This window comes from Paenibacillus sp. BJ-4, assembly GCF_020404765.1.
In the GTDB taxonomy this organism is placed as follows: Bacteria; Bacillota; Bacilli; order Paenibacillales; family Paenibacillaceae; genus Paenibacillus.
Genome location: NZ_JAIVEM010000040.1, coordinates 1 through 52276, shown reverse-complemented (window position 1 = coordinate 52276; position 52276 = coordinate 1). Strand labels below are relative to the sequence as shown.

The window sequence follows — 52276 nt, the reverse complement described above, 5'->3', positions numbered from 1 at the left end:
CTGGAGAAACAGGGGTAACACCCCGTTTCTCCCAGATACCAGACCATTATTATGTAAAGAAAAAGAACCCGCGTCTCAAAAAGACGGGGTTTCTCGACAATCTGGGGGCGGATCAATTCCGCCCTTTTTTTCTAAACTTGATGAAATTTACGCAAACACCAATAAGTAAATATAGCTCTACAATCAGAAAAATTAATTTATCTGACCATGAAAAATCGTTAGATAAAAATACGGATATGATAACTCCTAATGAAATGACAAGCATAAATAGTTCCACAATCACATCAGTTATCCTATTGGTCTTGTCATTTTTCTGATATGTTGCATGAATAGCACGTATAATTAAACGAATTATTAATGATACTAACAACCAGTTATAAAGAGGATTCGGAATATCATATGAAATTCGTAAAGCTAGACTAGCTGTGAGCCATATCAAAAGAACAAAAGTTAAATAATAAGGATTTTTTAGCATCGTTTTCTCCTCTCACTGTATTTACAATTATTATACAATATCGATGAGGGAATTTCATAAAATAAACATACTTCGCAAAACAAGGTAATTCGCCTTGGGAAAGGTCATTTTTATCAAGGGTGTTTCTGGAGGAATCCAGGAGTACTATTAACTACACATCAAAACTAGACAGGGAGTGCTTAGTTTGTACAATACAACTTTTTATCGTGATATGAACACGTCTAACGATCCTAATCAACTCGCCGATGAAAACTTTGTAAAGGCGGAGCATTTCGAACGGATGAAAATGGCTAATGCGAACAATCCAGTGTTGTTTTTTCAGTTTGCCGAACAAGAGTATTATCACCAAGCCCTTGCTCATCGCTATCAAGGAATTGCTCATGCTGCTGAGAGGTAGCAAAAGTATCAGATCATGCTTAGTAAAAGATTCTGGATCAATGACATTGGAGGGCCTTGTTTGAGGGCTTATCTTATGTCATTTTTTTTGGTAACAAGATACTTCTTCTTATCCTAGTTAGTAATACGCTGAATTGTCACCCATTACGATATGATTGTAATTGAGGATTTTGCAAAAATCCAACAAGCGACTTCCAATAAACAATATATAGATCGAAATGGTCTAGTTCGTCTATATATTGCACTTTGGAGCGACTGGAATCAAATTTTGCAAAATCCTGAATTCAGAAAATGATTTTGAGTTTCTCTGTGGTTGATTTTATCAATGGAAATAAACTTTAAATCCATAGTTTGTGTGGCCATAATCCGTATAATTATAACGGAGGTGATAAAATGAAAGAAATCAATACTGCGAAAACACTTATTGTAAAGCGCAGAGAAAAAGGGATTACGCAGGATGAGCTGGCAGCATATATCGGTGTTACAAAAGCGTCTGTTTCAAAATGGGAAACAGGACAGAGCTATCCGGATATTACCTTTCTTCCTCAATTGGCGGCATATTTTAATATTAGCATCGATGAATTAATAGGATATGCGCCTCAAATGACAGAGGAAGATATTAAAAAGTTGTATCACAGACTTGCCTCTGATTTTACTGAAAAGCCCTTTGATGAAGTGATTACAGAGTGCGGTAGGATCATAAAAAAATATTATTCCTGTTTTCCTCTGCTGCTTCAGATGGCGTTATTGCTTACCAATCATCATATGCTGGCGGCAGACCCGGAAAAACGGAAAAAAATGCTTGAAGAATCAGTCAGCCTATGTATTCGGGTGAAAACAGAAAGTGAGGATGTTTCGCTTACCAAAGATGCAGTATCATTGGAAGCTACCTGTTATCTTATGTTAAAAAAACCGCAGGAGGTCTTGGATTTACTTGGTGAAACCATCCGTCCACATTCTCCGGTCGATGAAATGGTAGCACAGGCGTATCAAATGATGGGAAACGTGAAAAAGGCCAATGAAGTCATGCAGATTAGTATGTATCAGCACTTGTTATTACTGGCTTCAGGAGTACCGTCTTATCTACTCCTAAATGCGTCAAAGGTAGAAAAAACAGAGGAAATCTTGCAACGCACTTTTGCTCTTGCAGATGCTTATGACCTAGAGGAGCTACATCCCAATACGATGGTAAAGGTATACTATACGGCTGCACAGGTGTATTGCATGCAGGGTAATCACGAAACCGCCCTGGATATGTTGCAAAAGTATTTGTCTATTTGTACTTTAGATTTTTCTCTATATGACTTGCATGGTGATTCTTATTTTGATGTCATTGACGACTGGCTCAAGGAATTCAAGCTAGAATCAAAGACCGTTCGAAATGAAGAGACTGTCAAAGCAAGCATGGTACAAGGTATTGTAGAAAATCCAGCATTTGCTGCTTTGGCAGAACTGCCGAGATATAAGAGTATCGTTGGAACCTTAAAATTCAAATTGGGGATGAACGAAAATGAGAAACATTTATAAGAGTGCATTGAAATTTTCAATTTGTATGTTACCAATCGGTATTATTGGTGGAGTACTGATAGGAATGCATAACATCGCTACGCTGAATGAAGAAATGATTAACCAGATCCTATCTCAGATGTCCAAAGAAGTATACATTATAGTCTCAGGTATTCAGACGGGCATTTTATATACTGGTATTATGGGATTTTTGGGGTATATTTTAGCTGATAAGGTAAACCTGCTGAAAAAGCTGACTTTTACAAAAAAAAGTACGCTGATTACTTTATTTATTAGCATTATAGCTGGTCTGCTTTTATTATCGGATTATTTCTTTTTCGCCAAAATGATTCCCGAAGTTGCGGCAAGTTATACGAAGGATAGCTATTCGCTAATCTATCTGGCCGTCTCGGTTATTTACGGTGGAGTAATAGAAGAAATTATGATGAGATTATTTTTCATGTCATTGGCTGCTTTTATCTTTTGGAAGCTGTTTGCCCGCAGCAAAGAAAAAGAGAATATCCCAGTATGGGTATTTGTAGTTGCCAACATTGTATCAGCACTTTTGTTTGCAGCAGGGCATATTCCGGCAACGATTGCGACGTTTGGTGGTCTGAACACCTTTATTCTAATCCGCTGCTTCTTACTCAACGGCATTTTTGGTATGGTTTTTGGTTGGCTGTATCGGAAGCTGGGATTGCAATATGCGATGATGGCACACGCTTTGGCGCATGTTATTCATCATGTTATTTTGTTATACCTCCTACTTTAGTAGCAATAAAGGTTTATACAAGCCATCACACCAATTGAGCTTTATAAATCATCTGGCCGAGGGCCTTGAAAGGATATTCATTTTATGACTTTAACTAATATTTCAAGAAAGCAGCAGGATCTTATACAAACATACGTGGATTCTCCTGAAAAGCAAAGAAAGTTATATCACCGTACAATCATTACGGTAATTATTTCGCAAATTTTTGGTGGTGCCGGTCTTGCGGCTGGAGTAACAGTCGGGGCATTATTAGCACGGGATATGCTGGGTACCGATAAGTTCAGTGGCGTTCCTACAGCTTTATTTACACTAGGATCAGCAGTAGCCGCATTACTTGTTGGTCGATTCTCCCAAAGATTAGGTAGAAGAATGGGGTTAGGACTGGGCTTTATTGCAGGAGGAATAGGAGCGATCGGCGTTGTTGGGGCAGCTCTTGCCAATAGCATTATCTTACTTTTAATTTCACTTCTTATCTACGGAGCGGGAGCGGCTACCAATCTACAGGCTCGTTACGCAGGTACAGACCTAGCGAACTTTAAACAGAGAGCCACTGCTGCAAGTCTGGCTATGGTTTTTACCACAATTGGAGCAGTAGCGGGGCCGAATTTAGTAGAGGCAACTGGCAGACTCGCCCTTTCGATCGGAGTTCCCAGTTTGGCAGGACCCTTTCTTTTATCAGCAGTTGCTTATCTTTTTGCAGGAATTGTTCTATTGTTGTTTCTTCATCCTGATCCTCTGCTGGTTGCATATGCTATTGCGCATAAGGTAGATACAGAAGCAAAATCTTCTTTAGCCAATACAGCAACTTATGATGGACGTGGAGGAATTACTCTCGGTGCTTTAGTTATGATATTGACCCAAATTGTCATGGTAGCGATTATGACGATGACTCCCATACATATGGCACATCATGGACATGGATTGAGTGAAGTTGGAGTGGTTATCGGTTTTCATATTGGTTTTATGTATCTGCCATCTCTAATTACAGGTATTCTGGTAGATAAAGTAGGGCGGACTGTAATGGCGGCGGCTTCTGGCTTAACTTTGTTAGTTGCAGGAGTTATAGCTGCTCTTGCGCCCTCTGAATCGATGGTTATGCTAATTGTTGCTCTTTCTCTCTTGGGACTGGGCTGGAATTTTGGACTAATTAGTGGGACTGCTCTGATTGTAGATTCAACCAAAACATCTAATCAGGCCAAAGTGCAAGGAGTTGTGGATGTATTGATTGCATTAGCAGGCGCATCTGGAGGAGCGTTATCTGGCATGGTAGTTGCAAATTCCAGTTATGCTACGCTAGCCTATGCAGGCAGTTTCCTTTCTCTTCTTTTGATTCCAATTATGTTTTGGATACGCCCGCAGAAGATCAAGTAGTAAAATCAGCTTTACACCCAGCCGGATTTTCAGGCTGTCGAGAAAGTCTCGACAGCCTATTTTATGTTGATTTTGTTTAAGACGACACCGCGTTAATGTTGTATAATATAGGTAACTATTGTAGAACGGACGGTGTTGATATGCTGCGACCTCATCGAGACAAACAACAATCTTTTGAATTGGTTTCTCTGGAAGAGCTGGTACCGCAAGATCATCTGCTTCGCAAAGTGGATAAATATATAGACTTCTCCTTTATTCATGAGAAGGTAAGCATGCTGTATTGTGCGGACAACGGGCGTCCTGCCATTGATCCTACCGTGTTGTTTAAAATGATCTTCCTCGGTTATTTCTATGGCATTCGCTCAGAACGGCAGCTTGAGCGGGAGATTCAGACCAACCTGGCCTATCGCTGGTTCTTGGGGCTGGGCTTAACGGATAAAGTTCCAGACCACACCACCATAAGCTGGAATCGTCGCACTCGCTTTAAAGACACCACGATCTTTCAAGATATCTTCGATGAAATTGTGCTGCAGGCGATCTCTCACCGAATGGTGGGCGGACGTGTTCTCATCACCGATTCCACACACGTCAAAGCCAATGCCAACAAACACCAGTACACCAAAGAGCGAGTATTACAGAATACCAAAGACTATATGGATGAGCTGAACGCAGCGGTAAAGGAAGACCGGAGAAACCATGGAAAAAAGCGTTAAAATCCCGAGAGGAAGTGAACGAAGAAAAAGAAGTGAAAGTGAGCAAAACAGACCCGGACAGCGGTTATATGATCCGTGATGGCAAGCCTGAAGGCTTCTTCTATCTGGACCACCGTACGGTGGATATGAAGTACAATCTGATTACCGATGTGCATGTAACGCGGGGGAATGTACATGATTCCGTCCCCTATTTGTCCCGTTTGGATCGCCAAAGAGAACGTTTTGGTTTTCAAGTCGAAGCCGTTGCACTAGATTCAGGCTATTTAACGACGCCAATTTGCCGAGGTTTGCAAAACCGAAAGATTTTTGCCGTGATTGCTCATCGAAGATTCCATCCTAAACAAGGACTGTTTCCGAAATGGAAGTTTGAATACGATGCCAAACGCAATGTGTATAGATGCCCAGCTCAACAGGAACTGTCTTACCGAACGATGGACCGTAAGGGATACAGGCAGTATGCGTCTGACCCAGCCCAGTGTTGGCATTGTCCGCTGCTGGGCCAGTGTACCTAGTCTCAGAACCACCGTAAAGTGGTGACTCGCCATGTCTGGGAAGACAGCAAAGAATGGGTACGGAGCAACCGGCTGAGCCCATCCGGGAAACAGCTGTACCGCAAACGAAAAGAGACGATTGAGCGAAGCTTCGCGGATGCCAAAGATGCCGTTTGCGCGGACTTCCGAACGTCAGGGAACAAGCCCTTATAACCGCAGCCGTGCAGAACATGAAGAAGATAGCGATTCACCTGGATCGCCTGGAGAAACAGGGGTAACCCCCCGTTTTTCCCAGATACCAGACCATTATGATGTAAAGAAAAAGAAACCCGCGTCTCAAAAGACGGGGTTTCTCGACAGCCTGAGAAGACGTTCTGATTTAATCAGTCAATTGAAACAATTTGCCATGCTCCATCTTTACCTTTGGCAAAATAGAAGGTATACCGTATATCAGGGGTATAGCCTTCTTGTTTATTAAGCCGTTCGCCTACAACGGGTATCAAAATCCGATCGTTTTCTTTTACAGCTTCGGCAATACCAGTAAACTTCACCGGATGATCCAAGAGGTAATCATGACCTGTTCCAACGTTTGGACCGAGCGCAGTATGGAATTGATCCAAATCTTTTGACACAAAGGCGGCTATTGCCGCTTTGAGTTTTGTTATCATGGCATCCTCAATCAGAGGGTCTTTAACTTCATTCCATTTGATCTCGTCCAAGCTTTGCAGTGCGGCTGATTGAGCTGTTCCTTCTTTTACTACCGATTCTGAGGTTGTCGGTACTGTTTCATTGGTGGATGCACCTGTTGTTTCCTGCTTTCCACAACCAGCAAGCACATTTACAGAAAGTATAAGTATAGAAATAATTTGAGCAGGTTTATTCATATTAGATTAATACATCCTTTCTCTTTCTATAACGAATACTATGTTAAAGAAAGTTGCAATGCCTATATCATAATTTACTCTATTTTTAAATTTATGTAAAAAAACGAAGGCGTCAATCGAATGAACCTTCGTTTTATTGTATATCCCAGCATGTGCGGCAGCATAGGCTTCAATTTTACTTTTATCTCTCTTGACCCTACTTGGTTACAGAAGAAAAAGCATAAATGGCAAAAGCCGACCAAATGGAGATAAATGCTATAAAAGGTTCAGGGTTTGAAGGCTGAAGGATTGAGATGTCTTGAAAAATGAAGTAAAGGGTTCTACATATTATGCATGCCTAATAAGTGAAACCCTTTATGTTAACTACCGTTTTCTGTTGGTTCAATACAAATTATTGTTTGAACCTTGCAATCCTGCGTAGACCGCTTCGCATAGATCAGTTGTAAATCTTCCGGACATCCCTTCAAGCGCCGTATTTGTGAATGCTACAACGCTCAGTTCTTGACTTGGATCAACAAACCAGGAATGGCCGTAAGTCCCACCCATTCGCCACGTTCCAGGTGATTCCGAAGTATTGGCAGCTTTAGGGTCTTTAAGTAACGTGAATCCTAAGCCGAAACCCCTTCCCGGCCAGTAAGGCATTTCCAGGTCGCCAATTTGATTAGTTGTCATTTCAGTGACGATTGCTTTCGGAAGAATAGGATCTCCTCCCTGCCGTAAAGTTTCCAGTAATTTTAGGAAGTCTCCGGCACTACCAACCATACCAGCCCCACCAGAAGGATAAGCAGACTTATCATTAGCCCGGTCGGGTGCAAGGCGAAAACCAGCTGTACCTTCAATAAAAGGAATAGTGTCAAAGTTATCGTGCAGCCGGCGAGGTTCGTCTGAGCTATCAGCATATGCAGCAGTTAACCTATTTTTATCTACTGCTATAAAACTAGTGTCATTCATATGAAGTGGGTGAGTGACCAGCATTTGTACAGCTTCACTTAACGGCATCCCGGTGATCTTCTCGATGACCGCACCGAGAACATCAGTGGCGATGGAATACCTCCACATTTTTCCTGGTTCATAAAGAAGTGGTGCAGCTGCGAGCCTCTCGAGATTCTCTTCCAAAGTAATTCCGGATATATCCATACCGTCCGATACCTCGGCCATTTCGTAGGCTCCCTTGTCTTCTTGAAAGAAGCGATAAGTTAACCCGGCAGTATGAGTGATTAAGTGTCGAATGGTAATAGAGGCATACTGGCCATTTGGCAGTTTCGGACGAAATGAAGGTAACCATTTTACTACCGGATCATCTAAACGCAACTTATCTTGCGAAAATAATATTAAAGCAGCTGTTGATACAATAGGCTTAGTTACGGAGGCGTATCTAAACAGCGCGTTTTCTTGCATCGGACGCTTCTGTTCCCGATCGGCTAAACCTTTGGCTCGGCTATACACCAGCTCCCCTCTTAATGCTATTTGAACAACTGTGCCTACTATTCTTTTCTCAATAAGTGTGCGTTCAATTACTTCATCCACACAATTTTGTAAAGTATTTATATCCGTAAATCTCATATCCCTCATCCTCTCCTTGTATTGCTTACTTGATTATTTATAGTAAGTATGATAATTATATAAATGATTTTATTTCCTTTACATAAGTGATTTAAGTAATATGAGGCAAACTACTACGAATCTAAAGGTATTTAAATGGAATATCCTTGAGATTAAAAGGAGACATTTTTTATGGACGAAATTGATAATAACATTCTGTTCCATTTAGAGAATAATGCACGATTACCAATGACCGAATTAGGAAAACTGGTTGGGTTATCTCAGCCTGCTGTAACTGAACGAGTAAAGCGAATGGAGGAAAAAGGTGTTATCGAGGAATACCGTACATTGTTCTCACCTCATAAATTGAATAAGCAGAGCACAGCTTATGTTCTATTTCGGACAAGAGATTGTCATGCCTTCCTTGATTTTTGTCGTTCGTCACCTGAAGTGGTCGAATGTTATCGAATAAGTGGAGAACACAATTATTTATTAAAAATATTGACGGAATCAACTCAGGGCCTCGAAGAGTTTGAGAACAAATGCGATTCATTTGGAACCTATACGACTCTAATTGTGATGTCCTCTCCGATCCCATTTAAAAAACTCATTCAAGGAACCAATTTAATGGCCGTCCAGAGTATAACCTCAATTAAAAAAGAAAAAAAATAGGAATCCGATCTCTGCGGATTCCTATTTTTTTGGTATATATAAATGGTTTTATTTAAATTCCTTTAGGAAAACCATGCTTTTTGGCTAACACAACTATCAGCAAGGCAGGAAGCAGTAGTATAAATAACGAGCCGGGAAGGAGTTCGGGTCCAAATAGCTCAAGCAGGATACCGCCAATAATACCTCCGCCACCGATAGCCAAGTTCCATGCTGTAACCAGCATCGATTGAGCTATGTCTGCGCTCTTGCCTCCAGCCTGAGCAATTGCTGTTTGAAGAAGGGTGGCAGCACCGCCAAAGGTAAGTCCCCATATAATGACACTGAAGATGATGATCACAGGCTGATCGATACCGATCGCCATTGCTATTGAAGCCAGGGTGAAGGCAGTGATACTGGATATAATCATTATTCTTATAAAGCGGTCAATCAACATGCCAACAACCCAAATGCCAATAACCGAAGTGATTCCAAAAATAAGCAAAACCAAATCAACTCTTTGTCCAAGAGCGGTCTTGGCAAGGTAAGGAGAAATATACGTGTATAGAATATTATGAGCCAGCACCCAGGCTATAACTACTACCAAAATCGGTCGTACCCCTGGAATCAGAAAGACTCTATGAAGGGAAAGCCTTTCATCGTCAGGCTCTCCATCAAAATCCGGCATCTTCCAAAGGACCCAAACTATTAGGACTGCTGCCAATAAAGTTACAATTCCAAAAATTAGGCGCCAGCCAATGTATGTGCCCAAAAAGGTTCCGACTGGAACTCCTAGCGCCAATGCCAGAGGTGTGCCAACCATAGCCACAGCCATGGCTTTTCCTTTCAGTGAAGCTGGGACCATACGACGCGCATAACCGGCAGTCATTCCCCATAACACCCCGGCAGATACCCCTGCAAAGAAACGAGCCGCAAGCGTCAGAACATAGACAGAAGATAATGCGGTTATGGTATTAAATACCAAAAAACCAGCGATGCATAGTAATAATAGCGGTTTTCTCCTCCAACCACGTGTAGCAGCGGTCAATGGAATTGCGGCTAAAAGAGATCCCACTGCATAGAGAGTAACCAGTTGTCCTACAAGAGCTTCCGAGACATCAAGGTCTTTTGAAATTTGAGGAAGTAAACCTGCAGGTAGGCTTTCAGTCAAAATGCAGATAAAACCTGCCATGGCTAAAGCAAGCAAGCCAACCCACGGAAGACTGTTTGAAAATCCAGTATTTATATTGCCTTCTTTCACACAAGTTGTATTTGAACTCACGATAAAACGTCTCCTTTGTTGAAAATTTAAAAGCAATACGCTTTTCATAAGCTTACACAAAGGATTCGCTATTTTGCATACATGATTAAAGGTAAAAAACTAATTATTAGACGATAAATCATTTATTTTTTCGATTCTTCTTTTAATTTTAAAGAAACAGATGAAAGCTTGTATCTCATGGCTTTTGGGACACCCCCGGATGTTTGATGCTCAAAACGACCTTCTTCTTTAATTTCTCAGCCGCAGCTTGAATCCGCTCTGCCTGCGTTACAGCTGAAATCACCGCCACACCATCCGCACCTGCGCGTATCACTTCCTCAACACGGTCCGCCGTAATGCCCCCGATTCCGACGATCGGCACATCAATTCCAGCTTTGCGCAGCTCATACAATATGACTGGACCCTGCACGGCATGAGCATCATCCTTCGAGAGGGTAGGATAGATTGGCCCGACGCCGAGATAATCCGCACCTTGTAGGATAGCTCGGCGGGCTTCCTCAATCGTATGGGCGGAAACGCCGAGAATCCGGTTTCCGACCCGCTCGCGGACGGAATCAGCTGATTCGTCGTCTTGACCGATGTGAACGCCGTCGGCGTCGAGTTCAAGAGCCAGCTCCACATCGTCATTCACGATGAAGGGAACCCCGGCACGGCGGCACTGCTCTTGTAGCCGACGTGCCAACTCAATCCTGGGGGCGCCTGTTAACGCGCCACGGCCCTTTTCCCGGAACTGGACCATGGTTGTCCCGCCGGCCAGAGCCTCTTGCACGATCCTGCCTGGTTCCGCGAGACAATTCACGCTTCCAAGCACCAGATACACATGCAGATGCTGGCACATCATCTCTGGTAATATTCTGGCGCTCATTGGAACATCTCCTGACGACGGCGGTAGGCCCAATGATTGGTGGGGCCATGTCCCTGCCCAAGCTGCAAAGGTTCCTCAATCGCTGCCTGGATAAAGGCTTTACCCTTCAAGATAGCCTCCGGTACAGACATCCCTTTCCCTAATTCCGCGGTAATCGCTGCCGAGAAGGTACATCCCGTTCCGTGTGTATGGACAGTCCGTACCCGCTTGCCGCTCAGTTCTGTAAAGGCGGTTCCGTCAAAGAGCAGGTCAACGATCTGTCCGCTGTTCTCGCTCTCGTCGGCGTGGCCGCCCTTGATCACGACAAATTTTGGACCCAGACTGCTAATATGTCTTGCAGCCTCGCGGCGATCCTCCATCGTACGAATGCTGATCCCTGCTAGGGCTTCCGCTTCCGGGATATTTGGTGTAACGACCAGGGCCAAGGGGAGCAGGTCGTCCTGCAAAGCCTGCATCGCTTCCGGCTGCAGCAACGCTGCGCCTCCCTTGGCAATCATCACGGGATCGACAACAACCTTCTCCCAGCCGAACTTTCGGATCTGCTCGGCCACAAGGCGGATGATGCCCGCATGAAACAGCATGCCAGTCTTCAGGGCATCCACGCCGAGGTCTGATCCTACGGCCTCGATCTGCTCCGCCGCCGCTTCCTGTGGCAAGGGATATACACCGTGGACACCCAGGGTATTCTGTACGGTAATGGCCGTAATCGCCGACATGCCGTATACACCAAGCTCCTGAAAGGTTTTGAGATCGGCCTGAATGCCAGCCCCGCCGCCGCTGTCCGAACCGGCAATCGTCAGTGCTCTAGGTACACGAACGTCTGTCATTGTGCACCACCTGCCGTAGCTGTTCCGGCTTCATGAATAGATACATGGCCCTTCAGCGAGCCGATATGCAGTTTGGCTAGCTCGTCGAGAAAGGCAATCTGGAAGCTGCCGGGTCCCAGCTCTGCTGTACGTGCAGCGGCCCGGGAAGCCGCTGCACTGTAAAATGCCAAGCCTGCTGTCCCTGCGAGCAGCAGATTAGGTTCAACGGCAGCAAAAGCGCCCAACACTGAAGTCAGCAGGCAGCCTGCTCCGGTTACTTTTGTGAGCAGCGCGTCTCCGCCACAGATCATTCGTACTTCGGCCCCATCGGTGATGACGTCTTCTTTTCCGGTGATGACAACGATGGTATTGAGCGCTCGTGCAGCCCGAGCTGCCAGATCGGCATGACTGCTGCTGGCACTCTCACCAGCATCTACGCCTTTAATTTCATGGGCTTCTCCGATAAGATGGGCGACTTCGGCTGCATTGCCCCGCACCATTGAAATGTTAACTTCACTCAGGATTCGCAGTGCCGACTCGGTTCTAAAGCGAGTCGCTCCCGCACCGACCGGATCTAGCAGGACCGGAACACCATGTGCATTCGCCGATTGTCCGGCAATGATCATGGCATCGACCAGCTCGCGGTTCAATGTACCGATGTTTAATACGACGGCCCCTGCTATTTTTGCCATATCCGCGACTTCCTCGGGGGCATAAGCCATCACTGGCGAAGCGCCCAGCGCATATAGGCCGTTAGCTGTAAAGTTGGTGACCACCACATTGGTCATGTTGTGAACAAGAGGGTTGCTGTTGTGTACCTTTGTCAGAAGCTCCGAACAATCCTTTTCCCATGTATTCATATCGTTGACCCCACCGCGGCCTGCATCTGGACCGGCCAGTTTTCCTGCTTATAAGCCATATCCCAGAACATATATTCCAGCTGGCAGCTTAGCATAAAATGCTCAATCATCCGCTCCCGCTCGGCAGTCGTTGCGCCTTCCGCCCAAGCATCCACACGTTCTCGGAATTTGGTTGTTAGATTTTCAGACTGGTAGAAGTTGATCCATTCATAGAACGGATGGGACTCGTCCGGTCTTACCTCATCCAGCAGCCTGCGGCCAATCTCAAGATATGTCCACGGACACGGCAGCAGCACAGCCATGATCTCGCCAAGACTGCCCTCGTGTGCGACCGTCAGCATGTGATGGATATAATGGTGGGCAGACGGTGCGAGCGGATATCCCTGCATTTCTTCATAGGCCACACCTGCAACAGCGCAGAAATTTTGATGCGGATGAATCTCGCTGTGGAGGATAAAAGAGATCTGTTCGTTAAATGCAGCTATGTCCTCCCGGCTCGTGCATTTGGAGATCGCGATGCCGTAAATCCGCATATAGGCATTTAAATATTCAAAGTCCTGTTTTACATAGTGAATCAGCTGTTCCCTTGCCAAGCTTCCTTCGGCAATACCTCTAACAAAGGGATGCTCAAAAATCGCCTGAAAAATACCATCCGCCTGCCGACGAAGCTCTTGTGTAAAGCTCATTTCCCCACCTCCAACAAAATGAAGAGCAGGAAGTCCCGTAAGAAGACAGTTTCGGAACAACGCCAAAAGGCCGCCCCGAAAACTGGAGCGGCTTCATCATAGGTCTAATGCATAAAAAAACACGAGGGACCTTATATACGAAGGCTCCACTTTCCTACGCTAGTACGAACTAGATCAGGTTCAAAGGGTCCAAGATACGTTCTTGTCTCAGCCATAAGCGGCTCCCCTAGTGGACTTCCTATTCTTTTGACTATTACTGTACATTCGTTCATACGTTATGTCAAACCTTCCTCAATTCATTCCATTGGGAAATCTACTAAATCGTGGGGGGCATGAATATGACAAAAACCGGCAAAATCGGGCGGCACTAATAACAGGAGTGAACAGGTAATATTTTACATCAATAACGAAATTAGCACAGGGAGTGTAACGAGAGAGATGACAGCACTGATGACAAAGGAGGAGGCGGTTTCTGATTCCAGGCTTTCAAAACGGGTAGCGATCATAGCAGCGACTGCTGAACCCGGGAAGGAAACGAGCAGAACCGCCTTAACGGTATCGGCAGACGACAGACCGCATAGGTAAGCAATCAGCAGCATCAATAAAGGCTGTACGATTGTTTTTAACAGCGCGATAGCAAAGGCGCTTACGCTAAAGCTAATGTTGCGTACCCCAATGGTCACACCAACCGCAAATAAAGCGGCCCCGGATGTAATGTCACCAATTTGATTAAACGATTTGTTCAACAAATTCGGTGAATGGAAGCCGAACAAGGTCAAAACCACACCAACCAGCGGGACTAGTGCCAGCGGTTCCTTTAAACCGTGAAGAATGGAGTCCCAGATCAGTCTTCCGAAGTGACCGTTCCGTTCCTTGCCTGAATTCTGGTTGGCTACGGTAGCTATAATCGTAGCTGCCGGGTCAAGGACGGCATTGACTACGATTCCAGTAAGTGCAATAGGGATAGCCACGGCTGAGGAGCCGTAGATGGCTCCAAGCACAGGAATGCCCATAAAAGCAAAGGTCGGCTGTGCCGAGTTCAAAGCAAACATAGCTGCATCCTTCACCGACTGCTTCCCCGCAAAGCGGGACAGCAGAAGGAGAACGGCAAAAAAACCGACAATGCCAATGAACAGAGCCAGCAGGAATGTCCATTGCTCGATGAGCGCTTTCCTGTTCGTTGTCGTAATGCCGATGAATAGATGCGCAGGCAGCGCAAATTTGGTGACGAGCGCATTTAGGGCCTTGGAGGAAGAGGCATCGAAGCTTTTGTAATGCCCTGCTAACCATCCCAAAATAATAACAAAAAAAATCGGCACTAAAATGTAAAGAATATGTCCGACACTCATAGATCGATTCTCCTTGCTTGAACTGACGTATCCTGCCTGTCTGAACATACATCCCCGTCCTAAATGAAGCATTAGTGAGGGTGATGTAAGGCACTTTCCACGGCTTTGATCCTCGTATATTCCGGTTTCCACATCGCATTCCGAATGGCTTGTTCAACATCTGAAATGTGTGCCTGAGCCACTTGATCCTGAATCGCGGCTTTTGCTACCGCAACCGCAACCGCGTACGAGACATCACGTAGTTTGCGGATATGGGGAAGCAGCGCACCGCCAGGCCCATTCGAATCTACGGCATTGGCAACGGCATCTGCTGCGGCTGTAAACATGGCAGGGGTGATTCTTTTTGCTTTGACCACAATCGCGCCCAGACCAAGACCCGGGAATACAAAAGCATTGTTCGCCTGTCCAATCTCAAATTTCGTACCGTTATAGGTGACGGGCTCAAAGGGACTTCCGGTAGCGATCAATGCTTTGCCATCGGTCCACCGTATTAAATCCTCGGGTACCGCCTCGGCAAGGTTTGTAGGATTGGACATGGGCATGATGATCGGGCGTTCTACATGCTTCGCCATTTCCTTGATAATTTCTTCAGTAAAGGCACCTCCCACACCGGAAGTTCCTATTAATATCGTAGGCTTCACCTGACGAATGACCTCAAGCAGCGGTATTTTTCCGTCATCAGACCGCATCCATGAGCTGACTTCCTCTTTTTTACGTACATACGGCTTCTGATACTCCAGCACATCTTCCATATCGTCCGTTAACAGCCCGCGGTAATCAAAGGCCCAAAATGGCTTAAATGAATCCTCCGCCGAAAGGCCGTCCGCGATCATAGCTCCCCGAATTTGGTCAGCGTTACCAATGCCTGCGGCCCCCGGTCCGAAGACAAGCACTTTTTGCTCACGCAGCGGAATTTTGGTAACACCTACCGCCGAAAGAATCGCAGCCAGGGTTACAGCTCCTGTGCCTTGAATGTCATCGTTAAAGGTGAGAATGCTTTGACCGTATTTGCCTATAATATGGCGTGCGTTTACGCTGCCGACATCTTCCCAATGCAAAAGCGCCTTCGGAAACTGTGTTAGCGTTTTATTGATAAAAGTATCAATAAACTGGTTATAGGCTTCTCCGCGGACCCGCTTATGGCGGTTTCCGATGTAGAGCGGATCATTCAGCAGCTTTTCATTATTCGTGCCTACATCCAGTACAATCGGCAGCACCCGCCCGGGATGAATGCCTGCTGCGGCTGTATATACAGCAAGCTTGCCAATCGCAATGTTAATCCCCCCGACACCCCAGTCACCGATGCCCAAAATACTTTCCGAATCCGTCACGACGATCAGATCCACATCCTCACCACTCAAACCGGAATTATAGAACGCCTGTCCAATTCCGTTCGGGTTATCTATCGACAAATATACGCCCCCAGGACGGTTGTACTCGTGACTATATTCTTGAATTGCGGTTCCTACCGTAGGTGTGTAGACCACAGGCAGCATTTCACTCAAATGGTCGGTAAGCAAGCGATAGTATAGTACGACATTTCGATTGTGAAGGTCGTTGAGCGAAGCATTTTTACGCAGCATGGTGGGTTGTGCCAAAAACTGCTGATACGCTCGTACGCTCTGTTTTTCCAGTGAAAGGACTGTTGGAGGAAGGATTCCTTCCAGCCCCAGCTCTTTGCGTTCTTCTTCTGTAAAAGCGACACCTTTATTCAAAAGGGGGTTCGCTAACACATCCTTGCCTCGTAATGGGGTGGATAATGAGCCGTCCCGATTGACATAAAATGCTTCCATACTAACACCCTTCTTTCTCTTCGTATTGATGATTGTTCATTAGGGTTATTCATGACGAAAAATGACATGTTGACCATAGTATGGTCATGGCAATATGTTTTATTCGCTTATGTATCTACGACAAAATAACCATTAATTTTTGCGTTATTGATCATAAAGAACTAATTATGAATATTGATAAATAAGATGATTTCGTTATTTTTGGTCCTAATGAATCAGTGCTAAATACTCTGTTTTTACAAAATATAAAGTTGGTTTTTCTTTCCTTATATCCTTATATATCATGGTATGTCAGCTATTTTGTTAAGAAAATATGAAGGATTTGCATATTAATTTAACCCCTCTAAGCAAACATTTTTAATTCTTTTTCAACAAAATAAAATCATCTGGAGGAAAAGGAGAGGTTTGTGTGCAGGGACCTATAGCCATTTTTAGCGATAATGACAGGGCTATTGATTATCCCAACGTGATTCATTTTTACCAATCTATACAGTGCAGAGACCCTGAGGCAGCTTCAGTTTATGAGAACGCATGTTGTTGCCTGATTGATTATAGGGAGCCGGAGAAGGCGGTGCGGATAGCCAATCAGATCCGTAGCCAATTTCCGCAAATGCCGCTGTTAGTGGTAACGGATGTAACGGTCCCATTCAGTGATCAGCATATGGTGCAAATCACAGGAATAGGCCGTTTACGCCTGCTATTTTGGCAAGCCAATGACAACGAGGAAATGCTGTCAGAAATACAAAGCTTGCTCTACCCCGAGTATTCGGCCAAAGGGCAGCATATTGCCTTCATTCTGTCTGTATATAACGAGGAGCAGCGTTTTGTACACGTCAAGGCATTTGCTGAACGCCTGCAAGCTTTTATTCGCAGCCATCTTGTAGAGGGCTCGATTTATCTCATTGATGATGGCAGCCACGATGGCACGAATGACTTGATCAAAGCGCTGAAGGCAGCAACGGATTTGTCCGTCAACCGGATTAATCAGAATCTTAATCCTTTGATTCAAACCAAGGAATTGGGGCGCAATACCCGTAAGGCAGGAACGTATCTGGAAGGGATGCGAACCATCGGTGCGGATTATTACGTATTTGTGGACGCGGACGATTCCTTTTTTATTGAGGATATTGCCAGAATGATAAACGTGGTTCGACAGGGCTACTACGATGTCGTGATTGGAACCAAGGATATGACAGCCGAAAATCGCTCTTTATTACGATCTATCGTCAGCTTTGGCAAACGTATGGTTTCCCGCCCGTTTTTACCGACAGGTGTGGTGGATTCCCAGACAGGGCTTAAAGTCATGAGCTCGGTGGCGGTGAAGCGGATGTTTCCGCATTTGAAGGAGCAGCTCGGGCTGGCTCTGGATTTGGAAATGATGTTTATCGCCAAGCGACTCCAGCTTCGTGTGCTCCAGCTACCCGTCAAGTGTATTGACCGGGATGGATCGCACATCCATGTCTGGAAGGATTCCATTCGTTTTCTGCGCTCCATTATTGATATTTGGCGGCTGGATCGGCGGGTGAGATAACAACGTGAACAACCGACTGCGTCCGTTGATGTTTCCTTTATTTAATGTGCTGCTGAACGGATTTAATTTTTTCTTTCATATTGCAGCAAGCTGGTATCTTACTGGACAAGCCTATGGTCAGGCGAATGCGCTGTTGGCCCTCTTTGCCCTGTTGTCCGTTTTGGGCTTATCGATTCAGCTACTAACCGCCAAGCTGGTCTCCAAGGGAGACCACAAGCTTCCGCTGCGTAGTCTAACGCTTGGTCCTCTCTTGCTAAAAGCTCCTTTGTTGCTCACCGTGCTTGCCATAGTCATGCTGGTGATATTTCATCCGTTGCTGCGCTCGCTATTAGGCGTCCAATCCGGCCCGCTGTTCATGCTGTATGGCTTGGTAGGGCTGCATATTCTCGTGAGCTCGTGCCGCGGAGATTTACAGGGCAGGGAACGCATGCTGGCGCTCAATGTGAACTACTATATTGAGGTTTTAGGAAAGCTTAGCCTGTTTTTTGTATTGGCCGCATTGGGGTTAAAGCTGGAAGCCCTGCTGCTGGCTAGCTGTGGGGGAATGTTACTGTCGCTGCTTCATGGCTGGATCGTTTCGGCTCGGGGCTTATCCTTATTCAGTCACAGTGGAACACGTATACCTTCCGGGCTATGGAAATCACTAGGTCAGGATTTTACGGATAGTCTCATAACGAACTTATTTATTTTGTTTTGCATTTCCATTGACATGCTGTATGTGCAGCATTATTTCCCGGAACAGGCCAGTAGCTATGCCATCGCGCTGAAGTACAGCCAATTGGTCTATTACGTTTCGTACAGTCTGATCGCTGCATTTATTCCAAAGCTCGGTGCGCATGGTCATGACCGTCAAGCCTTGGGGAAGCTGATCGCTGTGTATGCCGGATTAATGGCTGTGGCAGCCATTTGTGTGTATGTAGGTACAAGCTTTGTGTTCCCCTCTTCTATTCCTGTATTATTCGGGTCTTCCTATCAGTCGGCAGAAGTTTTTATTCCATGGGGAGGATGGGTATACTGGCTGTTTTCCATCGTGCTGTTCTTTGTTCATATGCATGTATTGGTGGGCAGACGCAAATTTATGTTCAGCTTAATCGCTGGAGCAGCGGCTTTACTGGCAGCCTTTCATATGGCCCACAACAAGCCTTCCGATTTTTTACTGTCTGAGCTGGTGGTGTATGGCGCCATATCTTTCTACTTTGTAGTAGATGCCTATATCTATTTGCTCAAAATAAAGCTAAGAGGGGATTCAGCCCATGAATACAATCCATGAACAGGACGGTAAAACCGTAGTTTTATTGCTATCCTGGCGTGACATTCGTTCACCTAAAAGCGGAGGAGCAGAAGTTTTCACCCATGAGATGCTAAAACGCTCACAGCAAGGCCGCTTTCACTTCATTCATTTTTCGCCCCAATTTGAGGGATTGCCCGAGCATGAAATCATAGACGGAATTACGTATATCCGAAAAGGAAATATATACAGCGTGATTTATTTTGCCATGCGTTATTATCGCCGTCACCGCAAGCATATTGATTATGTTATTAATCAGGCGAATACGCACCAGTTCTTTACCCGGTTTTGGGTGGAGGCATCCAAGCGGATCTTTTTTATACATCAGCTAACAAGGGAAATATGGTTTGAAAATGCCAAATTTCCACTAAATGTGATCGGATTTCATCTGGAGCCGCTGATGCTTAAGCTGGCCCGCACGGATCGAACACTCACGGTTTCCCCGTCTACCCGGTATGATTTGCTTAAGCTGGGCTTTCACCCGGATCGGGTTCATCTCTTGCCGGAAGGCATTGAGTTTGATCACTGGCCGCGTGAACAATTTTTACCGAAGGAGTCCAGTCCGACCTTTATGTACGCAGGGCGCTTTGTGAAATATAAAGGGATTGATCTGGTCGTTGAAGCCTTTGGGCGGCTCAAGAAAAAATTCCCGCAGGCTATATTGTGGATTGCCGGGAAAACCGATAAAACGTATGTGGCAGAACAATTATTGCCGATTATGAAACGATATGGATTGACTTACGGAGAGCCGGATAAGCAAGGACAATCCCAAGCGGATATTACCTTTTTCGGATTTGTTTCAGCAGAGCATAAGCTGGAGCTGATGAGCCGTGCCCACGCCCTTGTATTTCCATCCCTGCGTGAAGGCTGGGGCCTGACGATTACCGAAGCGGCGGCCGTTGGAACTCCCAGCATTGTCAGCAATTCACCCGGCTTGGTGGATGCGACGGATTTTGGAAAAAGCGGATATCTATGCTTTCACGGTGACATCCGGGGATTATCTGAACAGATGGAAAGAGCAGCGAAGGGTGGCGAAGACTACATGGCCATTCGTGAGCGGGCGTATCAGTATGCGTTGAGATTTCATTTTGATCATACGGCAGCTGCGTTTGAGCAGTTGATGGGAAATTGGACAGAGGAGGCGGAACAGAGTGGACAAAGTGGTCATTCTCTTCTCCACATACAATAATGAACGGACAATAGAGCCATGTTTGCGAAGCTGTATGGGGCAAAATTACAAGGACTTGCATATCGTGATCGCCGATGATGGCTCGGATGACCGGACTGTGGAGGTGATTCGTACGCTGTCGGCAGGAAGTTCAGTACCCGTGACGGTATTGGAGCTTCCCCATGGAGAGCGTGGAGTCGCGAGGGTCAGGGCGGTTGAGGAAGCGGAACGCTTGGGTGCCGAATACATACTTGTATTGGATTCCGATATGATTTTAGCCGAGCATTTGATCCAGCAGAGCATCGACTTTTTTGACGATCATCAGGACATTGGTGCCTTGGTTGTTCCTGAGGAGGCGTATTCGGAAGCGGACAATTTTTTTTCCAAAGTGAAAGTCTTCGAGCGAAATGTAATTAACAACGCAGGTGAAACCCTGGGAAAACGCTCCATAGAAGCGGCACGCTTCTGGCGAATGAGCGCTTACGAATCGACAGGCGGCTTTAATGCGGAGCAGATTGCCTTCGAAGAAATACAGCCTACCTTACGCTATATAGAGTCTGGCGGAGTCATTCGCCGGGCGGTATTTACACGGGTATATCATGATGAAAAAAAGGTATATCTGCATGATGTATTACGTAAAAAAGCCTACTATTTTTCCGTGATGGATCGTACGATGTCATCCGAAAAGGAGGGCTTGCGAAAGGCACTGGAACGCTGGTACTTCTTCCGTCCGGTGCTGTATACATGGGGAAATTTGAAAAGCTACATTCGTCACCCGTTGTTGACGGTAGGCATGCTGTGGATGTATACATGTCTGACTGTGATTGGGGTTGCCGCCGTATTAAAGGGCGGCAACCGTCACTCAGGCGATCTCGCTAAGGCGGATAAGACGTAAGGATGAATGGCCCACAGTCAGCGTATCCAGCGTGTACAGGTCGAGATCGGAAGATTCCGACTCCTCATACGGTATATACAGTGAATGCGCAGTTAACTGAATACCTCCACCGTCAGGATGACGAAGTGAGCTGCCTACAGGATACAGCTCAGCGAGCGCAGCGTGTACAGCAGTTACAATATGCTGATCATTGAGCAGCACATAAGGCCGATACGGAGCATTCAGAATGCTGTCTATAAATACCGACAAGCTGTGAGCCACATTTTGGTCTGCATACAGGCTGTTTCGATTGAGCTGGGCCTGATCCAGTGCCTCGTATAGTATCTTTTTCAGCGTATCATTATCCAGCTCCAGTGGTTTCGTCAAAAAGCGGAACACGCCGACTTGATTGATCGCTGATAAAATAGACTGCGTATGCAGGTGACCTGACAAAATGATCCGTACGATATGCGGATAGTCCTTCTTAATCATACGGAGGAACGTAATCCCGTCCAGACCAGGCATGAGCAGATCGGATACCACTACGTCAATGGGGTGCTGTTTCAGCACCTGCAAGGCTTCTTTGGGTGTATGAGCGGTATGTAAGATGAATGTTTCTTGCGTTAAAGTCCGTTCTAGCAGGGACAGAACCATAGGGCTGTCGTCAACAAATAGAATGTTTTGGGGTGTCATAGCAACTGCGCAACTCCAATCAGGAAGTAAGAAATGAGGAACTACATGTATAATATCAGCGTTTTGGCATTTTTGAAAGATGTCAATGCAGAACGGGCGTTGCGTCTTTTTTGTGAACGATTCGATTCGGCTGAACATGCGCTCTGGGAAAAAGGCATGCGTCTGCTTCATCAGTATCATGCTGTGCGACATACGGGTATAACCCTGACTGTCTCCAGTGCACTTCAGCATATGGATGATCGTCATGATATTTATGTGGTTGATCTTCGGGAGTATAGCGAAGAAGAGCTGGATCGCTTATATATCGCAAAAACATGCGAGTTGATTTTGCTGACAGACGGCGCACCGGAAACCGCTGCGAGGTTTGCCGCACTCCAGCGCCGGACTCCCCGGTTGCTGTGTGCACGGCTACCGCTGGTCAGCTACGAGCTGGAATGCCTGATGCAAGCTATTTTGGGCCGTCTTGAACAAAATGGAGGGGACAGGGGAGCATGAAGCAATGGGCTTTGTTGAAACCGGGTTGGCAAAAGCTGATCCTGTACCTGATCGTTCTGTGCGTGATTGTATTCCTGGCTGCTGTACTTCAATGGTTTGTCGTACGGCAATTCAGCAGTCACTTGGGAGAAATTCAAAATGAACAGCTCCAGCATGAGGTGCAGGAACTGTCCGCAAATATAACCGAGCGTTACGCTGTATGGCAGACTGAACTGAAGGTGCTGTCGTCCAATCTGGGCAGGGATATGCTGAATCAGGGGAAGCGTCAATACCCCGAGGGGTTTAAACGTGAAACTGGGTCCTTTTATGTGCTGGATGAACAGTATCGTGTGATTGCCGGACGAGAAAATCGTGAGATGAAGAGTGCGGTGCAGCAGGTTAAATGGCTGCAAAACGGTTGTGCCGTAAGCCCCTTTGTGACCGAGGAGCATGAGCCTGCTCAGTATATGGTATGCAGGATTCAAGGGGCGCAGATGGGCGGCTTTATGGTGCGTACAATTGACGCTGATATGCTCAGCAGAATCATTAAAAGTAAACCAGTCGATCAGCACGAGGTTTTATTTTATAATAATCAATTTAAGGTTGTAGCTTCCCGCAATACCCCGGATATCAACCGAACGGATATTACGAACGTAACCCGCAGGCTACTGGAGGGTAATACGGGCGTCATTGAAGATAGCGGAGAGAAACATGGAATAGGGTTCAGCCGCATTGGGGAAGAGGCGCTTTACATATCGGTTGAAGATGTCAGTCAGGACATTGCGGGGCGCATCAGCTCTTTCCGCAAACAGTTGTGGATGGTCATGACTCTGATATTGCTTATGCTGTGGGCCATGCTCATACAGTTCCGCAAACGGATTGTGAAGGATGCCATCGTAAATAGTCAGGTGCGTGACCAGCGGCGGGATGAGGATATGCGACAGCAGCAGGACACCTATTATTTACCGTTAATGCAGACGATTGAGCAGCAGCTTCAGGAGCTGCAGGAGCAGACTGCTCGTCTGACAGGCGGTGATGATCTGAAGCTGCTGGGCTTCTATCATGATCTGGCCAACCGCTTTGAAGCGGCTTCCAGCCAGGGAAAAGGAGCATCTCATGAGGAACTAGAATACTTCCGCGAGCTGAATGAAAATTTCATCCAGGGTCGTCTTAGACAGGAATCCTCACTGGGAGAGCTGCTGACAGGAGTGCGTTCCCTGCGCGATGAGCTGGAAGAAAAGATGCATGATAATAGTGGAATTAGCTTCACAGATATGAATGAGGTATTGTCCGAATCGCTGAAATGGGCGAACCGTTCGTTGAACATGAAGAACATTCAAGTCATCTTGCGGCAAGAGCCTGTTCCATCCATTGCAGCACAAGCGCCGATGCTGTACAAAACGATTCAGGGGCTGCTGGAAAATGCAGTACAGGCCATGAGTCAAGGTGGAGAGCCGGTAGAGAATCAGGAGCGAAGCCGAACAGGGTTTAGATCCAAGCGCCAGTCTCAAATGCTCAAGGTGAGTTCACGGCTAGAAGAAGGAGAAATTATTATTCTTATTGAAGATACGGGCGGTGGGATTGATGATAAAATGCGTTGGAGCTATTTCCAGCCGGATTATTCCCAAAGCTCGCAGGAGCATACGTTCAGCCTGTATCATATGGATGCATACTTGAAGACGATAGGCGGACGTTTAAAGCTGCGTAATACGGATCAAGGCTTGCAGGCCATTGTTCGCTTGAGAAGATAGCCCAAAGATAACCGACAGATCAACGAGAAGTTCAAGAGAGGGGGCTGAGCATGAAAAAATGGATATTTCGCTATCGCTATGATATGGCGGCAATGATGTTGATGCTGATTGCCATTGTTGCATATCTTGCTCCCATCTATGGACCAGGGCAAATTGTGTTTAGCGACATTGCCTTTGGAGCCACCTCTCATCGGTATCTGGAGGAAATAACAGGGGTATGGAACGAACGATGGTCTACCTCGACCTTGTTCAATGCTCCACGTATCCTGTATATTTTGCCCTTCTATGGACTTTCACTGTTATTTGACGAGAGCGGGCCGGTCTTGCTGAAATCTTTTATCACGGGTCTGTTATTTATTTCGGCGTTCTCGATGTATGCCTTTGCCAAGCGGCTGGTCAGTGTATATTATTCACCTAGCTTTACGAAAACCCGTATTTTTGCCATTATGGTCGGCTCGTTGTTTTATGCACTGAATCCGTGGGTTATTTTCCGCATCCAGCATATTTATCTGCTCTGTGGATATAGTTTGTTTCCGTTAATGCTGAGATTCTTTTTCAGTGCGGTTGATCCCAAATTTCAAATTCAACAAATTAAAAACTATCATCCCCACAAGCTGTATCAGCGGAACTGGATCGACCTGTTTCTGTTGGCTGCGGTATTCACCGTTAGTGCTGCGGCCATTCATTATTTTTTCTTCGGCATGATTTATTTGGGCTTGTTCACCATGCTGCTGTTGATCAAGCTGACCTGGACCCACCGTAAGGCCGGACGCACCTATTTACAGCCGTTATACGGCAATTTTTTGCGTAAAGGTATTATTTTTGGCGTGTTTTTTGGTCTGCTCAGCTTTTATTGGTTGTCCCTGTATGTCGGTAGCATGCTGATGGACGCTCAAGCGTCTCAGCACAATATCAACGTCGTGGATACGTTGTCTCTGTTCAGCCGTAACAGCAGTTTAGATAATGTGGGTTATTTATTGAGCTATTGGTGGCCTATGTTTTCCTTTTCCTCACTGCCTGCCCTATTTTATATCGGAGGGGGATTTTTGCTGCTATTGATCGGTTATGCGATGGTGACTCGTTCCCATAAAAATCCGATCATTTTGATCTTTTCACTGCTTACGGTGCTGTTTCTGGTCGCAGCTACCGGGACGACGTTCCCATCCATTGCCAAATGGTTTGTCATTTTGGTTACGAAGACGCCTGTGATTGGTTCGGTTTTCCGTGACCCCAACAAATTTATTGGTCTAATTGCTCTTAACTTTGGGGTGCTGCTGACCTTTGGCGTGATTCAGTTTATGGAATGGTTCGGTTCATCTCCGTTGCAGCGTGTGTATAAAAAGCTGGCGGTGGTTATCGTCGTCTTGTGTCTGGGGGTATATTTTGCTCCTCTGCGTACCCAATTCATTGAGGGGTATTACAAGCCGGTTCAAGTGCCGGAGGATTATAGCCAAATGGCTGAAAAGCTGACCGACCCGGATCGTTTTGACAGCAAGGCATTGTACTTTCCGATTGCCGACAATATGATTCAAAGCTATAACGGAGTAGCCACGCCCAAATGGAATAAAGGGAAGACTGCAAACGAGAAGGCAACCGGAGATTTTCAGGTATACTCTTCTCCTAAAAACACCATCTTCCATCATGAGGGAAATGATCCCGGGATTACATACTATATGAATTTTCTGCAGTATGTCATGGACAATGGGCTAAGCTCCAGGTTAGGCTGGCTGTTCTCTACCTTTGGAGTTAACCAGTTGGTCTACCATGACGAATATGTGGGCCAGGAGAAGCGCCAGGATTTTCATCTGTCTCAGCTGGAAGGTCAGACAGGGCTGAAACGTACCTACAAAAACGGGCTCTTTTCCATATTTAATCTGGATCAGGCACCGCCCTATATGAACATTCTGACGAGTAAAATTGTGACACCTTACGGGTTTAGCCGATTGGAGAGCTACAGTCATCTGCCTGGCTTTGATTTTAGTCACTTCGGGGTATTGTTCAGTGCGTTAAAGCCAGAGCTAAACACTATTCAGACGGTCAACAAAGGGGATTATGTAGAAGCGGCCTCCTTTAATGATTTGTTGTTGTCTCAGCTTCCGGCAGAGGATTACTTGCGGCCTTTTGATGCGATAGAGGATGGTAATGCTTTTTTGAAATGGTCCAAAACCTTTGCCTCGACCAACGATTGGTTGTGGTATTTATCCTCCCAAGGCATACGAAACTTTCCGTTCGATATGGAGATGGATGCAGGGATTGCGGTCACCTTTGCCAGTAAAAAGCTGGATGTAGCCCCTTATCAGATGAGCAGCATTGAGGGGAACACGGTCGTGGATTTTGATTCTATGCTGAAGACGGAGACCTTTTTTAAGCCGGATAATCCGCAGTTGTTCAGTGTGGAGGCTAATCCCCGCGAGGAATTGAATGATGTGCCGACGCTGCACGGTGAGATTATGAAGGGGGACCCGAGTAATATCTGGCAGGTCGCCAGATCCGGGTTGCTGGAGGCCAAGGAAAATAATCCGTATCAGTTCCAAATCACGGTTTCCGGTCGCGGGACGAACAAAATGCATGTAAAAATGCGGTTTTACGATAAGCAAATGCGTGAGCTGGGGGTTAGCTATGTCGTAGCGCCTTCAGAGGGATATAATTTTGACGGTGTAAAATTTTACGGGGAATATGTGTCGCCGCCCGGCAGCTATTGGATGCGAATGGATTTGTTAACCCTGCAACGTCCGCAGCAAAAAAATTACTGGTGGATTCATGATATCCAGCTACGTGATTTGGGCAAATACAGCAAGCCCAACTCATTTACAATGCATAAAAAGCTGGATCAACCGCAAGCCTCGCATGTGTATGCCAGAGTGTTTATGAATAAGGCAGGCGGAAAATTGCAAGTCACACTGCCGGACGGCGTGGCTAACATTAAGACCCAGGATGAGGGCTTGAACCAATTCCAATGGGTCGATCTGGGAGAGCATGCCTTCCCCAAAGGAGATACCCCGATCACGGTTACTAACCTGCAAGGCTTTAACGCGGTCAATCAATTTGCGATTATACCCACAGATCAGCTGGATAAGCTATCTTTTCCGATAGAGCAAGCGTTGAAGCGGGGCAAGCTCTTTTTCACCTTGGAGGCAGAGAACGATTTTAATGTCAAAGGGAACGTGCAGACAGAACGCGCTCTACCACGACTCAGTATGGGGCGGGGTATCAGTTTTCAGAAAGGTTCATTAAGCAGGAATGTAGAAGTCGCCAAAACAGGCACTTACTCCACAGCTATTCTGGCTGATTTACCCTCTGGGTATCATGGGGCGCTGACGATGAAATGGACGAACCAAGAGACAGGAGAGGTGCTGACACGAACGATTCGTACAGGTGAGGCGTATAAGCGATTGCCCACCATCTCTTCATCCGAAAATCAGGTTATTGAGACGGTGCCCAATCAGGATGGTTTCTCCAAACAAATCATTCATGTCCCCGGTCTGCTGAACGAATACGGACGAGTAGAATTTAGGAATCTATTCTTACCCAAGGGGAAGTACCGCTTAACACTTGTGCTGGACAGTCAGGTTCCGTCTTTGAGCAGCTTTGATGATATCCATCGGATGGCTGGGCAGGAAGTGACCGTGATACCTGAGAAGGACACAACGGAATTCTTAAGTACCGATGTAGGCTGTGTGGCGGATATTCGGCCCGGACAGACGAATCTGGCTTTGTCAGCCAAGGGGCTATCCATCCGTTATGCACCAAGCTATTCCTGTGATTGGAATATTTATGCGTCCCGGAAAATGAAGGCTGAGCCACTACAAGAGTATGCCGTACAGTTGGATGCGCGGTCAGAGCAAATTGGAAGTCGGCATATGAAGGTCATTTTTTTGAATAAAGCCTCCCAAATCGTCCAAACCTCCTATATTGACGAGGTGGAGGAGAGAGATAAGGAGCAATGGAATCATTATGATCAGATTGTGAAGGCTCCGGCAGAGACTGCCTTTATGCAGTTTCAGATTTTGGCACATGCGAATAAGAAGCAGTCAGGCTTGTTTCAAATGAAGAACTACTCCATCATCCCTTATCGAGCAATGATTACAGTGGATCAATTTATGTTGTTTGAGGGAACGGATATGGAAACCTTTTTTGTTGCCCCACATGCTTCGGAAAGTATTCAGGCTACTCGTGAAAACTCCATGGAACGCAGCTTTACGCTATATAACCCGACGCATCAGGAGGTGCTGATCCGGGAGACCGAGTCACCCAACCCGCTTTGGGAGTTTAGGCTGGGAAGCGAAAATCAGCGTGCCCGTCTGTCTGTGAACGGCGTGACTACCGGATTCATTACCAGTGGCAACGGAAACGGAAAGGTTGTCGTTATTTTGGCTTCGGCTTATCGTTTCGGGTGGGTACTGTTCTTCATCGGGATACTCGGTGGAGCAGCTTGTTTTCTTCCTTATCGGCGATGGAAAAAGCGAAAGCTTCCATAAGAAGCAAGCTGCTCAGGTAGGAACTGGTAAGTATGATACGGCTACATCTCGTATTTGTAGCCTCTGCCCCAGACTGTACGGATATGCTGAGGATTTTTAGGGTCACGTTCTATTTTTTTGCGAAGGCTGGAAATATGTACGTCGATGGTACGATCCAGATAGGCGCCATCTCCACCTTTGATTCGATCCATCAACTCGCTGCGGGTAAAGACTTTCCCTGGGTTGCAGGACATCTCTTTGATAATGGCAAATTCGATTTGAGTGACTTCGATTTCCTGGTCATCGACTAAGAGGCTATGGCGGTAATCATTCACCCAAACTCTTACCTTTTTAATCTTTGGGATTACCGTTTGCGATTCGGTGAGCATATTGCTGCCACTGCGACGCAGTAAGGCTTTGATGCGTGCATTTAACTCTCTTAGACTGAAGGGCTTGCATAAAAAGTCATCCGCGCCGTCCTCCAGAGCTTTTATTCTTATATTCAGCAAGGTGTTATTAGAGATGACTAGCATAGGAACCGTTGTAAATTGACGGATCTGACCAATCAGTGCGCATTCAACTCTACCGCCAAACATCAGATCGGTCACAATAACATCCGGCTTAAAACGCATAAGTGTAGGAATGGAAAGTTTACAATCATAGATAAGCTCGGTATGATAACCTTCCTCCTGAAGATGAAGAGCAATCATATCTGCCAAACTTTCTTGATCTTCAATGATAAGTATTTTTATGGGCATAACTGACATCTCCTGTATAGACAAAGATACAATAACATTGCATAATCATGTATTTGCCACGATAATACATACTTATGTATTCGGCAGAAACACGAAAAACAAACAGTCCTAATTAGAAGAAAAAATTTTAATTTAGAGAAAGAAGGTTGCATCTTTGCGAATGATTTTATTATCCGGAGGTTCGGGTAAGCGTCTTTGGCCCTTATCCAATGTGAACCGTCCCAAGCAGTTTCTTTCCATTCTGCGCCATGACGAGCGGCCCGAAAGCATGCTGCAACGGATATGGCGGCAATTAGATGAAGCGAATTTGGCTGATGAGGCCTATTTTTCAACGAGTGGGACTCAGGCCGAGCTGATTCGAGGTCAAATTGGCGGAGATGCTGTGGTTATAGAGGAACCCACTCAGCGCGATACCTTTCCAGCCATTTCACTGGCTACGGCCTACTTGCATGACGTTGCAGGTGCCGTACGCGACGAGATCGTAGGGGTCATGCCAGTGGACGGATATGCGGGAGATGAATTTTTTGAGCATTTGCGCAGACTTCCTGCTATTTTAGAGCAATCGGGAAGTGATATCGCACTAATGGGAGCAGCTCCGACCGAGCCCTCAGATAAATATGGCTATATTGTGCCTTCGTCCTTTCCTTCGCTTGACCAGCCATTCTATAGAGTTAGCTCATTTGTAGAAAAGCCGGATCTCATCCGTTCGGAAGCGTTGATCCGTGAAGGAGCCTTATGGAATTGCGGGGTGTTTGCTTTCAGACTTGGATTTTTGTTGGATATACTGGAGCAAAAGGGGTTGCCTGCAGACTATGAATCTCTTTCGACAAATTATGCAGACTTGCCCAAAACGAGCTTTGATATTGCAGTCGTAGAGCAGACACGTAAGCTCTCCGTGCTTCCATACCATGGAGAGTGGAGGGATTTGGGAACCTGGGATTCGTTGGTGCGAGAGATGAGCTCGGAGCTGAGCGGCCCTGGCTATATTTCAGAAGCTTCATATGACTCGCATATTATCAATGAACTGGAGATTCCGGTCAGCATCTGGAATGTTCCGGACATTATCGTTGTTGCCGGGCCGGATGGTGTACTGGTTACAGATCGACAATCTTCTACAGGCATTAAAGATATGGTGGCAGAAATTGAAATCGGTCCTCGCTTTGAAGAGCGCTTCTGGGGAAAGCAAACCGTGTTATCCCATCAACAGGCGGCAAGTGGATTGCAGACAGTGACCAAACGAGTCGTCATTTCGGCTGGAAGATTTATCAGCTATCATGAGCATCAGTTCCGTAAAGAAGTTTGGACCATCGTCTCAGGAATCGGAAGCGTATGTATCAATGGCGTGACACAGACGGTCAGCCCTGGTGAGGTCATCGTCGTGGAGCCCGGTGCAAAGCATTTCATAGGGGCAACAGAGGAAGATTTGGAATTCATCGAGTCACAAATCGGACATATCGTATCTGAAACGGATATTAGCCGATACGAATTCCCCGATCCGGTGGACACTCATGCCCTATGATTGCTTACAATATAGGGACTCGGGGGTAAATGTACAGGTAATGAGAAGTTAGTAAAGCAGGGGGAAGATCTATTTTTTATTGAGTAGATATTTGTATGTTTTCCCCAAAAAAAGGTATTCATGCTTTGGGCGCATGAATACCTTTTTTTCGCATGAACAGCTTGTTTGTATACCGTAATGCGTAGCGAAGCACAAGGCTTATAAGATAAGCTTCTTAGAAATCAGCCACTCTTTGACGGCATCCGTACTGAGGTCTCTTTCAGGCGTCCATTCTATTTTATCAATCAGCTTGCCCTGTTTGAATTCTGCAATCGTGGGGGTGTATTTCACATTGTAATCCGCTTTGAATTTATTCCATTGGGGCTTGTCTTCATGAATTTTATGAACATTAAAAAATGTAATTTTGGAGCCCAAATGATACTGTTCAATCATCTTGTTAAACTTAGGCTCAAAACGATTGCAGTCACCACAGCTAGGTCTACCGACATAGACAAATACACTTTGATCCTGCTGAATCAAGCTTTTAAAGCCATCAAATGTAACCGCATTCAGGTGGTCATATATTTCGGGGTAATTGTTTTTACTCGCTTGGATCTCTTTGTCTTTCTGCTGAACAACCTGCTCCAGGTCCTGAAATTTAACTACAGCTGAAATAGCGATTGCAATGAGAAGCAATACAATGACACTTAACCCGGCGATATATGCTTTTTTCACAGAAATCCTCCTTTTTTTACAATCTCACACTTACAATAAGTGATATTTCCATTTTTAGCTGTAATACTTGTCTCATGATGTACGAAAAAGAAGCTTTCCATATGGAAAGCTCCTCTTGTCCAAAACTAAACTTTAGACAACTACAGTCAATAAGTAATCCTCGCGCTTCACTTCTGTTTCCATTGTGCTCAGCACATCAAGGTATTGAGCAGAATTCGTTACAATAATCGGCGTAGCCGTTGTATAGCCTGCGGCTTTAATTTGCTCGATATCAAATTCCAGCAACAGTTGTCCTTGTTTAACAATATCGCCTTCTTTTACGCGCTTGTCAAAAAATTGCCCTTTCAGCTTCACCGTGTTGACACCCACATGGATCAGAATTTCCGCTCCGTCATTGGAAGTGATACCGATGGCATGTCCAGTTGGGAATACCGTCGTGACTGTTCCGTTTACAGGAGAAGTCAGCACACCTTCTGTCGGATCAATTAGAATCCCTTTACCCATTGCCCCTGAAGCAAAAGCAACATCTGAAGATTGTTCCAAAGGCAATACTTTACCTTGCAAAGGACTTACGAGAACTTCCTTCTCGATTGTAACCTCTTTTTTCGCAGGTGCAGTATCAGTTTTGGCTGTTTCTTCTTTTGGATCATCAAATCCCAAAACCATAACGAGCACTGCTGCAAGTACAAAGGCAACGAGCAAGCCGATGACAACCCACAAGAATCCAGCTCCAAAATAAGTAGGCAATGCCAGCAAACTAGGCAGGGAGAAGGATTTTGCAGTCGCTCCGCCGGAAGCGATAATAGCCCCGCCAATACCACCGGAAATACAAGCATAAATAAATGGCTTTTTCAATTTCAAGGTTACACCATAAATTGTTGGTTCTGTAATCCCAAAAACAGCTGCAAGCGTAGAGGAACCTGCCAAAGCCTTCATTTGAGTGTTACGGGATTTCAGGAATACCCCCAATGTTGCACCAGCTTGAGAAAGTACGGCTGCTGTAAGCATCGGAAGCATCGTGTCATAGCCCAATGTTGCGATATTTGACAGCATGACCGGAACGAAGCCCCAATGTACACCGAAGATAACAAATACTTGCCAGAATGCCCCGGCAACAGCCCCGGCGATCAATGGACTTAAATTGTATACCCATGTAAAGCCGTTCGCCAGGCCTTGACTGATCATATTACCTATTGGACCAAAGGCCAGGAATGTCAACGGAATAACGACCAGCAGAACCAGCATCGGAACGATAATATTTTTAACCGATTGATGGATAAAGGAATTGAACCAGCGTTCTACATAGGACTGAACCCAAACCGCAAGAATAATGGGAATGACACTGGAACTGTAGTTAATCAGAATGATCGGAATACCTAGAAACGCCAATCTTTCCGGGTTGCTTACCGCTGTTATAACTGCTGGATAGACTAAAGCTCCGGCGATGGCTACCGATACAAAGGTATTTGTCTTAAATTTACGGGACGATGTAACAGCCAGAAATACGGGCAGGAAATAAAATACGCTGTCCGAAGCTGCGTTTAGGATCAGATACGTACCGCTTTTATCATTAATCCAATGGAGTGACAAAATTAATGCTAGAATCCCTTTGAGCAAACCGGCCCCGGCAAGAGCGCCCAAGAGAGGAGAAAAAATACTGGAAATCACATCGACGGCTTTACCAAGAAAGTTTGTTTTTTCGGAAGAATCGTCCTTTTTTTCATTTGGATTCTCTGCATCCTGCAAATTTGTTTCTGCCATCATATGCTCAAATACTTGGCCTACATTGTTGCCGATAACAACTTGAAACTGGCCGCTGCTTTCCACTACTGTAATAACACCGGGCGTTGCTTCGAGTGCGGCTTTATCCGCTTTTGTACGGTCTTTTAATTTAAATCTTAAGCGTGTAGCGCAGTGGAATACCGAATTGACATTCTCTTCGCCACCAACGAGGGTCACTATTTTTTTGGATAGCTCTTTATCGCTCATATTCAGAACTCCTTATGAGTTATTCTTGTTATGGATAGGATTTTCTGTTTACTTCATGCTGCTAAGATGCGCCGGCGTGCATCCTTTTAACCTTGTAAACAAGAAAAACCTAAACTCGTGGTGAAAACAAACGCACCCTCTTTCATAGAGGAACGTTGATTTCACCATCAGTTTAGGTTTTGCCTGCCTTACCAGTCACAATCCATGAACGATGAAGGTATGAAGTTGTTAGTCTGTTATGTTATTTCGCTCCGTCACGCGATGAATATGAATGGTCAAATATACATATTCATCCTTGCTTAAATATTGATCATATGTTTTTTCCAGATACTCATTGATCTTTTGAGCACAGGCAAAGGCCTCAGTATACGTCTGCTTCACCTGGTTATACAAAAATTCCTCACCACTGTGAATGACCTCCTTGCGGATGACCCGCATTGCAAAATATTGCAGGTGTGTCAAAAATCTGGAGTAGCTAAAAGAAGACTCATCCAGCACAATGCCGTAATGATAGGTGATAATATTCAATATATGTTGAACGATTTCGGTCATTTTCAGTGTAGACTTCATTTCGTTACCGTCGACCCGTGCGTTCACCATATGCAGTGCGATAAATCCTGCTTCATCTTCACCCAGCTTTACTCCAAGCGTATTTTCGATTTTTTGCAGAGCGTCCAGTCCAACTGCAAATTCTTTTTTGTAGAAGCGTTTAATTTCATACAGCATCGCGTTTTGGAGCGCCAGCCCTTTTTCTTGTCGTTGTACAGCAAAATGAATATGATCAGTCAACGTTAAATAAATATTGTCGCTTAATTCCGTATCCAGCACTTCCGTTGCATGGGTTACAATTTCATTCACGACCTCCAGATGAGATACGGGAATATCGTTTAGCAGCTCGGTAAGTTTGGCCGTGAACTCGTTTTCATTTAACATGAAAATTTTATCTATTTTATCATCATCGACTTGGTCGCCAGCCACCTTCTTGAAGGAAATGCCTCTTCCCATCACGATGACCTCTTTACCTTTATCATTTTTAGTCAACAGGACGTTGTTATTGAGCACCTTCTCAATAATCATTGAAGTTCCCCCTCCCATCCTTTACCAATAAAAAATGCCCAAGCACAATTCAACACTATTGTTAGCAATAGCACTCAATTGAACTCAGGCATTGCCCGCATCACCGGTCACAATCCTTCGATATAGTGCTATTGTAGCACAAAAAAAAGCGATTTCAACATATTTTATTCTCTTTCGACAAAAAATATTTCACATCAAGGCCCTTTTGCCTAATTCACAAGTAAAACGTTACCTATGTGGTTGTACGTTCAATCAGGCTGTATTCCAGCGAGTGAAGCTCCATTTGGCGACCGATTAGCTGAGGGGATAGCATAAAGAAGGCATTTTGCGCTTGAGCCTTAATCGGGTTTTGAACGGTTGTAATCCCCATCGTATGCGCCAGCTCTGTGTTATCAAACCCAACAATGGCCAAATCATCAGGGACGTTCAGCAATTGCCTGCGGGCTTCACAGAGAATGCCGACTGCTACATAATCGTTAGCGCACAAAATAGCCTCTGGAAATTCATCCCGACGCTGCAGCAAATCGCGTACGAACTGTTCGCCGTCACGGATATTATAGATGGAAGACTGATTCCAGTGTTGTAATACAGGGAGGTTATGCTCACTCGTGATATGCTCATAGGCTCGTTGTCTGCTGTGGGTATTGATGCTGCTTGGACGGCCAAAGGCATTGGCTATACGAGTATAGCCTTTTTGTATGAGATGCTTCAGCGCTAGCATGTATCCTTCATATTGGTCCATAGCGATGGAGCGAATAGCAGTATGCTCCATTCGTTGCCAAGCCACAATGGGGCCGTACTTGCAATAGGTGCTGAGCAAATCGGTATCATTCACGCAGGAAATGATGACCAGGGCATCGACTCTTTTTCTTTTCAAATCCTCAAAGGCCTGAAGCTCTTTCTTTTTATCCTCTCCAGAAGTATAAATGATCGTTTGGAAGCTGTGCTGGTCCGCAATTTCTACAAAGCTGTCCAGAAATGCGAGAACAATTTCATTAATGGTTGAAGTAATCATGCCAATCTGCAGCGTCTGACCCTTGGATAAGGAAATCGCATTCCGATTGGGGACATAATCTAGTTCCTGCATGATTTTCAGAATTTTTGTTCTGGTTTCGTGACTGACATGGGGTGACTGATTTAACACTCTGGATACTGTAGCTTTGGAAAAGCCCGCCAGTTTGGCAATTTGATCAAGATTCGACATGATGCTTCTCCTCACATAAGCAAAATACTTGACATGAAACGCGTTACAAAGTTTAGGATGCTTTTGAGGGCATTACGTCTATTCTAAAGTATCTTTAGATGCATTTCAAAGAGAATGGTTCTCATATAAAATTTACGGTTGTTGTTGCAATATCGAAGATGAGGATATGTTGCTTACGATAGAGATTTTGGAAAGCGGCTTTAAGCAGCCTTCCCCGTCAATCGTTGATTTCCGGCGATAAATCTACTATCAGGAAAGGAAGTTACAACCTATGAAGCTTGGAATGATTGGAACTGGCTGGATCAGCCAGGAATGGGTTAAAGCCGTAAAAGAGGCTGGCGAGTGGGAAATTACAGCCCTGTTTGTCCGTAATCGGGACAAGGGTGAAGCGTTTGCAGCAGCATGTCAGCTCGACAATATTACGTTGTATGACAGTCTGAAAGAGATGGCTGAATCGGATATTGATGCCATTTATATCGCTACGCCTAATTCCTTGCATATCTCGCAAGCCCGTCTGTTTCTGGAGCATGGCAAGCATGCGATTGTCGAAAAACCAATCAGCATGACTGAGCAAGAATTGCGGGATGCGTACGAACTGGCTGATCGGAATGGCTGCTACCTGTTGGAAGCAGTCCGTCATATCCATGAGCCGAACTTTTGGCGTCTGAAGGACAACGTGAAGCGTGTGGGGAACATCCAGGGAGGCACCTTGTATTCCATGCAATTTTCCTCCCGGTACGATCAATTGTTGTCAGGAGATGTTCCCAATATCTTTTCCATGGCTTACGGCGGAGGCGCATTGATGGATTTGGGCGTTTATTCGCTCTATTTTGCCATTGATTTGCTCGGAGTACCAACGTCAGGTTTGTATCGTGTCAAAAAGCATGAGAATGGCGTGGATTTAGGCGGCCCGATCCTGTTGTCCTATCCCGATTTTACACTGGTCATTCAATTGGCCAAAAATGCTGTGACCACCAACCGTGTTGAAATCTATGGGGATCAGGCCACACTTCTCTCCAGTGGTGTCTCTGGTATCACCGAGGTGTCTGTACTGGACGTTCGCACCAAGGTGACCGATACGGTAAGTACTCCAGAAACTCATCATTTCATGTTTCACGAGGCTCGGGAATTTTACCGAATCATCACCGAGAAGGATCAGGCCCGTTATGACGAGTTGAAGTCCTTGAGCATCGAGGTTCAGAAAATCAGCAATGAGCTGCGCCATCAGAATGGCATTTATTTTGAGCAAGAGCAAAAGTAGTGTAAAAGAAAGTGAAAATATAAGAGGGAAAGAGGCTTTTATACGATGACGAAGACGCTAAAAGGATTCCCGAAAAACTTTCTGTGGGGCGGGGCAACTGCTGCCAACCAATTGGAAGGAGCTTTTGACGTAGACGGAAAGGGATTGTCCAGTGCAGATATGATTGCCTATGTACCCAAAGCAGAACGTAAGAACGATCATGCGATAGAGATTTCGTCCGAGCGATTGGAAGACATTCTAGCAGGTAAAGTAAACGCTCGTTTTCCGAAGCGTGAAGGTGTGGACTTCTACCACCACTACAAAGAAGATATTGCCTTGTTTGCAGAAATGGGCTTTAAGGTATTTCGTATGTCCATCCACTGGTCGCGGATTTTCCCGAATGGCTATGATGCCGAGCCGAATGAAGCAGGATTACAATTCTATGACAATGTATTTGATGAGCTGCGCAAGTATGGTATTGAGCCATTGGTGACATTGTCACATTATGAAACACCGCTAGGTCTGACTCAGAAATATAATGGCTGGCTGGGTCGCGAAGTCATACAGCATTACGTAAATTATGCCGAAACTGTGTTTACACGTTATAAGGATAAAGTAAAATATTGGCTGACCTTTAATGAAATCAATGTGATGACCATGAGTCCGTTCACAGGTGGCGGTGTGGTCATTGACCGCGTAGAAAATAAGCCGCAGGCGATGTATCAAGCGTTGCATCATCAATTTGTGGCCAGTGCGCTGGCGACAAAACGGGGACATGAGATTATCCCGGGCTCTCAAATCGGCTGTATGCTGGCTCGCATGGAAAGCTATCCACATACGTGTAATCCGGAGGATATTCTGAAAGCCCAGCATGAAAATCAGATGAACCTGTTCTTTACGGATGTGCATGCCCGTGGAGAATATTCCAGTTACATGAAACGCTATTTTGAAGAAAATAATATTGTTCTGCAAACAGAACCTGGCGATGCCGAAATTTTGAAGAATAATACGGTCGATTACATTTCATTCAGCTATTACATGACCTTGACCGTATCTGCAGGTCCAGAAGGCGAGAAAGCAGCAGGAAACCTGATTGGCGGCGTAAAAAATCCGTATCTGCAGTCCTCCGACTGGGGCTGGCAAATTGATCCGATGGGTCTGCGTGTTACGCTGAACACGTTATATGACCGCTATCAAAAGCCGCTGTTCATCGTGGAAAATGGCTTGGGTGCTTATGATAAGGTGGAAGCAGACGGTTCTGTACATGACACCTATCGCATTGATTACTTGCGTCAGCATATCGCCCAAATGAAGGAAGCGATTGCCGACGGTGTTGATCTGATCGGTTACACCAGTTGGGGGCCTATCGACCTTGTAAGTATGTCTACTTCCGAGATGTCCAAGCGCTACGGATTTATTTACGTCGATCTGGATGATGACGGTAACGGAACGCTCAAACGCTCCAAAAAAGACTCCTTCAATTGGTACAAAAATGTAATTGCAACCAATGGTGAAGAACTGTAAATTACATCTCAGAGGGCTTCACAAATTTTTCACTTGTAATAAGCTGAAAGTTTTCTGTATAATAAAAAACAATTTCATATGTCTGGTTGATGTTTGCGGGAGATGGAACGAAAGTTCCGACCGAAGGGGCAAAACTCTCAGGTGCTTGGCTGATTACAGCAACAAGCGGGACCGTAAACGGACAGAACTCTGGAGAGACCCTTAATTGGGCGCCGAAGGTGCACCGCAGAGAACATCTGCTTAAACTCTCAGGCAAAAGGACAGAGACGCGAATAACCTGTGACAGGGAGTGCCCTATTTTTTTATAGCTATGTAGAGGCAGAAACCATCACAAAAGGGTTGTATTTTTTCGTGCCTTTAACCTCTTCAGGAGTCGAATCAGCTGATTTGACTCTTTTTTGTTTTTTAATATGCTGGAGGAGCGGGTTGAAATGAATTTGGTACATGTGTTAGAAACGATTGACAGCTGGATGTGGGGAGCGCCGCTTTTAATTCTCGTCATGGGCACTGGGTTGTGGCTCACGATCCGCCTGAAGCTGCTTCAGGTCATTCGATTGCCTCTGGCGCTCAAGCTAATTGGTAAGGCGCCAGACGAAGGCAGTGGGGATGTCAGCAGCTTCGGAGCATTGAGCACGGCACTGGCAGCTACTGTAGGTACAGGAAGTATCGTCGGTGTCGCGACAGCGATCAAGCTGGGTGGACCCGGTTCATTATTCTGGATGCTGGTTGCAGCTTTTTTTGGGATGGCAACCAAATATGCGGAAGGATTATTATCCGTTAAATACCGTGTTAAAGACCGGAACGGACAATTTTCGGGTGGACCGATGTATTATATTGAAAACGGGCTTGGCCGCCGTTTTAAGCCGCTGGCGATGTTGTTTGCCTTTTCTGGTATTCTTGTAGCCCTATTTGGAATCGGTACTTTTCCGCAAGTAAAGGCGATTGTTTCTTCGACGGAAAGTAGCTTTGGAGTGCCAACAGTAGTTACAGCGATCATTATTTCCGTGTTAACGGCTGTTGTTACGATTGGAGGACTCAAAAGTATTGCCAAGGTATCCACAAAGATCGTTCCGTTCATGTCGGTGCTGTATATTGTAGTTTGTTTAATCGTGCTCATCCGATTTGCAGGAGAGCTTCCTCATGCGATCGCTTTAGTATTACAAGGGGCTTTCTCGACCACGTCTGCGACGGGTGGATTTGCCGGAGCCACGATTATGCTGGCGATGCGCAGCGGAGTTGCCAGAGGTATTTTTGCCAATGAGGCCGGTTTGGGAAGTGCACCGATTGCAGCCGCAGCTGCTAAGACGAAATGGCCGGCAGAACAAGGGCTGATATCCATGACAGGCGTATTTATCGATACGATGATTATTTGTAATCTGACAGGATTTACGTTGCTGGTTACGGGAATATGGAGTGGAAATGACGATGGAGGTCTGATGACCCAGCATGCGTTTTCCAGTGCCTTTCCCGCTGGAGCAGAGCTCGTGACGATTAGCCTTATTTTATTTGCATTCACAACGATACTAGGCTGGAACTACTACGGGGAACGCTGTGTTGAATATTTACTGGGTGTCAAATGGATTAAACCATACCGTTATCTATTCATCGCTCTGGTAGCCGGAGGAGCATTCATCAAGCTGGAAGCCATTTGGCTATTAGCAGATATCTTTAACGCGATGATGGCCTTTCCGAACCTGATTGCACTGCTCGGCTTGTCGGGCATTGTCGTTGCGGAAACCAGAACCTATATAGACTCCCTGTATCCTAATAAGAAAAAGGGTAATCTTGCAGGTGCCAGTGTAGCGGCTATCCAGGTAGAAGAAACAGGACAAGCGGCTAATTCATAATAATGAAAGCCATAAACTATAAAAGGGAGTGTCTTCAGCCATCACAGGCTTGGAGGACACTCCCTTTCTTTGAAAGTATCGTCAAAGCATGTTCATGGATTCAAGTGAATTTAATCCTTGACCGCTCCGGCGGCAAGGTCGGAAATAAACTGGCGGCTGATGAACAGGAATAGCAAAATAAGCGGCAGTACAGCGAGCAGGGTGCCGGCAATGACCATCGCGTAATCTGTATTGTAAATCCCGTTTAGCTGGGATAGTGCAATCTGAAGCGTGAATTTCCGCTCATCCGTTAATACGATTAACGGCCATAAGTAATCATTCCAGGCTCCAATAAAGGTGAATGCGCCGAGAAAAGCAAACGCAGGACGAAGAATGGGGAGCGCAACATTCCAATACAGCCGAAAAAAGCTGCATCCGTCTATACGCCCAGCATCCAGCAGCTCCTTTGGAATGGATTCTTCTGCATATTGACGAATCCAGAAAATGCCGAAGGCATTGACCATGCCCGGGATAATAAGCGCTTTGAATGTACCTACCCAGCCAAAGGTGGCCATCATGACAAAGGAGGGTACGAGTGAAAGCTGGGAAGGGACCATCATCGTGCCCAGCAGGAGGATAAACAACCCCTTTTTGCCGGGGAAATCAAACTTGGCGAATGCAAAACCGGCCAGCGAATCGAAAAACAGAACGAGCAGGGTGACGGAACTGGCTACAAAAAGGGTATTCAAAAAGGCTCCGGCAAAATCAATCTGCTGCAACACTCTCATTACATTATTCCAGAATTGGCCCCCGAACCACAGCTGCGGTGGGAAACGATAGATGTCTGAGGTTGTACGGGTCGCCATGACGATAAGCCAGTAAAACGGAAACATCGACAATACCATTCCTGCCAATAGCCCGGCATATAAAACAACGGATTTTGAACGTGTCTGCATCATGTTGTAGAACCTCCTTCCCGTCGTTATTTTTTACCTTGAACGAGCTTCCAGTTTAGGATAGAGAAGAGGGCGATGATGAGGAACATGCCCCATCCAACGGCAGCACCATAGCCAAAATAGTTGTTAATGAACGACTCGCGGTACAGGTATAGCACAATGGTCATACCGCTTGCTCCTGCACCGCCGTCATTGCCGACCAGGACCTGTGGCTCGGTGAACAGCTGCATACCACCGATGGTGGACGTAATCACCGTAAACAAAATGACTGGGCGCAGCATGGGGATGGTGATGCGGAAAAAAGCTTGCGCTCCGGTTGCTCCATCTATTTTGGCAGCCTCATACAGTACATGCGGGATGCTCTGGAGCCCGGCCAAATAAATGATGGCGTTATAGCCCATCCATCTCCATACGACCATGGAAGAAATGGCGATTTGGATGCCCCATGGCACATTCAGCCATTGAATCATGGGTAATCCGCAGATCTGCAAAATGTAATTAAGAAATCCAAAATTGTTGGCAAACAAGGCACCGAAAATGATGGCAACAGCTACAATCGACGTCACATTCGGCAGGAAAAATCCGATTCGCCATAAGGTGCGCATTTTCACAAAAGGAGCATACAGCAGGAAGGCAATTATGAGTGCAAAAAATAGCATCGGAATGGTTGAGTACACCCAGATCACAAAGGTATTGCCTACAGCCTGCCAAAATTCGTTATCTGTCACAAGGTAGCGGAAGTTGCCCCAGCCGTTATAGGTCATGTCTCCGATGCCGTCCCATTTGTGAAACGCCAGGTATAACGAAAAGCCGATCGGGAACAAGCCGAAAATGCCAAACAGCAGATAAAATGGCGAGATCGCGACATACACGGCACGGTGCTTCCAGATTTCTCTCAGCATATGGTCCACACGCCTTTTTAAAATTTTGTTTTTTACCGCTGTAATTCCCGTTCAATTCGTTGCATCGTTTCCGTCCATAATGTATTCGGATCAGCATTTTGCTTGGCAATATTGGCGAGACGGCGGGTGACAATGCCGTGGATAACAGGGTAGCGCTCCCCAAAATAGCTGCTTTTCACGTTACGTGCGGAGGCAGAAAATATCATTCCTGTAGCCTGCCCTCCAAAGAAAGGCTCAGGTGTCTCCATGGCAGGGTTACTATAAACGCCGGGGGTAGACGGGAAGAGGCCGATTTTTTGGTAGGCTTCCAGCTGATGCTCCGGCTTTTGCAGCCAGGTCAGGACTTCAAAGGCTTCTTTAGGATACTTGCTGGATTTGAGGATAGAAATGAAAGAGCCACCCAGATTACCGTCCCCTCCAGGAGCACGGGCGACTCTCCATTTGCCTGCTGTATCCGGTGCCGCCTCCGTGAGGACCTGCTTCATCCAGATTGCCCCTACAAAAGAGGCGATTTTACCATTATTGACTGAAGCGTTCCATTCGGGAGTCCAGCCGTCAGCATTGGCTAGCAGATGCTTCTTGTGGAAATCCACAGCGGTTTTCCAGCCCAGACGGATGTCAGGAGATTGATTCCCGATATAGCTTCCATCCGGCTTGAAGTAAAGGCTTGTATGTTGAGCAAGCACTTGATTGTAAACGTTTACAATATTGTCGGCTAAAAACGAGCGGCTTCCAAGCTTCTGCTGAAGCTGTTCTCCGGCCGCCATGTAATCATCCCACGTACGGATGGAGGCACTGACCTCTTCCGGATCACTAGGCAAGCCGGCCTGTTCAAACAGATCACTGCGATAGAAGAGAGCGGTAGGGCCTGTGTCCATGGGAAATGCAATCATTTTTCCATCAGGCGTGATACCCTGATTCCATTTCCATTCCAAATATTGATCCTTTAAGCGGTCTGCCCCGAGCTCCTTTAAATCATAAAAACGATCCGCACTGGGGAACAGCTCGACCATCCAGTCATTCAGAGCTACAAGGTCCGGTTCACCGGAACGAGCCGCGAGAGTCGTTTTCAGCTTGGCTTTAAAATCTCCACCAATTTTTTGAGTTTTTAATTCAATATTGGGAAATTGCTTTTCGGCCCGGGCGAGTAATTCATCGTCAATAGAACGGTTCCAGTACCACAATGTAAGCGTTATCTTTTTTCCGTTTGACAAATTAGTTTCAGATGATTGACTTTCAGAGGCCAGGGGTTCACTACAAGCACTGAACATAGTGAGAAAAGCAAGACATAATACCAGCCAACGCACTGTCTTCACATCATTTCCCTCCTTGCTGTCTGAGATAATCTGCCTGCTGAACTAGTTATAAATGGTTTAGCTCCATCATATGAAGCTATTACCCATTTATGTGCATTGTCTTAACCAAAAACAAAAAAATTGAAACGATATTATGTCAAAAGGCATCTAAATCGTCAATGCTGAGCAATATCTTGGAAAAATCTAATGATGAATTCGAAGAACGATTTCTCTATATCGGTGTGCAGTTCCCCAGGAGGATAGGACAGATAGATTGTTCGCATACATTGAGGCTCCCTGATTGAAAGCAGCTTGATGTCTTCGGTTACGACGTTCCTCCACAGGATAGAAGGAATAAAGGAGATGCCAAGTCCGGTTTGAATCAACCCTCTTACCGTAGCCGGATCATCACTTTCAAAGACGATGTTCGGTTCAAAAGGGATGTGAGTAAAAAAGCGGTCCGTTGTTTTCCTAAGCGAATTACCAGGTGTAAGGCTGATAAACTTCTCATGCTCCAGATCTTTCAGGAATACGGTGTCCTGAACGCTCAGAGGATGAGATTTTGGTAAGCCAATCAAAATTTCCTCCTCCAGCAGGATCGCATGCTCGTTGCCCGCCAACTCTTCGGACGTAATCGCAAAATCGTACGCCAGTCCTTTCTTCATCATCGCAGGGTGCTGGGTCAGGTTGAATCTAATTTGCGGGTAGAGATCGCGAAACTTACCGACAAGGTTGGGCAATAGCATAGAGCCGACGGCGACGTATAACGTGATGACCTCTACCTTTTCGTTCTTCATTTCTTTGACTTCGGATATGCCTTGCTCTAACGCTGATAGCGACTGGTTCACTCTTTTTAGGAACTTCTTTCCATATTCATTCAGCACGATATGTTTTCCTTCGCGGTCAAATAGCTGCACACCCAATTCCGTCTCCAGGTTTCTAATCATTTTACTTAAGGCAGGCTGTGAGATAAACAACTCGTTCGCGGCACGTGTGACATGCTCATACTTCGAGGTCACTTGAAAATACTTAAGCTGCAAATAATCCATAGTGAAGTAATCCCCTTTATAACCATTAGGTTATCGATTATATGTGAATATATATATTTTACAGGTATTTGTTCACTTCTTACAATTAACAATGTAAAGAAGATGAATCCGCAAAAGGTGGTGAGATTCTGAACATCGTTTTTACATTTCCCGGTCAGGGGTCACAGGTTCCTGGAATGCTCCAAGATGTGCCCGAGTATGTGAAAAAGGCAACAAGTATCATCGGAACTGAACTGCGTGACGATGAGGTGGCTATGGACTCAACGGTCTGGATTCAGACGGCACTCTTCGTTAAGGAGACTGCAATAGCCTACCAGTTGATCGAGCAGGGTATCCGGCCCCAATTCGTGGCAGGGCATTCCATTGGTGCATTTCCTGCAGCGGTCATCGCGGGAGTTCTCTCGTTCGAGGATGCGCTTCGGATCGTATGGCTCCGTGCCCGGTTGATGGAAGAAGCCTTCCCTGAAGGCTATGGAATGGGTGTGATTATTGGGCTTACGAAGGCAGAGGTTCAACAAGCCGTGATTCTCTCCCAAAGCGAGGCGACGCCAGTCTACCTCTCGAATATAAACGCAGAGCAGCAAATCGTCGTATCCGGATCATTGGCAGGGTTAAATAAAGCATTTATGCATGTGAAAGAGCTTGGGACCGCTAAAACGGCGCTTCTGAAGGTTCCGATTCCTTCACACTCCCCGCTGATGTCAGAGGTAGCCAATAAGCTATTGCTGAAAATACACACTTTTTCTTTGCGGGACGCTCTAATACCATATTTGGTGAATCATACGGGCAGAAAGACGACAGCCAAGGAAAAAATCGCGGAGGACCTTGCCCTAAACGTAGCATATCCCGTCCGGTGGATGGATATGGCGGCTGTCTGCGTCGAATCGGGAGCTGACTGTTTCATCGAGATGCCGCCGGGTCATACTCTTTCCAGACTTGTCAAGCAAGCCCACAAGGATACCCGGCAAATAGCCGTGGACGAGATCGGTCTGGAAGCGACTCAGTATCTGATTAGAAAATGGAAGGAGCAAGAAGAATGAATAAAGTACTGCGATCCTGGTCACAAAAACGTGATAAAAAGCAGGAAAAGTTAGGAAAGGTGGAAAAGTGGCTGGACGGAAAATACATCGACTCCTCCCGAATCGTCGACCTGATGGAGGCGCTAATCGAGCCAGGCGCAAAGGTCGTCCTGGAAGGAGATAACCAGAAGCAAGCGTCCTTCCTTTCCCAAAAGCTGCTGGAAGTCGATCCTGGCAAGGTGCATGATCTGCATATGATTATGTCCAGCATTTCAAGACCCGAACATTTAGATGTTTTCGAGAAAGGCATCGCCGGGAAGCTAGACTTCTCCTACAGTGGCTCCCAAAGCCTGCGTGTTGCGCAAATGATTGATGACGGGACGCTTAAGCTCGGTGACATCCATACGTATTTGGAATTGTTCGGACGGCTCTTCATTGACCTTATTCCAGATGTGGTGCTGGTAGCGGCAGACAAATCAGATCGCGAGGGCAATCTGTATACGGGAAACAATACGGAAGAAACTCCGACGATCGTGGAAGCGGCCGCTTTCAAGGATGGGATCGTGATCGTGCAGGTCAACGAAATCGTGGACGAGCTGCCGAGAACCGATATTCCAGCCTCCTGGGTTGACGTCATTGTACAAGCCGACAAACCGTACGCATTGGAAGCACTGTTTACCCGTGATCCGCAGAATATCACTGAACTGCAAATCCTGATGGGCATGATGGCGATCAAGGGCATTTATGGAAAACATCAGGTACAGTCGCTTAATCACGGCATCGGCTTTAATACTGCAGCGATTGAGCTTCTGCTGCCGACCTATGGTGAGCAGCTCGGCCTGAAAGGGAAGATTGCCAAGCACTGGGCCCTGAATCCGCATCCGACTTTGATTCCAGCGATTGAATCCGGCTGGGTCGAAAGCATTCACAGCTTTGGAGGCGAGGTCGGTATGGAGAAATACATTGCTGCTCGTTCCGACGTGTTCTTCGTCGGCAAGGACGGATCTATGCGCTCTAACCGTGCGATGTGTCAGGTTGCAGGCCAATTCGCTGTAGATATGTTTATCGGATCAACGTTACAAATGGACTGCGCGGGCAATTCGTCTACCGTTACTTCCGGCAGACTGTCCGGTTTTGGGGGAGCGCCCAATATGGGGCATGATCCTCGGGGGCGGCGACATGCGACTCCTGCCTGGCTTGACATGATCGAGCGCCCGACGGAACTCTCCAAAGGTCGGAAATTGGTCGTGCAGATGGTTGAAACATACGGTGCCAACAAAAAGCCAGTCTTTGTGGATTCGCTAGATGCCATCAAGGTGAAGGATGAATCTGGTCTCGCCATTACGCCGGTCATGATTTACGGGGATGATGTCACCCACGTCCTCACCGAGGAAGGCATCGCATACCTCTACAAGACGGACAGCATAGAGGAGAGAAAGAAGGCGCTCGCGGCAATCGGAGGCGTAACGCCTTTAGGGATGGAAAGTAATGAGAGCGATGTAAGCCTGCTGCGTGACAGAGGGATCGTGGCCTATCCGGAGGATCTTGGGATCATGCGCAGACAAGCCAAGCGATCGCTGCTGGCAGCACAGACGATTAACGACCTCGTAGATTGGTCGGACGGATTGTATGATCCGCCGGCTAAATTCCGGAGTTGGTCTTAAAGTCGTGCTCACGATGAATCATTCAGCTTTCGCGGCTTCTCTGGCTGCCAAAGCTGTAAAGGCACTGATGGAAGAGGCTCTTCTTACGCCCAAGCCTGGACTTGTCGATGCCAGAGACAATGGCTCTCATACAGATATGTCCATCGATCTAATGCTTACATCCGCAAGCGTATTGGAGGATACGTTTCGGGAAATAGCCATTGTGTCGTATCTTCACCCGGTGGACCAGACTTTGCGCGAGCAGATAGCTCTAATCGGGAGAGAAGGCGAGAATGTAATGCTCAGTGCAACGAACGGTGTCAATACACATAAGGGTGCCATTTGGGCCCTTGGTCTTTTAACCAGTGCACGGGCAGCCTTTCCAAAGGAACGGAACCCACATCAGATTATGAGCATTGCAGGAAGAATTGCATCGTTCCATGACCGGTATCGCCCGGTACAGCAGACGAATGGACAATCGGTAAAGAAGAAATACACGGTAGTGGGGGCAGAGGAAGAAGCGAAGCTAGGCTTTCCGCACATCCGGGACGAAGCTTTGCCTGCTTTGCTGCGCGCCAGGGCTTGTGGGAAGACAGAGGTGGAAGCACGCATAGAGGCTTTATTGGCCTTGATGGCAAGTGTGGATGATACCTGCATCCTGCATCGCGGTCAGTTGACGGATCTGATGGCGATTCAGAGAATGTCCGCAGCGTTCCTTGCAGCAGACGGATTCAGAACCCAGTCGGGCAGAAAGCTGCTCTACCGCTTGTCCGAGTATTGCAATGTTAGACAACTCTCACCCGGAGGCAGTGCCGACCTGCTAGCTGCCACATTATTTCTTATTGATTGATACTTTTAATTGGAGGTGTTCTGAAGGATGGAAAAATTACAGTTTCAATATCAAACAACAAAGCCCATCCGCAAGCCGGCACATATTGGTGTTGTGGGTTCGGGGGATTTGGAGATTATTGTAGAGCCTGTGGAAGGCCAGACCACCAACGTTAGCATTTTAACAGGCAGTGAAGGATTTGGACAAGTATGGGAGAATGTTTTGACCCGTTTTTTTAACCGTTATCCGATTATTGCCAATATTACAGTTCATGACTTCGGAGCTACTCCGGGTGTAGTTATGCTTAGATTTACGCAAGTGTTGGAGGTGCTAGACTATGCAGAATAGTTTTGTGGAGCTGAATGGACGCGAGAGAGCCAAAGCGTTGCTGGACGAAGGGACTTTCCGTGAGATGCTTGGGCCGTTGGACAAAATCCAATCCCCCCACCTAGAGCCGCAAGGCATTGTTCCTCAGAGCGATGACGGGATCATTCTGGCTCTTGGCGAAATACGCAAACAGAAGGTCTTGATCATTTCGATGGAAGGCGCTTTTCAAGGAGGGGGGATTGGAGAAGTCAGCGGAGCCAAAATTTCCGGAGCACTCGAACTGGCACTGGAAGCGAATGAGAGAGGAAACAAACTGTATCCCATCATGATCTTCGATACAGGGGGCGTTCGGCTACAGGAAGCGAACTACGGGTTGTTGTCGATTTCGGAGATTGCCACCCAGATCGTTGCTCTGCGTAAATACGTTCCTGTTATCGGACTGATCCCGGGCCGCGTAGGGGCATTTGGGGGAATGTCCATTACTGCCGAATTGTTTACCACTCTGATTGCTACGAAGAAAGCGCGCCTCGGTCTGAACGGGCCGGAGGTCATTGAGCAGGAAGCAGGGGTTATGGAGTTCGACTCAAGCGACAAAGCCTTGATTTGGAACACAATCGGAGCCAACCAGCGCTTCCAAACCGGATTGATTGACGAAATGGTGGAAGATACGACGGATGCAGTGATCGAAGCGATTGATACTGCGCTCAAGGCACCGGCGAAGCCTGCTAAAACAGAGCAAATCGATTTCTATCTGACCCTGTTAAGCAATCTTGATCCTACAGAACCTTGGACACCTGAGCGTTATCGCGAATTTTATAAGCAGATACAGCCTGTGCAGCAGCCTGTCCTGCTGGCAAAAGAGGGCGCGGCCGACATTTCGGACAGTAGAGGTTATCGCTGGTTCTCTCGCTTGACGGGCATTGCTCACCCAGTCAGCGATGTTCCTTCAGTACTTGCGGCCGACGTGGAAAAGAACGGGCAATTGTGCAGATATGTCGCCATTGTTCCGGATGCCTCCAACCGATTCCCGCGTGTCAGAAACGGCGAGGTCGGTATGCTTGAAGGCTGGACGGTGGCTCAAATCATCAGGGACGCAATCCATCAAGATGAGAAAAAAGAAACCAAACGTCCGATCATTGCCATCATCGATGTACCGAGTCAAGCCTACGGCTATAAGGAAGAAATGGTCGGTATCAGCCTTGCCCTCGCTGCAAGTGCAGATGCTTACGCAACCGCTAGATTAGAAGGTCATCCGGTCATCGGTGTGATCGTCGGTAACGCGATTTCCGGAGGCTTCCTCGCGCATGGGCTGCAATCGAATCGTTTGATCGCACTGGATGACAGCAAGGTCAATATTCAGGCCATGTCCAAGGCTTCTGCTGCTCGAATTACCAAGCGGACGATTGCCGAGCTTGATGAAGCTACCAAGAAAGTTCCAGCTATGGCCTACGACGTTCGTAGCTACAGTACTCTGGGGGCATTATATCAGATGCTGAGCGGTATCCATGCAGACGATCCACAGAGCAGTGATGTAGCCATCGTGGAAAGGACCATTTCCGAGGCTATCGAGAGTACGAAAGGAGCGCCTCGCGACCTTAGCTTCCGATTGCAGACCAAAGAAGCTATGGCGGGCGGACGGACTGCAACTCGTAATGTTCGACATGCGCTTTTGGAGCAATGGTAATCAGTCCACATGATCTGATTGAAGTGTCCAATTTGAAATATCTCTCCTTAAATGAAGACAAGGAGTGGGTTACCGCCTCGCTGAGGCGGACCCCCTTTGTGGTCGTTCGCCGAGCTGAGCCGTCGGCGGATGGTTGTATTCCCGTCGGAGTACGTGGACAGGAGCGAAATCAACGGGAAGCGGCCTTGCTTGACCCGGAGGGCGTGTGCCAGCTCGTATCTCCTTATGCGATAGCGGAGCATCAGATGTGGAACTCTTTATCTGCAACGAGACGGCAACAGCCTGTCCTGCAGGTGATGGATTTATTAGCAGAAATCATGCTGGATTGGCGCTGGGGACCAGTGGGAAGTGCGGGGTTCGAAATAGTGACGCAATACCCCACTGTGAAGGAAACGAGTGATCTTGACCTTGTTATAGATGGTTCTGAGGCTATTGATTATGCAGCAGCTGAAAGACTTGTGCACAAGTTGGAGCATCTGGATGTTCGAATTGATATTCAATTGGAGACAAGAGACGGTGCCTACGTCCTGCGCGAAATTCTTGAGAGACGGGCCAGCACTGTGGTACTGCGAACTTCTTCGGGCCCCAAGCTCGTCCACAATCCTTGGCAATGATGGATGCACTATACCAACGGCAAAGGGGAGGAATGCACGACCATTTGACGTATGCAAACATAAGCTCTCAAAGGGGAAGTGCGTATTATGGAAAACACTACAGGCCCAAAAGTTAATATTAATGAAAGCGACATCTTAAAGGTGTTTGCCGTCAGCGGAGCGATCTTGCAAAGCGTTCTGGGAATGTTTTTGAAGTATGCACACACTAATGATGACCTAGCCTTATTAGGAGTTATTTTCAATATAGTAAAGTATACTGCACCAGTCTTTATTTTTGCCATCGTATATGGGATGGTGAAAAATAATCAGCTTACCAAGGTATCCCATTTTTACAAGGAAAAATTCGGTGAGCTCGTGATTCCTTATTTTCTGTGGGCAGCGGCTGGCTTAATTTTCTTCCCGGAAATTCAGGTTAATCAGCACGTTACATCATTCTGGACGTTCATCGAGTCATTTGTGCTCGGTAATGCATCATCACAGTTTTGGTACACGGTGATGATGTTGCAATTTCAATTGCTGATGCCTGTCCTTATTTTCATCTGCTACAAATATCTGGCTAAGCCTTCGCGGGTCATTCCGCTGCTTATTGTGAGCTTCGTGATCTTTGGAGCGTGGCTATGGATGTACGATACCTTCGTATTCCAAGGAGCATATGCGATTAGTCTGCGTTACCTTGACCGCTTTTTCGTCAGTTATTTTATTTATGCTTTACTAGGTGGAATCGCTTGGGTATATAAGAAACAATTCGACGGAGTGCTTCGCGGGATTCAGTTCATACTCATTCCGGTAATGCTGCTTATTCTCATTTGGACAAATCGCGAATTTTTCAGCTTTGGATTCGAGGATATGTCATTTGGTAATCTGATTTATCTGAAGCCGTCCATGACCTTGTACAGTTTGGTAGTGATTTTCCTGATTTACATGCTGGCAAGGCATTTGATCAGTGTGGATTCCCGTTCACTTCCCTATTACAAGTGGTTCTCGACTTACGCGTACCGGGCCTTTACAGCGAACGTATTCATTCTGGTCATTGTGCTGCGCTTGTTCGGTGACTTGATAGGCCAGCTTCCTTTCTTTATGGCGCTGCTTTTGGTTTATCTGACGACTGTGGCCTGCTCCTTCGGCGTCGTCTATGCCTTTGCGCAGATTAAGGTAAAGGTATGTCGTGAACGGTTATCCTTAAAACAAAAAAGAGCGCACAGCATCAATCACTAAGATGAGTGCTCAAAAGAATGAAATACATGTAACATCGTATATATGACACTATAATTTAGGTGTATCCAAGTTATTGGAAGATTGACGGCAATCAAAAAGGGTATCTCGATGATTGGTCATACCCCTGTCAAGTAGACAAGTGAAAAAAGGCTAAGCAGCCAGCGCGTGCCGGTACTCAATCGGCGCGCGCTGTTTGAGTTTGGCCTGAAATCGTTGG

Annotated in this window: 43 protein-coding genes, 1 pseudogene and 2 riboswitches; of the genes and pseudogenes, 25 read left to right on the top strand and 19 right to left on the bottom strand. The window is 46.3% G+C overall.

The window, feature by feature from the left end; translation table 11 throughout:
• From LCF57_RS08255 to LCF57_RS08230, 6 genes and pseudogenes are all read left to right on the top strand, one after another.
• A partial coding sequence (locus tag LCF57_RS08255; RefSeq protein WP_226000258.1) for a hypothetical protein occupies positions 1 to 317 on the top strand: 317 nt, incomplete at its 5' end.
• 342 nt (positions 318 to 659) lie between these two features.
• A complete protein-coding gene (locus tag LCF57_RS08250; RefSeq protein ID WP_226000257.1) occupies positions 660 to 872 on the top strand; it encodes a hypothetical protein in 213 nt (70 codons plus the stop codon).
• 392 nt (positions 873 to 1264) lie between these two features.
• On the top strand, positions 1265 to 2398 hold the full coding sequence (locus LCF57_RS08245) for a helix-turn-helix transcriptional regulator (RefSeq protein ID WP_226000256.1): 1134 nt from the start codon (positions 1265 to 1267) through the stop codon (positions 2396 to 2398).
• Positions 2399 to 2423: 25 nt separating this feature from the next.
• Complete coding sequence (locus tag LCF57_RS08240) at positions 2424 to 3149, top strand: CPBP family intramembrane glutamic endopeptidase (RefSeq protein WP_226000255.1); 726 nt, start codon at positions 2424 to 2426, stop codon at positions 3147 to 3149.
• A gap of 84 nt (positions 3150 to 3233) precedes the next feature.
• Positions 3234 to 4520, top strand: a complete 1287-nt coding sequence (locus LCF57_RS08235; RefSeq protein WP_226000254.1) for an MFS transporter — start codon at positions 3234 to 3236, stop codon at positions 4518 to 4520.
• 140 nt (positions 4521 to 4660) lie between these two features.
• A pseudogene (locus LCF57_RS08230) lies at positions 4661 to 6002 on the top strand (IS1182 family transposase).
• 105 nt (positions 6003 to 6107) lie between these two features.
• On the opposite strand, the gene LCF57_RS08225 reads toward LCF57_RS08230, so the two are convergent.
• Together LCF57_RS08225 and LCF57_RS08220 are read right to left on the bottom strand one after the other, a co-directional pair.
• Positions 6108 to 6608, bottom strand: coding sequence for a hypothetical protein (locus LCF57_RS08225; protein WP_152379236.1), 501 nt, complete (start codon positions 6606 to 6608; stop codon positions 6108 to 6110).
• 381 nt (positions 6609 to 6989) lie between these two features.
• On the bottom strand, positions 6990 to 8171 hold the full coding sequence (locus tag LCF57_RS08220; protein ID WP_025718332.1) for a serine hydrolase domain-containing protein: 1182 nt from the start codon (positions 8169 to 8171) through the stop codon (positions 6990 to 6992).
• Positions 8172 to 8342: 171 nt separating this feature from the next.
• Here LCF57_RS08220 and LCF57_RS08215 point away from each other — a divergent pair, with 171 nt between their 5' ends.
• Positions 8343 to 8822 (top strand): Lrp/AsnC family transcriptional regulator, encoded by a 480-nt coding sequence (locus tag LCF57_RS08215; protein WP_152379234.1) that lies wholly within the window; start codon positions 8343 to 8345, stop codon positions 8820 to 8822.
• A 52-nt stretch (positions 8823 to 8874) separates the two neighbouring features.
• Here the strand turns inward: LCF57_RS08215 and LCF57_RS08210 are convergent, their stop codons facing one another.
• From LCF57_RS08210 to LCF57_RS08180, 7 genes are all read right to left on the bottom strand, one after another.
• On the bottom strand, positions 8875 to 9990 hold the full coding sequence (locus LCF57_RS08210) for an MFS transporter (protein ID WP_264083540.1): 1116 nt from the start codon (positions 9988 to 9990) through the stop codon (positions 8875 to 8877).
• Between the two features lie 265 nt (positions 9991 to 10255).
• Complete coding sequence (thiE, locus tag LCF57_RS08205; RefSeq protein WP_226000252.1) at positions 10256 to 10945, bottom strand: thiamine phosphate synthase; 690 nt, start codon at positions 10943 to 10945, stop codon at positions 10256 to 10258.
• Positions 10942 to 11772, bottom strand: a complete 831-nt coding sequence (gene thiD / locus LCF57_RS08200) for a bifunctional hydroxymethylpyrimidine kinase/phosphomethylpyrimidine kinase (protein ID WP_226000251.1) — start codon at positions 11770 to 11772, stop codon at positions 10942 to 10944. The genes thiE and thiD overlap by 4 nt, the downstream gene beginning before the upstream one ends.
• Positions 11769 to 12611, bottom strand: a complete 843-nt coding sequence (gene thiM, locus LCF57_RS08195; protein ID WP_226000250.1) for a hydroxyethylthiazole kinase — start codon at positions 12609 to 12611, stop codon at positions 11769 to 11771. The genes thiD and thiM overlap by 4 nt, the downstream gene beginning before the upstream one ends.
• On the bottom strand, positions 12608 to 13297 hold the full coding sequence (gene tenA / locus LCF57_RS08190; RefSeq protein WP_025718339.1) for a thiaminase II: 690 nt from the start codon (positions 13295 to 13297) through the stop codon (positions 12608 to 12610). Before tenA ends, thiM begins: the two co-directional genes overlap by 4 nt.
• A gap of 134 nt (positions 13298 to 13431) precedes the next feature.
• A riboswitch (TPP riboswitch) is annotated at positions 13432 to 13535 on the bottom strand.
• A 157-nt stretch (positions 13536 to 13692) separates the two neighbouring features.
• Entirely contained in the window at positions 13693 to 14646 is a 954-nt protein-coding gene (locus LCF57_RS08185; protein ID WP_226000249.1) for an AEC family transporter, read from the bottom strand.
• 71 nt (positions 14647 to 14717) lie between these two features.
• Positions 14718 to 16439 (bottom strand): NAD-dependent malic enzyme, encoded by a 1722-nt coding sequence (locus LCF57_RS08180; protein WP_226000248.1) that lies wholly within the window; start codon positions 16437 to 16439, stop codon positions 14718 to 14720.
• A gap of 409 nt (positions 16440 to 16848) precedes the next feature.
• Between LCF57_RS08180 and LCF57_RS08175 the strand changes: the two genes are divergently transcribed.
• The 4 genes from LCF57_RS08175 to LCF57_RS08160 are packed head-to-tail and all read left to right on the top strand — an operon-like array spanning position 16849 to position 21321.
• On the top strand, positions 16849 to 17970 hold the full coding sequence (locus tag LCF57_RS08175) for a glycosyltransferase (RefSeq protein WP_226000247.1): 1122 nt from the start codon (positions 16849 to 16851) through the stop codon (positions 17968 to 17970).
• 4 nt (positions 17971 to 17974) lie between these two features.
• Positions 17975 to 19240 (top strand): transporter, encoded by a 1266-nt coding sequence (locus LCF57_RS08170; RefSeq protein WP_226000246.1) that lies wholly within the window; start codon positions 17975 to 17977, stop codon positions 19238 to 19240.
• Positions 19224 to 20447, top strand: a complete 1224-nt coding sequence (locus tag LCF57_RS08165; RefSeq protein WP_226000245.1) for a glycosyltransferase family 4 protein — start codon at positions 19224 to 19226, stop codon at positions 20445 to 20447. The genes LCF57_RS08170 and LCF57_RS08165 overlap by 17 nt, the downstream gene beginning before the upstream one ends.
• Entirely contained in the window at positions 20410 to 21321 is a 912-nt protein-coding gene (locus tag LCF57_RS08160) for a glycosyltransferase family 2 protein (protein ID WP_226000244.1), read from the top strand. The genes LCF57_RS08165 and LCF57_RS08160 overlap by 38 nt, the downstream gene beginning before the upstream one ends.
• On the opposite strand, the gene LCF57_RS08155 is transcribed toward LCF57_RS08160, so the two are convergent.
• Positions 21289 to 21993, bottom strand: coding sequence for a response regulator (locus LCF57_RS08155; protein WP_226000243.1), 705 nt, complete (start codon positions 21991 to 21993; stop codon positions 21289 to 21291). The genes LCF57_RS08160 and LCF57_RS08155 overlap by 33 nt on opposite strands.
• Before the next feature lie 45 nt (positions 21994 to 22038).
• Between LCF57_RS08155 and LCF57_RS08150 the strand changes: the two genes are divergently transcribed.
• From LCF57_RS08150 to LCF57_RS08140, 3 genes are read left to right on the top strand one after another with little or no spacing between them, the layout of a single operon-like run.
• Positions 22039 to 22488 (top strand): hypothetical protein, encoded by a 450-nt coding sequence (locus tag LCF57_RS08150; RefSeq protein WP_226000242.1) that lies wholly within the window; start codon positions 22039 to 22041, stop codon positions 22486 to 22488.
• Complete coding sequence (locus tag LCF57_RS08145) at positions 22485 to 24218, top strand: ATP-binding protein (RefSeq protein WP_226000241.1); 1734 nt, start codon at positions 22485 to 22487, stop codon at positions 24216 to 24218. Before LCF57_RS08150 ends, LCF57_RS08145 begins: the two co-directional genes overlap by 4 nt.
• A 50-nt stretch (positions 24219 to 24268) precedes the next feature.
• A complete protein-coding gene (locus tag LCF57_RS08140) occupies positions 24269 to 28696 on the top strand; it encodes a hypothetical protein (protein WP_226000240.1) in 4428 nt (1475 codons plus the stop codon).
• A gap of 41 nt (positions 28697 to 28737) precedes the next feature.
• Here the strand turns inward: LCF57_RS08140 and LCF57_RS08135 are convergent, their stop codons facing one another.
• Complete coding sequence (locus tag LCF57_RS08135) at positions 28738 to 29433, bottom strand: response regulator transcription factor (RefSeq protein ID WP_226000239.1); 696 nt, start codon at positions 29431 to 29433, stop codon at positions 28738 to 28740.
• A 160-nt stretch (positions 29434 to 29593) separates the two neighbouring features.
• Here LCF57_RS08135 and LCF57_RS08130 point away from each other — a divergent pair, with 160 nt between their 5' ends.
• Positions 29594 to 30952, top strand: a complete 1359-nt coding sequence (locus LCF57_RS08130; protein ID WP_226000238.1) for a sugar phosphate nucleotidyltransferase — start codon at positions 29594 to 29596, stop codon at positions 30950 to 30952.
• A gap of 198 nt (positions 30953 to 31150) precedes the next feature.
• Here the strand turns inward: LCF57_RS08130 and LCF57_RS08125 are convergent, their stop codons facing one another.
• From LCF57_RS08125 to LCF57_RS08110, 4 genes are all read right to left on the bottom strand, one after another.
• Entirely contained in the window at positions 31151 to 31666 is a 516-nt protein-coding gene (locus LCF57_RS08125) for a thioredoxin family protein (protein WP_226000237.1), read from the bottom strand.
• Between the two features lie 132 nt (positions 31667 to 31798).
• Positions 31799 to 33655, bottom strand: coding sequence for a beta-glucoside-specific PTS transporter subunit IIABC (locus LCF57_RS08120; RefSeq protein WP_226000236.1), 1857 nt, complete (start codon positions 33653 to 33655; stop codon positions 31799 to 31801).
• Between the two features lie 228 nt (positions 33656 to 33883).
• Positions 33884 to 34732, bottom strand: a complete 849-nt coding sequence (licT, locus tag LCF57_RS08115; protein ID WP_226000235.1) for a BglG family transcription antiterminator LicT — start codon at positions 34730 to 34732, stop codon at positions 33884 to 33886.
• Positions 34733 to 34964: 232 nt separating this feature from the next.
• Positions 34965 to 35936, bottom strand: coding sequence for a LacI family DNA-binding transcriptional regulator (locus LCF57_RS08110; RefSeq protein WP_226000234.1), 972 nt, complete (start codon positions 35934 to 35936; stop codon positions 34965 to 34967).
• Between the two features lie 271 nt (positions 35937 to 36207).
• Here LCF57_RS08110 and LCF57_RS08105 point away from each other — a divergent pair, with 271 nt between their 5' ends.
• The 3 genes from LCF57_RS08105 to LCF57_RS08095 all read left to right on the top strand — a co-directional run bounded on the left by LCF57_RS08105 (position 36208) and on the right by LCF57_RS08095 (position 40547).
• Entirely contained in the window at positions 36208 to 37197 is a 990-nt protein-coding gene (locus LCF57_RS08105) for a Gfo/Idh/MocA family protein (protein WP_226000233.1), read from the top strand.
• Positions 37198 to 37242: 45 nt separating this feature from the next.
• Positions 37243 to 38700 (top strand): glycoside hydrolase family 1 protein, encoded by a 1458-nt coding sequence (locus LCF57_RS08100; RefSeq protein WP_226000232.1) that lies wholly within the window; start codon positions 37243 to 37245, stop codon positions 38698 to 38700.
• Positions 38701 to 38879: 179 nt separating this feature from the next.
• Positions 38880 to 38974: riboswitch (glycine riboswitch) on the top strand.
• A 157-nt stretch (positions 38975 to 39131) separates the two neighbouring features.
• Positions 39132 to 40547: an alanine/glycine:cation symporter family protein gene (locus LCF57_RS08095; RefSeq protein WP_226000231.1), complete on the top strand. Its 1416-nt coding sequence runs from the start codon at positions 39132 to 39134 to the stop codon at positions 40545 to 40547.
• A 110-nt stretch (positions 40548 to 40657) separates the two neighbouring features.
• Here the strand turns inward: LCF57_RS08095 and LCF57_RS08090 are convergent, their stop codons facing one another.
• The 4 genes from LCF57_RS08090 to LCF57_RS08075 all read right to left on the bottom strand — a co-directional run bounded on the left by LCF57_RS08090 (position 40658) and on the right by LCF57_RS08075 (position 44728).
• On the bottom strand, positions 40658 to 41485 hold the full coding sequence (locus LCF57_RS08090) for a carbohydrate ABC transporter permease (RefSeq protein WP_226000230.1): 828 nt from the start codon (positions 41483 to 41485) through the stop codon (positions 40658 to 40660).
• A 23-nt stretch (positions 41486 to 41508) separates the two neighbouring features.
• A complete protein-coding gene (locus LCF57_RS08085) occupies positions 41509 to 42384 on the bottom strand; it encodes a carbohydrate ABC transporter permease (RefSeq protein WP_226000229.1) in 876 nt (291 codons plus the stop codon).
• A 32-nt stretch (positions 42385 to 42416) separates the two neighbouring features.
• Positions 42417 to 43700, bottom strand: coding sequence for an ABC transporter substrate-binding protein (locus tag LCF57_RS08080; protein WP_226000228.1), 1284 nt, complete (start codon positions 43698 to 43700; stop codon positions 42417 to 42419).
• 155 nt (positions 43701 to 43855) lie between these two features.
• Complete coding sequence (locus LCF57_RS08075) at positions 43856 to 44728, bottom strand: LysR family transcriptional regulator (RefSeq protein WP_226000227.1); 873 nt, start codon at positions 44726 to 44728, stop codon at positions 43856 to 43858.
• Positions 44729 to 44928: 200 nt separating this feature from the next.
• On the opposite strand from LCF57_RS08075, the gene LCF57_RS08070 reads away from it, so the two are divergent.
• The 7 genes from LCF57_RS08070 (at position 44929) to LCF57_RS08040 (ending at position 52059) form a co-directional block, all read left to right on the top strand.
• Complete coding sequence (locus LCF57_RS08070; protein ID WP_226000226.1) at positions 44929 to 45768, top strand: ACP S-malonyltransferase; 840 nt, start codon at positions 44929 to 44931, stop codon at positions 45766 to 45768.
• Complete coding sequence (gene mdcA / locus LCF57_RS08065; protein WP_226000225.1) at positions 45765 to 47411, top strand: malonate decarboxylase subunit alpha; 1647 nt, start codon at positions 45765 to 45767, stop codon at positions 47409 to 47411. Before LCF57_RS08070 ends, mdcA begins: the two co-directional genes overlap by 4 nt.
• A 4-nt stretch (positions 47412 to 47415) precedes the next feature.
• Entirely contained in the window at positions 47416 to 48240 is an 825-nt protein-coding gene (locus tag LCF57_RS08060) for a triphosphoribosyl-dephospho-CoA synthase (RefSeq protein ID WP_226000259.1), read from the top strand.
• A gap of 27 nt (positions 48241 to 48267) precedes the next feature.
• Complete coding sequence (locus LCF57_RS08055; RefSeq protein WP_226000224.1) at positions 48268 to 48567, top strand: malonate decarboxylase subunit delta; 300 nt, start codon at positions 48268 to 48270, stop codon at positions 48565 to 48567.
• On the top strand, positions 48557 to 50230 hold the full coding sequence (gene mdcD / locus LCF57_RS08050; RefSeq protein ID WP_226000223.1) for a biotin-independent malonate decarboxylase subunit beta: 1674 nt from the start codon (positions 48557 to 48559) through the stop codon (positions 50228 to 50230). The genes LCF57_RS08055 and mdcD overlap by 11 nt, the downstream gene beginning before the upstream one ends.
• Entirely contained in the window at positions 50224 to 50844 is a 621-nt protein-coding gene (locus LCF57_RS08045; protein WP_226000222.1) for a malonate decarboxylase holo-ACP synthase, read from the top strand. The genes mdcD and LCF57_RS08045 overlap by 7 nt, the downstream gene beginning before the upstream one ends.
• Before the next feature lie 87 nt (positions 50845 to 50931).
• A complete protein-coding gene (locus LCF57_RS08040; RefSeq protein ID WP_226000221.1) occupies positions 50932 to 52059 on the top strand; it encodes an acyltransferase in 1128 nt (375 codons plus the stop codon).
• The last annotated feature ends 217 nt before the right edge of the window (positions 52060 to 52276 follow it).

What these genes read in the sequence shown, in the direction of transcription:
- LCF57_RS08245 (WP_226000256.1), top strand. Translation starts at nt 1,265, where the DNA reads ATGAAAGAAATCAATACTGCGAAAACACTTATTGTAAAGCGCAGAGAA.
- LCF57_RS08240 (WP_226000255.1), top strand. Translation starts at nt 2,424, where the DNA reads ATGTTACCAATCGGTATTATTGGTGGAGTACTGATAGGAATGCATAAC.
- LCF57_RS08235 (WP_226000254.1), top strand. Translation starts at nt 3,234, where the DNA reads ATGACTTTAACTAATATTTCAAGAAAGCAGCAGGATCTTATACAAACA.
- LCF57_RS08225 (WP_152379236.1), bottom strand. Translation starts at nt 6,608, where the DNA reads ATGAATAAACCTGCTCAAATTATTTCTATACTTATACTTTCTGTAAAT.
- LCF57_RS08220 (WP_025718332.1), bottom strand. Translation starts at nt 8,171, where the DNA reads ATGAGATTTACGGATATAAATACTTTACAAAATTGTGTGGATGAAGTA.
- LCF57_RS08215 (WP_152379234.1), top strand. Translation starts at nt 8,343, where the DNA reads ATGGACGAAATTGATAATAACATTCTGTTCCATTTAGAGAATAATGCA.
- LCF57_RS08210 (WP_264083540.1), bottom strand. Translation starts at nt 9,990, where the DNA reads ATGGCAGGTTTTATCTGCATTTTGACTGAAAGCCTACCTGCAGGTTTA.
- thiE (WP_226000252.1), bottom strand. Translation starts at nt 10,945, where the DNA reads ATGAGCGCCAGAATATTACCAGAGATGATGTGCCAGCATCTGCATGTG.
- thiD (WP_226000251.1), bottom strand. Translation starts at nt 11,772, where the DNA reads ATGACAGACGTTCGTGTACCTAGAGCACTGACGATTGCCGGTTCGGAC.
- thiM (WP_226000250.1), bottom strand. Translation starts at nt 12,611, where the DNA reads ATGAATACATGGGAAAAGGATTGTTCGGAGCTTCTGACAAAGGTACAC.
- tenA (WP_025718339.1), bottom strand. Translation starts at nt 13,297, where the DNA reads ATGAGCTTTACACAAGAGCTTCGTCGGCAGGCGGATGGTATTTTTCAG.
- LCF57_RS08185 (WP_226000249.1), bottom strand. Translation starts at nt 14,646, where the DNA reads ATGAGTGTCGGACATATTCTTTACATTTTAGTGCCGATTTTTTTTGTT.
- LCF57_RS08180 (WP_226000248.1), bottom strand. Translation starts at nt 16,439, where the DNA reads ATGGAAGCATTTTATGTCAATCGGGACGGCTCATTATCCACCCCATTA.
- LCF57_RS08165 (WP_226000245.1), top strand. Translation starts at nt 19,224, where the DNA reads ATGAATACAATCCATGAACAGGACGGTAAAACCGTAGTTTTATTGCTA.
- LCF57_RS08155 (WP_226000243.1), bottom strand. Translation starts at nt 21,993, where the DNA reads ATGACACCCCAAAACATTCTATTTGTTGACGACAGCCCTATGGTTCTG.
- LCF57_RS08150 (WP_226000242.1), top strand. Translation starts at nt 22,039, where the DNA reads ATGTATAATATCAGCGTTTTGGCATTTTTGAAAGATGTCAATGCAGAA.
- LCF57_RS08145 (WP_226000241.1), top strand. Translation starts at nt 22,485, where the DNA reads ATGAAGCAATGGGCTTTGTTGAAACCGGGTTGGCAAAAGCTGATCCTG.
- LCF57_RS08140 (WP_226000240.1), top strand. Translation starts at nt 24,269, where the DNA reads ATGAAAAAATGGATATTTCGCTATCGCTATGATATGGCGGCAATGATG.
- LCF57_RS08135 (WP_226000239.1), bottom strand. Translation starts at nt 29,433, where the DNA reads ATGCCCATAAAAATACTTATCATTGAAGATCAAGAAAGTTTGGCAGAT.
- LCF57_RS08130 (WP_226000238.1), top strand. Translation starts at nt 29,594, where the DNA reads ATGATTTTATTATCCGGAGGTTCGGGTAAGCGTCTTTGGCCCTTATCC.
- LCF57_RS08120 (WP_226000236.1), bottom strand. Translation starts at nt 33,655, where the DNA reads ATGAGCGATAAAGAGCTATCCAAAAAAATAGTGACCCTCGTTGGTGGC.
- licT (WP_226000235.1), bottom strand. Translation starts at nt 34,732, where the DNA reads ATGATTATTGAGAAGGTGCTCAATAACAACGTCCTGTTGACTAAAAAT.
- LCF57_RS08110 (WP_226000234.1), bottom strand. Translation starts at nt 35,936, where the DNA reads ATGTCGAATCTTGATCAAATTGCCAAACTGGCGGGCTTTTCCAAAGCT.
- LCF57_RS08105 (WP_226000233.1), top strand. Translation starts at nt 36,208, where the DNA reads ATGAAGCTTGGAATGATTGGAACTGGCTGGATCAGCCAGGAATGGGTT.
- LCF57_RS08100 (WP_226000232.1), top strand. Translation starts at nt 37,243, where the DNA reads ATGACGAAGACGCTAAAAGGATTCCCGAAAAACTTTCTGTGGGGCGGG.
- LCF57_RS08095 (WP_226000231.1), top strand. Translation starts at nt 39,132, where the DNA reads ATGAATTTGGTACATGTGTTAGAAACGATTGACAGCTGGATGTGGGGA.
- LCF57_RS08090 (WP_226000230.1), bottom strand. Translation starts at nt 41,485, where the DNA reads ATGATGCAGACACGTTCAAAATCCGTTGTTTTATATGCCGGGCTATTG.
- LCF57_RS08085 (WP_226000229.1), bottom strand. Translation starts at nt 42,384, where the DNA reads ATGCTGAGAGAAATCTGGAAGCACCGTGCCGTGTATGTCGCGATCTCG.
- LCF57_RS08075 (WP_226000227.1), bottom strand. Translation starts at nt 44,728, where the DNA reads ATGGATTATTTGCAGCTTAAGTATTTTCAAGTGACCTCGAAGTATGAG.
- mdcA (WP_226000225.1), top strand. Translation starts at nt 45,765, where the DNA reads ATGAATAAAGTACTGCGATCCTGGTCACAAAAACGTGATAAAAAGCAG.
- LCF57_RS08055 (WP_226000224.1), top strand. Translation starts at nt 48,268, where the DNA reads ATGGAAAAATTACAGTTTCAATATCAAACAACAAAGCCCATCCGCAAG.
- mdcD (WP_226000223.1), top strand. Translation starts at nt 48,557, where the DNA reads ATGCAGAATAGTTTTGTGGAGCTGAATGGACGCGAGAGAGCCAAAGCG.
- LCF57_RS08045 (WP_226000222.1), top strand. Translation starts at nt 50,224, where the DNA reads ATGGTAATCAGTCCACATGATCTGATTGAAGTGTCCAATTTGAAATAT.
- LCF57_RS08040 (WP_226000221.1), top strand. Translation starts at nt 50,932, where the DNA reads ATGGAAAACACTACAGGCCCAAAAGTTAATATTAATGAAAGCGACATC.